Below are 57,671 nucleotides of genomic sequence, written 5' to 3'. Positions count from 1 at the left end.
ACGACAGCTCACGCAGGTTGACCCGTTCCACACGCATCGGCTCAGGTTCATCGCCTTCCAGGCGTTCTTCATAGAGATCGGTGGCGAGGACCACCTGGATTTTCTGACTCATGTAGCCAGGCGACAGCGACAGCTCGGTGAGGTGCTCCAGCTGACGTGCGCCATAGCCTGCCTCTTCCTTGAGCTCGCGATTGGCCGCTGCCAGCACGTCTTCACCCGGCTCGATCAACCCCTTGGGCAACGACAGTTCATATTCGTCGGTACCCCCGCAGTATTCTTCCACCAACAATGCATGGTCTGCATCGATCATTGCCACGATCATCACCGCGCCGTAACCGGCACCGCGGCCCACCAGGCGCTCGTAGGTGCGTTCAACGCCATTGGAAAAGCGCAATTGCACTTCCTCCACGCGGAACAAACGGCTACTGGCGACTATTTCGCGGGCGAGGACGGTGGGTTTCTGGCGCATAAGCGGCTCCTTGGCGTGATCGGGTTACTATACCGTGGCTTTTCCGATTGTCTGTGTCGGATATCTTTACTTACATGAGAACACCCCATGCCCTCTTTGCCCTGGCACGCCATCGACACTGTCCTGCTGGACATGGACGGCACCCTGCTCGACCTGCATTTCGACAACCACTTCTGGATGGAACACCTGCCTCAGCGTTACGCCGAGCTGCACGGGGTGAGCCGCGCCATGGCCGAGATGGAGCTGCAGCCGCTGTTCGAGCGTAACGCCGGACAGTTGCAATGGTATTGCCTGGATTTTTGGAGCACGGAGCTGAAGATCCCGGTGCGCGAACTCAAGCTGGAGACCGCCCACCTGATCGCGCTGCGTCCGGATGCGGACACGTTCCTGGCGGCGATCAAACAGGCCGGCAAGCGCGTGATCCTGATCACCAATGCTCATCGTGACTCGCTGTCATTGAAGTTGGAACGCATTGAACTGGCGCCGTATTTCGAGCGGTTGATCAGCTCCCATGACTATGGTTTCGCCAAGGAAAACCCTCAGTTTTGGGATGCCCTGCAAGCCGACATCAACTTCGACCCCGCCCGCAGCCTGTTTATCGACGACACACTGCCAATACTGCGCAGTGCTCGGGATTTTGGCGTGGGGCATCTGCTGGCGGTAAAGGAGCCGGACAGCAAGAAGGGGCCAAAGGACACGGCAGAGTTTGCAGCGGTAGATGACTATCGCGACCTCATTACCGGGCTCTAAACCAATGTGGGAGCGGGCTTGCTCGCGAATGCGGTGTATCAGCAACACATCCAGTGACTGACACTCCGCTTTCGCGGGCAAGCCCGCTCCCACATTTTGCTCTGCGTTTTACTCAGGAATACGCAGTGTCTGCCCTGGGTAGATTTTGTCCGGGTGTGACAACAGCGGCTTGTTAGCCTCGAAAATCTTGTTGTACTGGTTGGCGTTGCCATATACCGCCAGGGAAATCGCGCTCAGGGTGTCACCCTTCTTCACCACGACGAAACGGGCGGCGGCTACGGCCGGGCCGGATACGGTGATCTGGTCATCTACACTGGCTACACCGGCAATATTACCTGCCGCAAGCAGGACTTTTTCTTTCTCTTCCTGACTGGCAACTGTCCCCGTAAGCGTGACCTTGTCACCGTCGACGGTGGCGTGCACGTCTGGATTGCCCAGGCCGACTTTCTCGATATGTTTCTTCAGGTCCTCACTCGCGTTGGCGTTGCCCGGAGTCAACAGGTCAATCAACTTCTCGCCCGCTTCCTTAACAAAGCTAAAAATACTCATGGTGCGCTCTCCTTGGGATTTGATTTCCAGATGCCCAAGACTAGACCAGTCCTACAGACTTGGGTTCCAGCCCGACCAAAGACCCAAACGCGCTAGAATCCCCCCGCCATTGGAATAAGCCCCGGAGCGAAGATGGACATCAAACAGCTGAAATTCCTCATCGCCCTCGACGAGACCCGTCACTTCGGCCAAGCGGCGGCGCGTTGCCATATCACCCAACCGACCCTGTCGATGCGTCTGCGCAGCCTTGAAGAAGAGCTGGACCTGCCTCTGGTCAATCGTGGCCAGCGCTTCGAGGGCTTTACGGCACCCGGTGAACGGGTGCTGGCCTGGGCACGCACGGTGCTGGCGGCGTACGACGGATTACAGGCCGAAGCGGCAGCCTGTCGCGGCAACCTGGTCGGCACGTTGCGCCTGGGCGTGGTGCCGCTGTCGAGCTTTGATCCTTTGGCATTGATGCAGCAACTGCATAAAGAACACCCAAGCCTGCGTTTCGAGCTTTCGGCACTCAGTTCGGAGCAGATTCTGGAGCAACTGGCGAGCAATCGCCTGGACCTGGGCGTGTCCTACCTGGAGCGTTTGGACACTGAACGCTTCGACTCGCTGGCCCTGGGCGAAACCCGCATGGGCCTGCTCTACGACCAGCGCTTCTTCAGCTTTGGTGACACGCCCCTGAGCTGGGAAGCGCTGATCGAGTTGCCATTGGGCATGCTCACCAGCGGCATGCACTTTCGCCAGTCCATTGACCACAACTTCCACAGCCGTGGGCTCAACCCGCAACCGTTGTTGCAGACCGATGCCGTCCATCAGTTGTTGCAAGCCGTGCACGGAGGCCTGTGCTGCGCCGTCATGCCATTGGACGGCGGCCTGGACGCACTCACCGAGCATCTGCGCCTGCAGCCGATCGAAGACGCCCATACCCTCGCGCGCCTGGGGCTGATCATGCGTCGCAGCGCACCGCGATCGGCATTGGCCGAGGCGTGTTTTGCGCTGTATCAGAAATCGCAAAACGAACCTTGATCGACGTCATCTATCGGTAGATCAGTACTGGCAATTAGACGCGACGCTTTGTCGCGCCTAGTCTAAACACTGATCAATCCGTCGGTGGTACTGCCTCATGAACGCCAAGCGCCCAATCTGCGCGGCGCCCGCTCTCGAAACGCCTGCGCCCGCCGCCAGCCAGAGCTACCAGTATTGCAATCTTGAACACACAGAATCTGCCAGCACCGCGCTGGCGGAAGAAGTGGCGTTGGCGATTGCCTATAACGACATCAGCCAAGCCGTGATGTTGGTGACACCGACGGACCTGGAGGACTTTATTGTCGGCTTCAGCATTGGTAGCGGCATTATCGCCGACGTTAGCGATATTTATGACCTGAAACTCAGCGGTTCGGGCTCAGCCCAATTTGCTCAGGTGCAGATCTCCAGCCGCGCCTTCTGGAACCTCAAGCAGCAGCGCCGACAGTTGGCCGGCACCAGCGGCTGCGGTTTATGTGGCGTGGAAGCCGTTGAACAGGCCCTCCCAGACCTCCAGGTATTGCCCGGCGCGCCTTTGCCGCCCGCCGAATGGCTCGATGGCTTGCGTCAACGCATCAGCGCCTTTCAGCCCCTAGGTCAATACAGCGGCGCCGTACATGCGGCGGTGTTCATGAACGGCCAGGGCGAATTGCTGCTGGGCCGCGAAGACATCGGCCGGCACAACGCCCTGGATAAATTGATCGGCGCCTTGATCCGCCAAAAGATTCCGACCGAAGGCGGCCTGGCGATTGTCACCAGCCGTTGCAGCCTGGAGTTGATCCAGAAAGTCCTGCGAGCGGGCATCCAGACCCTGGTCAGCCTGTCGTCACCCACCGGCCTGGCCCTGCAATGGGCCCGCCGGCATAACCTCAATCTCATCCACCTGCCGCAGAAAAGTGCGCCGCGGGTCTACAGTCCTGCGATGGAGAATCAGCCATGAGCCAGCACCACCAAGCCGACCAAACCCCAACCCCGCGCTACAAGCCCTACAAGGGCCCGGCCGGCGGCTGGGGCGCACTGATCAGCGTGGCGCAGGCCTGGCTGACCAGCGACAACGCGCTGAAAAACCTGCGCATGATGCTCAAGACCAACCAGAACGGTGGCTTCGACTGCCCTGGCTGCGCCTGGGGTGATTCGCCGGAAAGCGGCATGGTCAAGTTCTGCGAAAACGGCGCCAAGGCGGTGAACTGGGAAGCCACCAAGCGTCGCGTCGACGCGGCATTCTTCGCCAAACACAGCGTCACCGCCTTGCTGGAGCAGAGCGACTATTGGCTGGAATACCAAGGCCGCCTGACCGAACCGATGCGCTATGACGCCGAGACCGACCGCTACAAACCGATCAGCTGGGAAGCGGCCTTCGACCTGGTCGGCAAGCACCTCAATGCCCTGCCCAGCCCGGACATGGCCGAGTTCTACACCTCGGGCCGCGCCAGCAACGAAGCGGCGTACCTGTATCAACTGTTCGTGCGCGCCTACGGCACCAACAACTTCCCGGATTGCTCGAACATGTGCCACGAAGCCAGCGGCGTCGCCCTGGCGCAAAGCGTGGGCGTCGGCAAAGGCACCGTGACCTTTGACGACTTCGAACACGCCGATGCGATTTTCGTCTGGGGCCAGAACCCCGGCACCAACCACCCGCGCATGCTCGAACCGCTGCGTGAAGCGGTTAAACGTGGCGCTCAGGTAGTGTGTATCAACCCGCTGAAAGAGCGCGGCCTGGAACGTTTCCAGCATCCGCAGCACCCGCTGGAAATGCTCACCAACGGCGACAAGCCGACCAACACCGCCTACTTCCGCCCGGCGCTGGGTGGCGACATGGCCATCCTGCGCGGCATGGCCAAGTTCCTGTTGCTGTGGGAGCGCCAGGCCGAGGCCGAAGGCAAAGAGGCCGTGTTCGACCACGACTTCCTCAACGAACACACCGCCAACGTGCTGGATTACCTGGGCAAGATCGACGACACCTCTTGGGATGAAATCGTCGAGCAGTCCGGCCTCACCCTGGTCGAGATCGAGCAAGCGGCGCGCATGTACGCCAAAGGCAAGAACGTGATCATGTGCTGGGCGATGGGCATCACCCAGCATCGCCACTCGGTGCCGACTATCCAGGAAATCGCCAACCTGATGCTGCTGCGCGGCAATATCGGCCGCCCTGGCGCCGGCCTGTGCCCGGTGCGTGGCCACAGCAACGTGCAAGGCGACCGCACCATGGGCATCAACGAGCGCCCACCGGTGGCCTTCCTCGACGCCCTGGAGCGTCGCTTCCAGTTCCAGGTGCCGCGCGACAATGGGCACAACGTGGTTGAAGCAATCCACGCCATGCTCGAAGGCCGCTCCAAGGTGTTTATCGGCCTGGGCGGCAACTTCGCCCAAGCCACGCCAGACAGCCCACGCACCTTCGAAGCGCTGCGCAGTTGTGACCTGACCGTGCAGATCAGCACCAAGCTCAACCGCAGTCACCTGATGCACGGTAAAGACGCGTTGATCCTGCCATGCCTGGGCCGTACCGACATCGACATCCAGGCCGAAGGCCCGCAAGCGGTGACGGTGGAAGACTCGTTCAGCATGGTCCACGGCTCCAATGGTCAGCTGCAGCCGCTGTCGAAACTGATGAAATCCGAGCCGGCGATCCTGGCCGGTATCGCCGCGGCGACCCTGGGCAGCAAACCGGTGGACTGGAATTGGCTGGTGGCCGACTACAGCCGCATCCGCGACCTGATCGCCGACACCATCCCGGGCTTCAAGGACTTCAATGAGAAGATCAAGAACCCGGGCGGCTTCTACCTGGGCAACTCCGCGGGCGCGCGCCGCTGGAACACCCCGTCGGGCCGCGCCAACTTCCGCCCGAACATCCTGCCCAAGGACCTGATCCACGAACGTACCCATGCCACCGGCCGCGTGCCGGACCTGATCATGCAGTCGATGCGCTCCCATGATCAGTACAACACCACCATCTATGGCCTGGACGACCGCTATCGTGGGGTCAAGGGCCAGCGGGATGTACTGTTCGTCAACGAAGCCGACATCATCCGCCTGGGCTTCAAGCCTGGGCAGAAAGCAGACATCGTGTCGTTGTGGGAAGACGGCCGTGAGCGTCGCGTGAAGGGCTTTACCCTGCTGGCGTTTGATATTCCGGCGGGGCAGGCTGCGGCCTACTACCCGGAAGTGAACCCATTGGTACCACTGGAAAGCACTGGGGATGGCAGCCACACGCCAACGTCGAAATTCGTTGCGATCCGCCTGGAAGCGGCGAGCGACAATGGCTTGATCATGGCGCGTTCAGCCTGATTACCCAGCCGGCTCCTGCAATCAGCGCTCCGCTGCAGACAGCCGGTCAGAATTCGGGCACAAAAAAGGCCGCTTTTGCATAAAAGCGGCCGTTCCGAAGTAGTTAAAGACTCACGAAAACGACTTAAGTTCCCCAGCCAAAACAGTAACTTAGCGAATTGTGTACAACTCGTGTTACTGGTCGGATTTCTATTGTCACAATCTCAACACAGCCTCAGGATCGCGCCGTCATCCTCTTGAGGTCTCTCTATGAAGTTCTCCTCGATTCTCTTGTTGTCCCTTGGCCTGGTCAGTGGCGCAGCCATGGCCGGTGGCACCACCGAAGCCGGTGTGGGCGGCGCATTGGGCGGGGTACTCGGTTCGGTTGTCGGCCAGCAGATCGGCGGCAATACCGGTTCGGCCATTGGCGCAGCCCTGGGCGGCGCAGGCGGCAGTGCGGTCGGTGCCGACAAGCGCAGCCGTGGCGAAGCGGCCATCGGTGGCGCCCTGGGCGCAGCAGGCGGTAACGTGGTCGGCCGCAGCATGGGCGGCAATACCGGCAGCCTGATCGGCGCAGCCGCCGGCGGTGGTGCAGGTGGCGCGCTGGGCAACTACATGGGCAACAAGAGCGATGACGACGACCGTCGTTCTCGCAGCCGTGACAACCGTCGGTATGACCGCGATGATCACCGTGGCCGCGGGCATGCCTATGGGCATCGCAAGAACAAGCACCACTACCGTCACCGGTAAGGTCTAAAGAACAACCACTAACAATGTGGGAGCCCGGCTCCCACATTGGTGTTCACCACCGCCTGCAAAAAATGCGTCAGGCCACCAATCGCTGCAACGCCTCGCGTAACCCGGCAGGAATCGTCACCGGCTGATTCGACCCGCGATCCACAAACACATGCACAAAGCGCCCCGCCGCACAGGCCTCTTCTTCGCCGGCCTTGAACACCGCCAACTCGTACTGCACTGAGCTATTGCCCAATTTGCCGACCCGCAGGCCGACGTCGATGCGCTCGGGAAAGGCAATCGATGCAAAGTAGTCACACGCCGAACTCACCACAAATCCCACCACGTCGCCGTCATGGATATCCAAACCGCCCTGTTCGATCAGGTAGGTGTTCACCGCCGTGTCGAAAAAGCTGTAGTAGGTCACGTTGTTCACATGCCCATACACATCGTTGTCGTGCCAGCGCGTGATGATCGGCTGGAAGTGTGGGTAGTCGGCACGTCGTGGCACTGAGTCAGGCATCGGGGTCATCTCATGAAAGTGAGTTACAGGTCGTCCAAATGGGCCTGGGCCCACTCGCGCACCTCGGCGTACGGGTAATCTTCCAGCGCAGCAAAACCCGGAATGCCCCGTGCCTTCAGCTTGGTAAACAACGGCACGCTGATCCCCCCGAGGAAACGCGTCAGGCGGTCCGCCCCAGGCAGTTGGCCGGTGTGTTCATGATGCCTGTGGATAAAATCACCGCACAGCCCCATAAAGTTTTTATCCACAAGCGGCGGCAAGCCAGGCGGTGGAGGCAGGTGCGCAACATGGCCATGGCACACCGAGCAATGCCCGCAACGCTGGGATGCATGCGCATCGCCAAAGTACTGCGCCAGACGCTGCCCCAGGCAATGTTCGGTAGCGAACAGATCGAGCATGGCGTGAATCCGCGCGACTTCCCCCACCTCGTGTTGCTTGAAGCCTGCGTACAACGTTTCGCTGAGCACCTGCGGATCAAAATCGGTATCCAGCAGGCTGTAGACCTCAGTCATCTGCTTGCTTTCCAGCTCGATCAGGCCTTGCTCCTGGAAGTAATCCAGCGCCTTCACCACCCGATTACGCTCGGCATTGTGCTGTTGATAAAGCGCGTCGAAATCCACCGTCGCCCAAGTCTTTGCCCGTTTGCACACTTGGATGATGGCCGCGACAAACTGCTGCCGCTCGCCGGAGAAACGCGCCAGCAGCGCCTCGGGTTCGATCAGGTATTTGAAGCGGTACTCGGCGTAAAACGCATAGCGCGGCGCAATCACGCCCCTGAGCTCCAACTGCACCAGCAGCGTCTTCAGGGGCAGCTCGCGGATATTGCTGTGGTCCGACAGCGACCTCAGCAGGAACTCCCACTGCCCCTCACTGCGCGCCGCCTGCAACTCATCCAGCACACGGTGGATACCCTCCTGCTCGGGCGTATCACCGTACACAAAGTTTTCCAGCACATTGAGGCTGTCGCGATTGGCCAATACCAGGCAGTCGGACGGCTGCCCATCACGCCCCGCACGGCCGATTTCCTGGCTGTAGTTCTCGATGGACTTGGGCAAGTCAAAGTGCACGACGTTGCGAATGTCACTTTTGTCGATCCCCATGCCAAACGCGATAGTCGCGACGATGCAATTGGAGCGCCCACCCATGAAGCGCTGCTGGATGCCCTCGCGTTTATCGTGGGGCGAACCGGCATGGTAGGCCTCGGCCTGGATGCCGTTGCGATTCAGGTGCTCGGCGATCTGCTCGGCGGTTTTTTGCAAGGTGACGTAGACAATGCTCGGCTGGTTGGCGCGCTCGCTCATCCACTGCACCAGGCGCCGACGCTTGTCGGCACCGCGCACCGGCTCGACCAACAGGTTGAGGTTGGGCCGATAGAAGCCTGTGGTGACCACATCGTCCGGCGCAATGGCGAACTTCGCCTGCATGTCGGCAATTACCTTGGGCGTGGCTGTAGCTGTCAGCAGCAGCGCTTGTGGGATATTGAACTGACGCTGGTAGTCTGGCAGCTTCAAATAGTCCGGACGGAAGTTGTGGCCCCACTCGGAAATACAGTGCGCCTCATCCACCACCAACAGCGAGAGCTGCACACTTTGCAGGAAGTTACGGAAACGCTCGTTCTTTAAACGCTCCACCGAAATCATCAGGATCTTCAACTCGCCCGAACGCGCACGGGCCATCACCTCGTTGGCCTCATCACGACTCTGGGCCGAATCGATACTGCCCGCCGAAATGCCATGGCGCTGCAAAAAGCCAAGCTGGTCCTGCATCAACGCCAGCAACGGTGATACCACCAGTGTCAGGTGCGGCAGTAATACCGCTGACAGTTGGTAGCACAGCGACTTGCCCGATCCAGTTGGAAAAATGGCGGCCGCCGAGCGGCCTGCCAATACGGCGCTGACGGCTTGCTCCTGGCCCAAACGAAACTGTGGATAACCGAAGACCTGTTGGAGGGTGTCGTGCATAGGCTGTCACTCCGTTGACCGCTGAAAGAATCAAAAACATAGATCAGCGATCGAGAATAGGTCAGGGATAAACGCTACAAACTGATACAGAGAAAACCAGCAAGCCCGCGCAAAAACGAAGACAGTAGCACGCTTGATCACCTACCCCGACAAGGAGTCGTGAATGCCACTATGTCCCCCGACCAAGCTGCTGTTTTCACTGCACCGTCTCATCCTGTGCACGCTGCCCTTGCTACTGCTGGGCTGTGTGTCCACCCCCGCCCCAATGCCTGCCGAACCGGACACCCGCCGCTTTGAAACCGCCGAATACCTTGCGCAAAAAGCCCTGCCTATCGTCAAGGCATCCTCCCTCTACGCACGGGGCGGCACCGGCCAAGGAGTGAGGGTTGCGCTGATCGACTCAGGCCTTAACCTTGAGTTGCCCGAGTTCAACGGGCGCGTGTACGACCCAGGCTATGACTTCGTGCGCCAGCAACCTGGCACCGTCGATGTCAAAGGCCACGGCACGCAGATGGCCGGTATTCTCGCCGCGAACAAGAATGACCAAGGCATGCATGGCATTGCCTTCAACGCCCAGCTGATTCCCATGCGCTTCGGTGATGACAAGGAGCCGTTCTACTTTGACAGCGAAATAGCCCAGGCCTGGGACCTCGCCTATTCCAAGGGCGCACGCATTTTCAGCAACTCATGGGCGAATCCCATTGAAGCCAACACCAACGAAGTGCCCATCTATGAACGCCTGATGGGTGACTCGTTGGCCGTGGCGAAAAAACGAGTGGCCGACGGCGCGGTGTTTGTTTTCTCAACGGGCAACGAGGTCAAGCGTGAGCCGCTGGCCGAGCCCGGCCTGCCTGCATTGGTGCCCGAACTCGAGAAGGGCTGGATAGCCGTCATGGCACTCAAGAACGACGGCACGGCCATCAATCTCAAGTCCAACTATTGCGGTCTGGCAGCGCGCTGGTGCATCGCGGTGCCCGGGGGGGACGGTGGCGCAGGGCTGTTGACCACCCAAAAGGACGGCAGCTACGGGCCCACCGCTGGCACCTCGCCGGCTGCCGCGTTGGTGAGTGGCGCGCTGGCGGCATTGCAAAGCCGTTTTCCGGACATGACGCCGCAACAAATTCGTGAGCGCCTGCTCAGTACCGCGAATCGAACAGGCATCTATGCCAACAGCGAAGCCTATGGCCGCGGCCTGATGGACCTGGACGCAGCCTCTCGCCTATAGCCGTGCTCCAAACAAACAACGCGCCATTGGGGCGCGTTGTTGGTGGAGGGCTTATCGCTGCTGATCAGCGATTCTGCACGCGCTCAATCGCTGTGTCATACACCGGATTGGCCTTCTGCTCCTTGGCCAACTGGTAGTGACGCAACGCATCGGCGAACTGCCCCGCCGCTTCGTAGATCCGCGCAATGTTGTAGTAGGCACCCGCACGCACCGTCGCAGCGTTTGCGCCGGTCGCCAGGGCGATGGCCTTGCGGTTGGCCCAGATAGACTCGGCAGTGTTGCCGGCCTTCTGATACGCCAGGCCCAGGTTGCCGTAGGCCTTGCCGAAACCATTGTCCAACTCGATCGCCTGGCGGAAGAGGTCGATGGCCTGGTCGAGGTTACCCGCCTGGTAGGCCGCTTCACCTTGGACGTTCAGACGTTTAGCGTCGGTTTGTGCGGAAGAACTGACTGCGACGGCGGTGACCGCCACGCTGTCGTCCAGCAACGGCTTGACTTCGTTCAGTACATTCGCGGCATTCACGGTCACACCGCTGAAGGTGTTGATGTCCTGGAAGTCGCCGCTGCCGGTCATGCGGAACACGGTCCACAGGTTGCCGCTACGGTTTTTCGGCACGTAATAGGTACGCACCAGCGATTGGCCCATGTAGACAAACACTTTGGCTTCGCTGCTGGACAATTGGCGTGAGCCTGGATTGCCGCCGTTGCTGAAGTCATGCACGGCATACACGTAGCTTTCGCCGTAGTGTTTTTTCTGCAGGGTGATGGTTTCCGGGCCGTAGCTGTCGGTGTCATCCACATCCAGCTCGGCGTCGGTGCCGTTCTTGTTCTCGAAGTAGATGTTATTGCCGGGGAAAATCATGTGGGAATCGAGGTCACGCGGCGTCTTGCCCCAGGTCAGCACCACGCGCAGGCCGTCGAGGTTTTCCATCACCGGGCTGATGGCGTACGTCATGCCTGCGCACGGGCATTTCACCACCAGGTTGGAGTAGCCGGGCTTCTTGATGATCAGCAGATTGGTGGCGTCGTCAGCCGCTTCGCTGGTCAGCGTGACCTGGCCTTGGGCGTTGGTGCGGCCCACCACGTTTTGTGCGCCGTTACGCTGCAGCAGCACTTCGGCGTCAGCGATTTTCTGGTCCTTGACCACGGCACTGAGTACTTCAATCGGCAATTGCTCGGCCTGGGCCGAAAAAGCCATCGCACACAAAGACATCGCCGAGGCGACACGCAGCAAACCCATGCTTAACTCCCTTTAAGTAGTGGGCGAAATCGCCCTACAAGATTTTGCGGTGAAACATACGCTGAAATCAGGCCGGTGGCGGTTTTTTTGCGCAAAATGTGACGTGGTTTTTATCCCGCCTGCACACTGAAGCATTGCGCTACAATCAAACCTTGCCACCCAGGAGTACGCTGCAATGAGCGAACTGACGTTTGAGCAAAAACAGGATCATTACCACAAGATCCGCCGTTCCAATTACCTGGCCAGCCTGCGCCTGGAAGGGTTCGACACCCAACCGGCCGACGTCGACAAACCCCTGCCGACCCGCGAAGCCGTCCTCGCCAAGTACCGCAACACCCCACGCTGATGCTCGACAAATATGGGGTGGGCCAGGACCCGTACTGCTACCCCGGTAGCAGCGTCCTGCGCAACCGCCTCGACCTGCTCGACGCTGCGCGCCTGCACCAGGCCGAGCGGGAGTTGTCCGAAATCGCCGTAGGCAGCCTCCCCCTGTTCCCACCGCCCTACGACCTAGACCGCCTGCAACATATCCACCGCACCCTGTTCGGCGATATTTACGACTGGGCCGGTGAGTTACGCAGCGTCAACATCCAGAAAGGCGACACCTTGTTCTGCACCCCGGAACGCATTCCACCGGAGGCGGCTAAAATCGTCCGGCACATGGAAGAGGCGAACTGGTATGTCGGCGCGAGTCAGGCCGAGTTGGTCAGGCAGATTGCCGAAGCCTACGGCGACCTCAACGTCATCCACCCTTTCCGCGAAGGCAATGGCCGGGCGCAGCGGATTCTGTTTGAACAGATCATCGTGAATGCGGGATTTTCGGTGAACTGGTGGTTGGTGAAACACGCGGCGTGGGTACCGGCGAATATTGACGCGGTGGCGTGTGACTACCGGGGGCTGGAGTCGATTTTTGAGCGGTGTGTGAGTCGGCCTGTCGGTGCTTGAGCGAATTACAAACGGTTAGATCGTACGACGATTCAACATGCCTGCGACTACGTCGCATCAGGCAACATTTCCATACCCGGCACACCGTCTCGCGGGCACGCCGACGCCCACAATTGCCCAGTTTTGCCTGCTGAGTCGCTGCCAAGCCACAAATGCCGGAAACCGTTGTAAGAAACCTCCACGCACTGCGACATCCTCTTCCCAAACTGCACAAAACAGCCGCTCACCCCCCTATAGAAATTACCCACAGCTGAATGAAAATAGCGCTCTCACCACTGTCTCGGCAAAAACACCGTGAACTTACAAAAGACTCAATACATCAGCCAATACGGGATCACCTTCATAGTGGGCCGCTTCACCGTGATGCCCCGCGATGCACGCGCTGCTCTTGGCTTGCTAGATGCAAAGACTTCAGCGTTCATGCCTCTCAATGCACGTGCATTTAAATGAACCATAGTGAATGGCTTTACCTACAAGCAGCGCTGTTCTTTGCCCTCCATCTACTCCTGTATTTCAAAATCACTGTCTGCACGCTCAGAAAGCGTTTCGCCGCTACCTTCATCGTAACGGGGTTAGTCCTGTTGTTGTGGCGACCCCACGTGGCCATCCTCAACATCCAGCTCCTACCTCTGGCCCTAATCTTGATAGGCTTGGCACTCTTCATCACTCGCAACAAATTCCGCCACAGGCGCATTAAGCCCCCTCAACTACTCCTGCGTGCCCCCACCATGAACCTCGCCCCCAACCTCCCCGAAGACCCCGTCATGCAGCAACTCCTGCAACTGCTGCATGAAGAAATCGGCCTGCCGAAACACAAGACGATCCGCCTGCAAACCTCACTCAACTTCGACCTCGGCTGTGACGGCAGCGACGCCAAGCAACTGATGGAAGCGCTGGAACAGGCATTTGCCCTCGACCTGGGCGACTACGACACTTATCGTTACTTCAACCCGCCGGTGTTCGATGTGTTCCTCAAACGCCGGTCCAAGGGGCGCGGCGAAAAAGTGCCGCTCACCATCGGCATGCTTTACCTGGCCATCAAGACCCACAGCTGGGACACGCAGACGCTGGAAAACCTGAGCTGACACGCCGCCCCTTGCAAGCCGGGTGCCTACAGGAAATCAAGCCTTCAAAGGACCTTACATGGACGTAACAATGGGCCTGCTGGCTGCCCTGCTCTGGGGCGGCACGGATTTTCTCGTGGGTCTCAACGCCCGCGCCGTAGGCGTTAAACGTGCGGTTTACTTCGGGCAAGCGTTGGGGCTCCTGATCATGACCCTGCTGCTGGTCATGCTTCCAAGCTTCCTGTTCAAGTCGCTCGAGGCCCCACTGAGCGCCTGGCTGTTGGGCATCGCTGCGGCCTTGCTCACCGTGTCCGGCGCCCTCGCCCTGTCCAAGGCCTTCGCATTGGGCAAGGCCGCCATCGTGGCGCCGCTGGTGACGTCCTACGGCGTCGTCACCACACTGCTGTCCTGGGCCAGTGGCGAACACATCAACCTGACGCAACTGGGCTGCATCGCCCTGTGCGTCATCGGCGTGACCCTTTCCAGCCTCCACAAGGACAACGGCGTCCCCCACAACAACCCACGCCTGTCCATCGCCTACGCCATGCTTGCCGCCTTGCTGTACGGCACCAGCTTCTGGCTGCAGGGCCGCTACACACTGCCGGCGCTGGGGCCGATCACCATGCTGTGGCTGGGTTACCTGGTGGGCCTGTGCGTACTGGTGGTGATGGTGCTTAAGATCAAGGACGGCCTGAAAATCCCACCGCTGAAAAACTGCGCGACGTTGACGGGGGCGAGCTTGATGAACCTGGGTGGGTTCTCGGCGTTCTCGTGGGGCGCTATGGCGGGGTCGGTTTCAGTGGTGACGGTGATCAGTACGTTGTCGGGCGGGATTGCGGCGATTCTGGGCTTTGTGTTTTTCAAGGAACGGTTGTCGGCGGTGCAAGCGCTGGGGGTTGTGCTGGTGCTGGTCGGCGCCGTGGTCTTGCATATCGCCGACTAATATTGCGCCCACAAAAAAGCCGCCCACTAGGGGCGGCTTTTTCACAACGCTCGAAGCTTACAACTTAGGACCCGCAGCCTTGATCGCATCGCTCACTTCAAACTTCTTGAAGTTTTCGATGAACAAGCCCGCCAGCGCCTTCGCTGCTTCGTCGTAGGCAGCCTTGTCGGCCCAGGTATTGCGTGGGTTCAACAGGCCAGTCTCGACGCCTGGTACAGCCAGCGGTACGTCGAGGTTGATGGTGTCGAGGTGTTCGGTTTCTGCACCGATCAACGCGCCGCTCTGGATCGCTGCGATCACGCCGCGAGTGGTCGGGATGTTGAAGCGCTTGCCGACGCCGTAGCCGCCGCCGGTCCAGCCGGTGTTGACCAGGTAGACTTTGGAGCCGAAGCCACGGATGCGCTTGATCAGCAGCTCAGCGTATTCGCCAGCCGGACGCGGGAAGAACGGTGCGCCGAAGCAGGTGGAGAAGGTCGACTTGATGCCGCCGCCGGAACCCATTTCTGTCGAACCCACCAGTGCGGTGTAGCCGGACAGGAAGTGGTAGGCCGCTTGTTCTTCGCTGAGGATCGACACGGGCGGCAGTACGCCGGTCAGGTCGCAGGTCAGGAAGATCACAGCGTTTGGCTCGCCGCCCAGGTTCTTCTCGGAACGCTTGGCAACGTGCTCAAGTGGGTAGGCCGCGCGGCTGTTCTGGGTCAGGCTGACGTTGGTGTAGTCGGCGTGCTTGGCGTCGTCGATCACGACGTTTTCCAGCACCGCGCCGTGCTTGATGGCTTTCCAGATGACCGGCTCGTTCTTCTCGGACAGGTCGATGCACTTGGCATAGCAACCGCCTTCGATGTTGAACACCACGCCTTCACCCCAGCCGTGTTCGTCGTCACCGATCAGGTAACGGCTCTCGTCGGCGGACAGGGTGGTCTTGCCAGTGCCCGACAGGCCGAAGAACAAGGTCACGTCGCCTGCTTCGCCAATGTTGGCGGCGCAGTGCATTGGCAGTACGTCGGAAGCCGGCAGCAGGAAGTTCTGCACCGAGAACATGGCTTTCTTCATCTCACCGGCGTAACGCATGCCGGCGATCAGGACTTTTTTCTGTGCGAAGTTGAGGATCACGCAACCGTCGGAGTTGGTACCGTCACGCTCTGGCACGCATTCGAAGTTGGCCACGTTGAGCACTTGCCACTCTTCACGACCGGCCGGGTTGTACTGGGCCGGGTTGATGAACAGGCAACGACCGAACAGGTTCTGCCACGCAGTCTGGGTGGTCATTTTCACGGCCAGGTAGTGGTCTTCGGCAGCCCCTACGTGAACATGGGAAACGAAATGCTCTTGCGCGTTGTTGAACGCCTCGACGCGCGCCCACAGGGCATCGAACTTGTCGGCCGGGAACTTGCGGTTGATCGGGCCCCAGGCAATGGAGTCCTGGGTGGAAGGCTCTTCAACGATGAAACGGTCGACTGGCGAACGGCCGGTACGATGACCGGTTTCGACAACCAGCGCGCCAGTATCGGCAAGCACGCCTTCACCGCGCTGCAGGGCTTCTTTGACCAGATCGTCAACACTCAGATCGGTGTATACGGCGTTATTGGCTTGCGTCATGAGGTTCCCCGTCGGCCTATGGCCGAGTGCTCCAAACGTTTTGTAGTAGAAAGTTGCGCACTACTACCGCGAAAAAAGTGGGCCGGATTATGCCAGAAAAGCCCAAAAAGAGTAGGGCCCTCCCGTCAGAACAGCGCTAATCCGGCATTTGTCAGGTGATTCACCTGTGCTTAAACGTTTTAGTGGCGGGTGTCGGAAGGGGTGTCGATGCCTGCACCGGCGAACAATTGGGCTACATCAGCCGCGTCGAACAGATAGCGCTGGTTGCAGAACTGGCAGTCGATCTCGATATGGCCACCATGCTCCACGACCAATTCCTGCGCATCTTCCAGGCCCAGGCTAGCCAACGCGTTCGCCGAGCGCTCGCGGGAGCAGCTGCAATGAAAGCGCAGGCTCTGTGCGTCGAACAGCCGCACGGCTTCTTCGTGGTACAGACGGTGCAGGATGGTTTCGTTGTCCAGGCCCAGCAGCTCTTCAGCCGTCAGGGTGCCGGCCAGGGCGGTCAGCTTGCGCCAGCTGTCGGTGCGTTCATCGTCATCCTTGATGCGGTCGGCCGGCAATTGCTGCAACAGCAGGCCACGGGCGCGCTTGCCGTCGGCGTTGAGCCAGAACTTGGTGCCCACCTGCTGGGACATCACGAAATAGTTGGTGAAGCAGTCAGACAGGGTTTCGCCGTCCAGATCGACGATACCCTGGTAGCGCTGGCCTTCAGTCGGATCGACGGTAATCGCCAGCACGCCGTTGGCCATCAGGTCGGACAAGGTCGCGTCCGGAGCAATCTGATCGGCGTCGTAACGGGCCAGCCCACGGATTTCACGCTCGCTGGAGCATTCGATCATCAGCATCGGCACTGGCCCTTCGGAGCGTGCCTGCAGGATCAGCAAACCGTCGAACTTCATGGTGCCTACCAGCAACGCTGCCGCCGCCATCAACTCGCCGAGCAGTTGTGCGACCGGCTCCGGATAGGGGTGCTTGGCGAGGACTTCGGCATAGCTGCGCTCCAGCGAGACCAGTTCGCCGCGGGCGTCGGTCTCGTCGAAGATGAAGCGTTGGGTGAAGTCGGTATCCGGTAGATCAGTCATAGGTCTGGGTATCTGAATTGATGACAAATTGATTACAAGGTTTATAGAATTAAACGCTTTAGCACCATATTGGTGCGGCTTTCTCCTGGAAACAGAGAGCTTCATAGAGCGAAGAGGGACAGTTTATGAACAATCCGGGTTTGTTCCAAGCCAAGTGGAACCTCCGGCGATGGGCTCTTTGCAATCTACTCGCTATCGGACTGCTGTGTTTTTGGCTGTGGCCCACGGGCCAGATGCTGTGTGTGATTTTCGACGAGTGGCTGTTTCACCTGCTCAATGATCCGCTGGCGACCAACTCGACATGGTTGCATGTGTGGGCTGTAGCCAGCTTGCGACCTTTTGATGCAGTGGTCGGGGTGATTCTGCTGGCGCTGCTGATTCGCGGTGACTGGGTGTTCAAGGCTGTGCAGGTGCGCCAGGCTTTGTTAGGTTTTGTCGGGGTTCTGCTGCTGTTGTTGTTTATCCGCATGTTGTTTTCCAAACTCGCGGCGCAGATGGGCTGGCAACACAGCAGCCCGTCGATGGTGATCAGCGGGGCGATCCAGATGAGCGACTACTTCCCGGGGCTGGAGAAGACGTGGGAGTTGAAGGACCGTTCGAGCCAGAGCTTCCCGGGGGATCATGCTTCGGTCTTGTTGATCTGGGGCATGTTCATGACAGTGTTCGCCCAACGGATTGGCCAGGTGCTGATGATCTGGGGTCTGGCGCTGCTGTTCATGATGCCGCGCCTGGTGGCCGGCGCCCATTGGGGGCAGGACGACTACATCGGCGGTGTGTTGTTGGCGCTATTGGCGCTGGGGTGGGGGTATTACACGCCGTTCGCGGCGAAGGTGTCGGCGGGGTTGCTGCGGCTCACGGCGCCGGTGTTCGGGCTGGCTGCACGCCTACCAATCGTCGGGCGACTGAGCGTCGTTAGAACTGCGCAATAATTTGCGGTGAGCGAGCTTGCTCGCGCTGGGCTGCGGAGCGGCCTCAAAAAGCGGGAGCGCTGCGCACTCCAGCGCGGGGCAAGTCCGCTCACCACAAAGGCTCATTCGACTCAGGCTAGTCGTCATTGCCGCTGCCGCGAAACTTGAACAGATCGCGGCGCTGTTTCTTGCTCGGTTTGCCATCGGTGGTCATACCGGTGGCGCCCGCTTTGCGCATGGCCGCCGCATTTTCGCGCTTGACGATACTGGCCTCGGTCTCTGTGTACAGCGCCTGGGCTTCAGGCGCTCCACGACGAACGATGGACAGCGCCTGAACCACGACAGTCTTTTCGTCAAAGCCGGTACGAATCTGTAACTCATCACCGACACGTGGCTCTTTGCCTGGCTTGCAGCGCTCGCCACGATGATGCACCTTGCCGCTCTCGATAGCGGCCTTCGCCAGGGCACGGGTTTTATAGAAACGCGCCGCCCATAGCCACTTGTCCAAACGGACCTTTTCTTCCTCTTCCTGCTTTTGAGCCACTTGAATTCCTCGCTCTGAAAAATGTCGCAACTTTACCGTTGAAACCCTTCGACGCATAAACCCCAAGGCTCACCTAAGATACGCCAGGTAGCACTCTGTTTTTGCGAGGATATGCTGTGACCGAATTCCCCCTTTCACTCACCTCGCCCAACCAGCGCTGCGTGGGTTGCCAGCAAAGCGAGCCCCTCGGGTTCGATTTTGCATTCGCTTACCAGCCTATCGTAGACCTGCGGGATCATTCGATCTTTGCCCACGAGGCCCTGGTGCGTGGCACCCACGGCGAAGGGGCACTGTCGGTGCTCGACCAGGTCAACGAAAGCAACCGCTACCGCTTCGACCAACGCTGTCGAACCCAGGCGATTGCCGGGGCAGCAGCCCTGGGCATGCAAACCCACCTTTCGATCAACTTCATGCCCAATGCCGTGTACCGTCCGGAATTGTGCATCCGTAGTACCCTGGAGGCGGCTCGCGCGCATAATTTTCCGTTGAACCAGCTGATTTTCGAGACCCTCGAAAGCGAGCACGTAGATAACTATCGCCATTTGACGAATATTCTGCGTGAATACCGCGAATTCGGCTTCAAGACCGCCATCGACGATTTCGGCGCGGGCTATTCGGGGCTGAACCTGCTGGCCGATTTCCAACCTGACTTGATCAAACTCGACATGGCGCTGATTCGCGATGTCGATCGGGATCGTGTTCGTCAGGTCATCGTCCAAGGGATTGTCACAATCTGTGAGCAGTTGGGGGTTACTGTCATCGCCGAAGGCATCGAAAGTGCCGGCGAGCGTGACTTCCTGTCCGACTGCGGAATTTTTCTGATGCAGGGCTATTGGTTCGCCAAGCCTGCATTCAAGGCCCTGGCCGAGGTTTCCCCTCAGGCCTGGGCGAATTGATCGGTTACCCATATTGAAGACATTTGACCATTTGACCGTTGTGGGTCTGCGTGAGTGGGTGGCACTCCCCGACCTGGGGGTGGCAGGCCTGCGCGCAAAGATCGACACCGGCGCCAGCACCTCAAGCCTGCACGCCACCGATATCGAGCCGTTTGAGCGCGAGGGTGAGCAGTGGGTGCGTTTTACTGCGCACCTGGGCAGCGTGGTGCAACTGCGTCACCGTCGCTGCGAAGCACCCCTGGTGACGATGAAAACCATCAAGAGCTCCAACGGCCATGCGCAGGTGCGCTACGTCATCAGCACCACGCTGGCGCTGGGGGATCGGGTATGGCGGGTGGAATTCACCCTGGCCTGCCGCAAAGCCATGCGTTACCGCTTGTTGCTGGGTTCCAAAGCCTTGATTGACGGCCAGTTGGTGGTCAATCCCGGCATCAAGTACGTTCAAGACAAGCCGGTGTTCCCGGTCTCTACTATTTCTGCCCCAGGTGCTGCATGAAGATTGCTGTGCTGTCGCGAAACCCGCGTCTGTATTCCACCCGCCGCCTGGTTGAGGCCGGCACCGAACGTGGCCACGAAATGGTGGTGATCGACACGTTGCGTGCCTATATGAACATTGCCAGCCACAAGCCGCAGATCCACTACCGGGGCAAGCCGCTGGAGGGGTTTGATGCGGTGATCCCCCGTATCGGTGCTTCGGTGACGTTCTACGGCTGCGCAGTGTTGCGCCAGTTTGAAATGATGGGGGTGTTTCCCCTTAACGAATCGGTCGCCATTGCTCGCTCGCGAGACAAGTTGCGCTCGTTGCAGCTGCTGTCGCGCCGCGGGATCGGCCTGCCCGTGACCGGCTTTGCCCACTCCCCCGACGATATCCCCGACCTGATCGACATGGTCAATGGCGCACCGCTGGTGATCAAGGTGCTGGAAGGCACCCAAGGTATCGGCGTGGTGCTGTGTGAAACCGCGACAGCGGCGGAGTCCGTGATCGAGGCATTCATGGGCCTCAAGCAGAACATCATGGTGCAGGAATACATCAAGGAAGCCGGCGGTGCGGATATCCGCTGCTTCGTGGTGGGCGACAAGGTGATTGCGGCGATGAAGCGCCAGGCCAAGCCGGGCGAGTTCCGCTCCAACCTGCACCGTGGCGGCAGCGCCAGCCTGATCAAGATCACCCCGGAAGAGCGCATGACCGCATTGCGAGCAGCCAAGGTGATGGGGTTGGCCGTGGCGGGCGTGGATATCCTGCGATCCAACCATGGGCCGCTGGTGATGGAGGTGAACTCATCGCCGGGCCTGGAAGGGATTGAGACCACCACCGGCAAGGATGTCGCGGGGATCATCATTCAGCACTTGGAGAAGAATGGTGGGCCGAATATGACCCGGACCAAGGGCAAGGGCTGATACAGCACGGCGTTTGAAACACCGAACAGCCAATGTGGGAGCGGGGTTGCTGTGGTGGGGGGGTGTCCCCGGCTGGGGCACCCCGGTCCAATGGGACTGCTACGCAGTCCGGCGCGGGGCAAGCCCGCTCACCACAGCAAGCCCGCTCCCAACTATGGCCTACGTTCTTGCTTAGACCGCGTCTCGGGGTAGCATCAGCCCAAGCGGCAAGCGTACCCGCGCTTCAAGGCCACCCTCTTCGCGATTACGCAGCTCAACATTGCCGCCATGCATCGAGGCAATCCGCCGCACAATCGCCAACCCCAGGCCGGTCCCCTTGCCACCCCGGGCACGGTCGCCACGGGTAAAGGGGTTGAAGATGCCTTCCAACTCATCCGGGTCGATGCCTGCGCCACGGTCCATCACGCTCAGCACCACATACGGCGCAGCGCTGTCGCCAGACACATACGCCGCCACTTCCACATCGGAACCGGCGTGGTGCAGGGCGTTGCCGATCAGGTTGTTCAACAGGCGCTTCATCGAAACCCGACGCAACGCAAACGGCTGGATCGGCTCCAGGCGCATGCGCACCTGTTCACCGTTCTGGTTGTAGGGCGCCACCACCTCTCGCACCAGGTCGGTCAGGTCGACTTCTTCCACCACTTCATCGCGGCCATCGCGGATGAACGCCAGGAACTGGTCGAGAATCGCGTCCATGTCCTCAATGTCGCGAACCATGTCATCGGTGAGGTCGGTATGGCTGCCCATCAACTCCAGCGACAAGCGCAGTCGCGTCAACGGGGTACGTAAGTCGTGGGACACCCCCGCCAGCATCAGCTCGCGCTCGCGGCCGGCCTGTTCGACGTCCTCCGCCATCTGGTTGAACGCGCCGTACACCTCGGTCATCTCACTGGGCGTATCGCTGACGGGCAGGCGCACGCTACGGCCCTGGCCCAGTTGGCGGGCGGCAAACACAAGGCGTTTGAGCGGCTGATTGAGCTGGCGCACGAAGATCCACGCCGATGCGGTTGAAAGCAGCCCAATCGCCAGGAACCAGCCCAACACGTTCCAGATTTTCTGCCCGCGCAGCGGGTGCGGGTAAAGCGGCACCTTGATCCAGGCATCTCCCAGGCTCGGCGCCCTCACCCACAGTGCAGGCGAAACATGCATGCGCAGGCGAACCTCGGTGTCCTCTCCAAGTTCATCGCGCATCTGGCGCTGGTAGATCTCACTGTAAGGCCAATGCTGCTCGCCTTCCGGCACGCCGGCCCCCTGGACGCGAATCAACGTCGACGCCTTCGCCACCTTTTCGCGGTTCTCAGGGTCTACGGCCCAGTAGGCGCGCAAGGTCAAGGCGACACCATGGGCATATTGTCGATCCACCAGTACGTCCTCGTTCATCAACAGATAAACCAGCGTGAGGGCCTTGGAAAACAGAACGACGATCAGCACCAGCCAAAGGGTGCGGGAGAAGAAACTTTGCGGGAACCACAGCGGGGTTTTCATAGAAGACAGCTAGACACCTTGCAGGAACGAGCGGCGCTCGCAGAATTGCAGACGCCGGGCATCCCGTCGACCCTCATGGAGTCAAACACCGGGAGTCCCGCCCCTGCAAATCATCGGTCAACTGGTTTTGTTGCCATCCGGCACAAACACATAACCCACGCCCCAGACCGTCTGGATGTACCGCGGCTTGGACGGATCCGGCTCGATCATCCGGCGCAGACGGGAAATCTGCACGTCGATGGAGCGCTCCAAGGCATCCCATTCCCGGCCACGGGCCAGGTTCATCAGCTTGTCGCGGGTCAGCGGTTGGCGAGCGTTCATCACCAGCGCCTTGAGCACGGCGAATTCGCCGGTGGTCAGCATGTGCACTTCATCGCCACGCTTGAGCTCGCGGGTCGCCAGCGACAGTTCGTAGTCGCCAAAGGTGACGCTTTCGTCTTCGCTGCCCGGCGCGCCCGGAACCGGCGGTGCCTGGCGACGCAGTACGGCTTTGACCCGTGCCATCAACTCGTCAGGGTTGAACGGCTTGGCCAGGTAGTCATCGGCGCCCAGCTCGAGGCCCTTGATGCGGCTCAGCTCGTCGCCCTTGGCGGTGAGCATGATGATTGGAATCTGGTTATTCGCGCCGCGCAGGCGTTTGCAGGCGGTCAGGCCGTCTTCGCCGGGCAGCATCAGGTCGAGTACGACCAGGTTGAATACTTCACGCCCCAGCAGGCGGTCCATCTGCTCGGTGTTCGGCACCGCGCGGGCACGGTAGCCCTTGGAGTTGAAGAAACGCTCCAGCAGGCTGCTCAGCCCCGGATCGTCATCAACGATGAGAATTTTTTCGCCTTCAGCAGTTTGTGCAGTGCTGCTCATTGGATGCTCCTCTTATCTCGGCGCGCATTATGGCCTAGCTGCCGTTATACGCACCGTGTGCATTGTTAGCAGATTTTTCCTCTACCGCCAGCGAACCCGCGCCCTACAACCGTTGGCGCAATCCCCCTCAAGGACAGAACGCTGGTTATAATGCGCCGCCGCCGTGCAGGGCAACGTCAGATCGTTACTGCTTGCTGCCGGGGCTTTTTTTACCCGCGTGTCGTGATTTTTTAGATTTCGAGGGTCAATAGGCTGCCTCTTGACCCAGGCAGCGGCGCCAGTCGGGCCGCTCAACCAGCCTCCCAAGGCCTTGTTTTCCGGGCCTGCGAGCTGCTTTTCAGAATTTCAGGTGGTTTTATGGACAGCATCAACAGCCGCATCGCCGAGGAACTCGGTGTACGCCCACAACAGGTCGAAGCGGCCGTCGCTCTACTGGATGAAGGCTCCACGGTGCCCTTCATCGCCCGTTACCGTAAAGAAGTGACCGGCAGCCTCGACGACACCCAACTGCGTCACCTGGAAGAGCGCCTGCGCTACCTGCGAGAACTCGACGAACGGCGCATCAGCATCCTCGCCAGCATCGAGGAACAAGGCAAGTTGACCCCGCAACTCGAGCGCGACATCAAGCTCGCCGACACCAAGACCCGCCTCGAAGACCTTTACCTGCCGTACAAACAGAAGCGCCGCACCAAGGGCCAGATCGCCCTGGAAGCCGGCCTGGGCGAGCTGGCGGACGGCCTGTTCAACGACCCTTCGCTGACCCCGGAAGCCGAAGCCGCACGCTTCATCGACGCCGAAAAAGGCGTCGCCGACGTCAAGGCGGCCCTCGAAGGCGCCAAGTACATCCTCATGGAGCGCTTCGCCGAAGACGCCAGCCTGTTGGAAAAACTGCGCAACTACTTGAAGCAGGAAGCCATTCTCAGTGCCCGCGTCATCGCCGGCAAAGAGGAAGAAGGCGCCAAGTTCCGCGATTACTTCGAACATGACGAGCCGCTCAAGAGCATGCCGTCCCACCGCGCGCTGGCCATTTTCCGTGGCCGCAATGAGGGCATTCTCAGCTCTGCACTCAAGGTCGGTGACGAATTGCCGGGCACCATGCACCCGTGCGAAGGCATGATCGGGCAACAATTCGGCATCCAGAACCAGAACCGTCCTGCGGACAAGTGGCTGGGTGAAGTGGTGCGCTGGACCTGGAAGGTCAAGCTCTACACCCACCTGGAAACCGACCTGCTGGGTGAGTTGCGCGACGGCGCCGAAACCGAGGCGATCAACGTGTTCGCCCACAACCTGCACGACCTGCTGCTGGCCGCCCCGGCCGGCCCGCGCGCGACCCTGGGCCTCGACCCCGGCCTGCGCACTGGCTGCAAGGTTGCCGTGGTCGACTCCACCGGCAAGCTGCTGGACCACGCCACTGTGTATCCGCATGTGCCGCACAACAAATGGGACCAGACCCTGGCGATTCTCGCCGCCCTGTGCGCCAAGCACGCGGTGGACCTGATCGCCATCGGCAACGGCACCGCCAGCCGCGAGACCGACAAGCTGGCCGCCGAGCTGATCAAAAAGTACCCAGCCATGAAGATGACCAAGGTCATGGTCTCCGAGGCTGGTGCTTCGGTGTATTCGGCATCGGAGCTGGCGTCCAAGGAATTCCCGGACCTCGACGTGTCGATTCGTGGCGCGGTGTCCATCGCCCGCCGCCTGCAGGACCCGCTGGCCGAACTGGTGAAGATCGACCCTAAATCCATCGGCGTCGGCCAGTACCAGCACGACGTGTCGCAGCTGAAACTGGCGCGTGGCCTGGATGCGGTCGTGGAAGACTGCGTAAACGCCGTCGGCGTCGACGTGAACACCGCCTCCGTGGCGCTGCTGGCGCGTATTTCCGGCCTCAACGCCACCCTGGCGCAGAACATTGTCAGCCACCGCGACGAAAACGGCGCGTTCAAGACCCGTGCAGCGCTGAAAAAAGTCGCACGCCTGGGTGAAAAAACCTTCGAACAAGCCGCCGGCTTCCTACGAGTGATGAACGGCGATAACCCGCTGGACGCCTCGGCGGTTCACCCGGAAGCCTATCCGCTGGTGCAACGCATCGCCGCCGAGACTGACCGCGACATCCGCTCGCTGATCGGCGACGCCGCGTTCCTCAAGCGCCTGGATCCCAAGAAGTACACCGACGAAACCTTCGGTGTGCCGACCATCACCGACATCCTGCAAGAGCTGGAAAAACCTGGCCGCGACCCACGCCCCGAGTTCAAGACCGCCGAGTTCCAGGACGGTGTCGAAGACCTCAAGGACCTGCAACTGGGCATGATCCTGGAAGGTGTGGTCACCAACGTGACCAACTTCGGCGCGTTTGTGGACATCGGCGTGCATCAGGACGGTTTGGTGCATATCTCTGCGCTTTCGGAGAAATTCATCAAGGACCCACGGGAAGCGGTTAAAGCCGGTGACGTGGTCAAGGTCAAGGTCATGGAAGTCGACATCCCACGCAAACGCGTCGGTCTGTCGATGCGCATGAGCGACACCCCTGGCGAGAAAATCGACGGTGCCCGTGGCGCACGCCCAGGCTCGGCGCCGCGCCAGTCGCAAAACCATGCACCGCGCAAGGAAACCGCCACGGCAGCCCCAAGCAACAACGCCATGGCCTCGCTGTTCGCCAACGCCAAACAGTTGAAGAAACGTTGATGGAAATCCCGGCCGGCTTGACCCATAGCGCGTTCAGCGAACTGATCGGCTGCCGCCTGCAACGCCTTGAGGAAGGCGTCGCCGAGGTGGCCCTGACCCTGGAGCCGCAACTGCGCAACCGCGCGGGCAAGCTCCATGGTGGGGCGATTTTCAGCCTGGTGGACATTACGATGGGGCTGGCCTGTTCCAGCTCCCATGGTTTCGACCAGCAGAGCGCGACCATCGAGTGCAAGATCAACTACATCCGTGCCGTGTCTGACGGAGACGTGCTGTGCACCAGCCGGGTGATTCATGCGGGCCGCCGCACCCTGGTGGTCGAGGCAGACGTGTACCAGGAAGAAAGACTTGTCGCAAAAGCACAGGGCACCTTCGCTGTCCTATAGCTCCCCACCCTCGATTTGAGTTAATTTCGGCGCTGCGACAACAGCGTCGGAATTTTCTTGCCACGCTATAGCCCAATTCATGGAGTGAAGTAGGCTTTTTAAAGGCGGGTCAAATCGACTCAAAACCAGGCGATAACGCCAGTTTCAACTTCACCCTTGTAGACCGTCCTGCCCACCCCCATATTGGGGCGACTGACGCGTGAAGGAATCCAACTTGAGCGAACTTCTCAACCGCCGCCTGGCCCTGCTCGGCAAGCGCGAACACCTCTCCCTGCTAGAGCAGTGCTTGCACGGCATCGAGCGCGAATGCCTGCGTGTCACCAGTGAGGGTCGACTGGCGCAAACGCCGCACCCGGAAGCCCTGGGCGCCGCGTTGACCCATGAACAGATCACCACCGACTACTCGGAATCGCTGCTGGAGTTCATCACTCCCGCCCTGCCCAACCCGGCCGATACCCTGAGCAGCCTGGACAAGATCCACCGCTTTGCCTACACCAAGCTCGGCAGCGAATACCTGTGGAGCCCCTCGATGCCGTGCCCGTTGCCGGCCGAGGAAGATATTCCGATTGCCTACTACGGCACCTCCAATATCGGCCAGCTCAAGTACGTGTACCGCAAGGGCCTGGCCCTGCGTTACGGCAAGACCATGCAATGCATCGCCGGCATCCACTACAACTTTTCCCTGCCGGAAGCGTTGTGGCCGTTGCTCAAGGAGACTGAAGGTTTCGTCGGCACCGACCGCGACTACCAGTCCACCGCGTATATCGCGTTGATCCGTAATTTCCGTCGCTACAGCTGGCTGCTGATGTACCTGTTCGGTGCCTCCCCAGCGCTGGACGCCGGCTTCCTGCGCGGTCGTTCGCACCAGTTGGAAGTCTTGGACGCCGACACCCTGTACCTGCCGTACGCCACCAGCCTGCGCATGAGCGACCTGGGTTACCAGAGCAACGCCCAGGCCGGCCTCACGCCGTGCTACAACGACTTGAGCAGCTACACCGACAGCCTGCGCGAAGCGGTGGCAACGCCCTACGCGCCGTACGTCGAAGTAGGCACCCACAAGGATGGTGAGTGGGTGCAGCTCAACACCAACATCCTGCAGATCGAAAACGAGTACTACTCCAACATCCGCCCCAAGCGTGTGACCTACACCGGCGAGCGGCCGATCCAGGCGCTGATGGCCCGTGGTATCCAGTACATCGAAGTGCGCTGCCTGGACATCAACCCGTTCCTGTCGATGGGCATCGACCTGCCAGAATCGCGTTTCCTCGACGCCTTCCTGCTGTACTGCGCGCTGAACGACAGTCCGCTGTTCGCCGACAATGAGTGCGGCAACGCCACGTCCAACTTCCTCAGCGTGGTCAAGGAAGGCCGCCGTCCAGGCCTGCAATTGCAGCGCCAAGGCCAGGCGGTGGACATGAAGGAATGGGCTGCCGAGCTGCTGGAACAGATTGCACCGCTGGCTGCCTTGCTGGATGAGAGCCAGGGCATTACCGAGCACAGCCAGGCGCTGGACGCTCAGATGGCCAAGGTCAAGGACCCGTCCCTGACACCCTCGGCACAAGTGCTGGCGGCGATGGCCGAGCGCAAAGAAAGTTTTGCGCAGTTCTCCCTGCACCAGAGCCAGTTGCACGCCGAGCATTTCCGTAAGGAGCCGTTGCCGGCTGAAGAGCAGGCGCGCTTTGAGGAGCTGGCACGGACCTCGCTGGCGCAGCAAGCTGAGTTGGAGCAGAACGAAGTGGGCGATTTCGATGTGTTTGTCGGGTCGTACCAGGCCAGCATCCTCGCCATCAGCAACTAAAGCCTTACGCGGTCCCCTGTGGAAGCTGGCTTGCCTGCGATAGCATCAACTCGGTCTATCTGGAATACCGAGTTGTGTGCATCGCAGGCAAGCCAGCTCCCACAGTTGCTCCCCTCAGCCTGAGGACCGAATTCCACTTTTCTTCTCATAAGCTAATTCGAAAATGTTATTTATTTTCGGATTCTTAGATCATTTAGTCTCCTCACACGCCGACCCTCGGCCGCCTGATTGAGGAGCTTCCCCTTGAAACTGCTAACCCCTCTGCGCCTCTTGGCCGCATTGTCCTTGGCCGGTGCCAGCCTGTTTGCCCAGGCGGCGGATGTGACCATCGCTTACCAGACCACCGTGGACCCGGCCAAAGTCGCCCAGGCCGATGGCGCCTATGAAAAAGCCACCAACGCCAAGATTGACTGGCGCAAATTCGACAATGGCGCCGACATCATCGCCGCCATCGCTTCCGGCGACGTACAGATCGGCTACCTCGGTTCCAGCCCGCTGACCGCTGCCATCACCCGCAAAGTGCCGGTGGAAACCTTCCTCGTCGCCACCCAGATCGGCGGCGCCGAAGCCCTGGTGGCGCGCAACGGTTCGGGGATCAACAGCCCGCAGGACCTGATCGGCAAGAAAATCGCCGTGCCGTTCGTGTCCACCGGGCACTACAGCCTGCTGGCCGCGCTGAAGCACTGGAACATCGACCCGGCCAAAGTGACCATCCTCAACCTCGCGCCACCGGCCATCATCGCCGCCTGGAAGCGTGGCGATATCGACGCGACTTACGTGTGGGACCCCGCCCTGGGCGTCGCCAAGGAGAACGGCAAGGTGCTGATTACCTCCGGCGAACTGGCCAAGTTCGGCGCGCCGACCTTCGATGCCTGGATCGTGCGCAAGGACTTCGCCGAGAAGCACCCGGAAATCGTCACCGCGTTCGCCAAAGTCACCCTGGACGCCTACGCCGCTTACCGCAAAGACCCACAAGCCTGGCTCGCCGACAAAGGCAACGTCGACAAACTGGTCAAGCTCTCCGGCGCCAAGGCCAGTGACATCCCCTTGCTGCTGCAAGGCAACGTCTACCCGCTGGCCGCTGACCAGGTGACCCTGCTGGGCGCACCGACTACCAAGGCCGTGACCGATACCGCAGCGTTCCTGAAGGAACAAGGCAAGGTCGAAGCCGTGCTGCCGGATTACGCCCCTTACGTCAGCGCCAAGTTCATTACTAACTGATCAGGAGTTCATTGCGATGGCCTTGCTACAGCTGGAGCGCATCAGCGCACAGTACCCAGGCGCCACAGAACCGGTACTGTCCGACATCTCACTCGACCTGGGGCCCCAGCAATTGCTGGTGGCCCTCGGCCCGTCCGGCAGTGGCAAGACTTCGCTGTTGAACCTGATTGCCGGCTTTGTCGAACCGTCTGCCGGGCGCATCACCCTCGATGGCGTGCCGGTCAAAGGCCCCAGCGCCGAGCGCGGCGTGGTGTTCCAGGACGACGCCCTGCTGCCCTGGCAGGACGTGCTGGCCAATGTCGGCTTCGGCCTGGAGCTGGCCGGCGTGCCCAAGGCACAACGCGAAGTGCGCGCCCGGGAAATGCTCGCGCTGGTCGACCTGGCCGATTTCGACAGCCGCCGCATCTGGCAGCTTTCCGGCGGCCAGAAGCAGCGTGTCGGCCTGGCCCGCGCCCTGGCAGCCGACCCTCGCGTGTTGCTGATGGACGAACCCTTCGGCGCCCTCGATGCCTTCACCCGCGAACAGATGCAGGAGCTGTTGCTGCAAGTCTGGCGGCGCACGGCCAAGCCGGTGTTTTTGATCACCCACGACATCGAAGAGGCGGTATTTCTCGCCACCGACCTGATCCTGTTGGCGCCCAACCCCGGCCAGATCGTCGAACGCCTGAGCCTGGACTTCGGCCAACGCTACGCCGCCGGTGAGTCGGCGCGGGCGATCAAGTCCGACCCGCGTTTTATCGAAACCCGCGAACACGTGCTGGGCAAAGTGTTCTCCCAACGGCAGGTGTCCGCATGAGCAGTTACGAACTCCCCGCCACCGTCACTAAACCGGTCGCGCACACGGTCATCCCGGTACGTCGCAGCCTGAGCACGCGCTGGATCAGCCTGCTGACCCTGGTCGCCTTGCTGGTGATCTGGTGGGCCGTGACCGCCACCGGTTTGATCGAACCGCTGTTCCTGCCGCCGCCGTCCGCCGTGCTGCAAAAAGGCTGGCTGCTGGCGACCACGGGCTACATGGATTCCACCCTCTGGCAGCACCTGGGCGCGAGCCTCAGCCGTATCGGCCTGGGCCTGGGCTTTGCGGTGCTGACCGCCGTGCCGGTGGGGATTGCCATCGGTTCCAATCGTATTGCCCGGGGTGTACTCGACCCGCTGATCGAGTTCTACCGGCCGATCCCGCCGCTCGCCTACCTGCCGCTGATCGTAATCTGGTGCGGCATTGGCGAGCTGTCCAAGGTGCTGCTGATTTACCTGGCGATCTTTGCGCCGATAGCCATCGCCACCGCCACGGGCGTGCGCACGGTCGACCCGGCCAAGCTGCGCGCCGCGCAGTCGCTGGGCGCCACCCGCGCGCAGCTGATTCGCCATGTGATCCTGCCGAGCGCCCTGCCCGACATCCTCACCGGCGTGCGCATCGGGCTGGGTGTGGGCTGGTCGACGTTGGTCGCCGCCGAGCTGATCGCCGCCACCAGCGGCTTGGGCTTCATGGTGCAATCGGCGGCGCAGTTTCTGGTCACCGACGTGGTGGTGCTGGGGATCCTGGTCATCGCCCTGATCGCCTTCGCCATGGAAATGGGCTTGCGGGCCCTGCAGCGTAAATGGGTGCCGTGGCATGGCCAGGCACATTGAGTGAGAACAGCATGAGCAGCCTGACCGTTACCCCATTAAGCACCGCCCTGGGCGCCCAGATCAGTGGTGTCGATATCACCCAGCCGCTGAACCTCGAACAACGCGACGCCATCGAACAGGCGTTGCTCACCCATTCGGTGCTGTTCTTCCGCGGCCAAGACATCAACCCGCAACAACAGGCGCGGTTCGCGGCGAATTTCGGTGACCTGCACATTCACCCGATCTACCCCAACGTGCCGGAACAGCCTGAAGTGTTGATCCTCGACACCGCCGTCACCGACGTGCGTGACAACGCCGTGTGGCACACCGACGTGACCTTCCTGCCCACCCCGGCGCTCGGCGCGGTGCTCAGCGCCAAGCTGCTGCCGGCGTTTGGCGGCGATACCCTGTGGGCCAGTGGCATTGCGGCGTATGAGGCGTTGTCCGAGCCGTTAAAACGCTTGCTCGATGGGCTTACCGCCACCCACGACTTCACCAAATCCTTCCCGCTGGAGCGTTTTGGCAACACCGCCGAAGACCTGGCGCGATGGGAAGAAACCCGCAAGAAGAACCCACCGCTGTCGCACCCGGTGGTGCGTACGCATCCGGTGAGTGGGCGCAAGTCGCTGTTTGTGAGTGATGGGTTTACCACCAAGATCAATGAGCTCGAGCCGGCGGAGAGTGAAGCGATCCTGAAGCTCTTGTTCGCCCACGCGACACGTCCGGAGTTCACCATCCGCTGGCGCTGGCAGGAAAACGATGTAGCGTTCTGGGATAACCGCGTGACGCAGCATTACGCCGTGGACGACTACCGGCCGCAGCGGCGGGTGATGCATCGCGCGACGATCCTGGGGGATGTGCCGTTCTAGCTCTCAAACACACTGAAAATCACTGTGGGAGCTGGCTTGCCTGCGATAGCGGTGAGTCAGCAACAGATTCATTAGCTGACACACCGCTATCGCGGGCAAGCCCGGCTCCCACATTGACCGGGCTACGCCAGGTTACTCAGCAGTAGACGGCTTTTCCCACAGGTTGATCCCGCCTTCCTGGGCAAACCGATCGATCTCCGCCAGTTCTTCCACGCTAAAGCTCAAGTTCTTCAACGCACCGACGTTTTCGATGATCTGCTCCGGCCGGCTCGCACCGATCAGTGCACTGGTCACTCGTGGGTCACGCAGGGTCCAGGCCAATGCCAGTTGCGCCAGGCTCTGGCCCCGGCGCTGGGCGATTTCATTCAGTGCACGCACGTGGGCAATGTTGGCTTCGGACAGGTGCTTGGCCTGCAACGAACCACCCCCCGGACGATTCACCCGCGCATCCGCCGGCACGCCGTTGAGGTACTTGTCGGTCAGCAGCCCTTGAGCCAGCGGTGTGAACGCAATCACCCCGGCACCGAGTTCTTCGGTGGTGTCCAGCAGGTCTTTTTCCACCCAGCGGTTGAGCAGGTTGTAGGCCGGCTGGTGAATCAGCAGCGGCACTTTCCACTCTTTAAGCAGGGCGGCGATTTCGCGGGTTTTTACCCCTGAGTAGGACGAGATGCCAATGTACAACGCCTTGCCTTGTTGTACGGCAGTGGCGAGGGCGCTGGCGGTTTCTTCCAGGGGGGTATCGGCGTCAAAACGGTGGGAATAGAAGATATCCACATAGTCGACACCCAGGCGTTGCAGGCTCTGGTCGAGGCTGGCCAGCACGTATTTGCGCGAGCCACCGCCCTGGCCGTAGGGACCAGGCCACATGTCCCAGCCCGCCTTGCTGGAGATGATCAGTTCATCGCGGTAGTGCTTGAAGTCTTCGCGCAGCAAACGGCCAAAGTTGATCTCGGCGCTGCCGTACGGTGGGCCGTAGTTGTTGGCCAGGTCGAAGTGGTTGATGCCCAGGTCGAACGCGGTGCGCAGCAAGGCGCGCTGGGTGTCGATCGGGGTGCTGTCGCCAAAGTTGTGCCACAGGCCCAGGGACAGTGCAGGCAGCACCAACCCACTGCGGCCTACGCGGCGATACGGGATAGATTCATAGCGGTTTTCGGCAGCAATGTAAGTCATCGAATCCTCTCTTGGACGTAGGCAAATAAGGCCTGGGAATAACGATATTCCCAGGCCTTTTAACCAGCTGAATCGCTTAAGTCTGCCTTTCCGTTTTACAGCAATTGCCTACCAGAGTGGAACGACATAGCTGACATAAAAGCGGTTTTCATCTTGCACGGTGGCGCCGGTAATGTCCGGGCTGGCGTGGGCATTTTTCCAGGTTACGCCCAGGCCTTTGAGGGTGCCGGTGGGCACTTGATAGGCCACGGCGACATTACGCTCCCATTCGCTGGTGGTGCCCTGCGCCGTGCGGATGTCATCGCCATGGGCGTAGGCAGCGGAGAACGTCAGGCCGGTGAGGCCGAGTTTGCCGAAGTCATATTTGTATTGCGCCAGCCAGGTGCGCTCACCGGCGTGCTGGAATTTGTTCAACTGCATGTTGGTCAGTGCCGGGGTGTCGGCGCCTGAACCGGGGCCCTGGCGGTTGTCGCCGCTGTTCAGGCCGGAATCCAGGTACGGGAAGTCGCTGTCGCCACTGTTCTTCTGGATCCCCAGGCCGACGGTATGGCCGTCCAGGCTGTAGCTCTCAAGCAAGCTCGCGGTGGTCTGGTTGATGCGACCCTTGCCCGTGCCGTCACCGTAGAGGCCAGCCGCTGCGAAGTCTTTGTCACCGTCGGCGTTGCCGCCCACCCCGAGGCTGCGGAACACGCGCACGTCGGTGTCGATGGCGCCGACGGACAAGGCGCCATGGCGCTTGGCGCCAAGGAAAAACTGCTGGTAGTAATCCTCAAGGTTGGAATACCACAGGCTGACTGTGGTGTTCTGGATGCCGGTGTAGTCCGCACCGCCGAACAGGAAGCGATCGCTCTCTTTGGTGCCGCCGGCGGTGATCATGCCCTGGTCGCCGGTTTCGTTGCGGATCTTGGTCTTGAAGATGTCGCCGCCGGTGAAGGTGAAATCACTGAGGTCCTTGGACACCAGTTGCACACCGGTATTGGTCTGCTGGTACAGGCGCCCGTCGGTGTTGGCGAGTATCGGGTTGTTGCCGTAGAGCGTGCCGACACGCAGCTCATCCTTGGCAAAACGCATCTTGAACGTCGGGCTCAACACGCCGAACTGGTCGGCGGATTTGCCGTTGTCCAGCGGGAACATGCTGCCGGGGTAGCGGCCCTGGTGATCCTTGTCGTTGAGGTCGCCGCCGGAGTCCAGTTTCAACCCGTAGAACGCCTGCAGGTCCAGGCCAAAACCCACTGGGCCTTCGGTGTAGCCGGACTTGAAGTTGAACTCGAAACCCTGGCCCCAATCGCGAATGCTGTGGGCCTTGGCATTGCTGTTCACCACGTCACGCCCCTGCTGGTTGAGATAGCGATTGAGCAGGGTCACATCGGCGTGGCTGTCATCGATAAAATCGGCATGGGCGGACAGCATAAAGCTCGCCATGGCGGCACCCACCATGGGGCTTAATAACGTCTTCATTGGTACCGGTCTCCGTCACTGTTCTGAAATGAAAGCGTCAAACGCTTCACACAATTACGCAGTGGCCAGATGACAGTTCCGCGTCAAACAGCGGCGTGGACGGATGAAATTAAATTTAAGAAACCCTTCTACTACGCGGCTTAGCGGGCATTTTCGAAGATTTCGGCGAGCCCGTCGACGAACACTCGCACCCTCGGCGACAGGTGACGGTTGTGTGGGTAAAGCACCGACACCAGCCCCTGATGTCGGAGCTGGTGATCAGGGCCTGAACCTCAGCGCACCAAATGCAGGAACTGCAGGTGCCGCTCGTACTGGTCGAGGATGTCGTTGATGATCTGTTCCTTGGTGTAGCCGACCAGATCGTAGTCCTGGCTGCCCTCGCTCAAATGCACTTCCGCCCGGTAGTAGCGACGGTTGTTGAGCTGCTTGGAACCCATGCCACCGCGTGCAAATGACGGCGTGAAATAGCCGCGCATCTGCACTTGGTAAACGAATGGATGCTCTTCGCCGTGGCCGATTTCCAGGCTGACGCTGTCGTTGGACGGGTCGGGCTGGGTGACGACGCTAAGGCCTTTTTCGACAAACACCGCCGTCACTTCTTCGATCGCCGGGCGCACCGTGGTCTCAAGGAAACGGTACACCTCGTCGCGTGACGGGAAATGCACCGCCTGGCTCAAGCGCTGACGCCAACCGCCAGTGCCCTTGCGGGAGCCCGACACCGGCGCCAGCGAGTGCAGCTGGGCGATCTGCTTCTGCGATTCGAGGTAGAAAGCCTTGTGCAGCCCCCACATCATCAGCAGCAAGATCATCGAAAACGGCAACGAGGTCAGCACCACCGCTGACTTGAGCGAGTCGATACTGCCGGCAAACAACAAGGCACTGGTGACCAGCGCGGTCATCGCGCCCCAGAACACCCGCAGCCATTTCGGCCCGTCTTCGTCGGCGTTGCCGCCCTTGGACGACAGCGTCGACAGCACCACGGTGCCGGAGTCGGCGGAGGTGACGAAGAACACAAAGCTGATAAACACCGTGACCGCGATGACTGTCTTGCTCCACGGGTAGGTTTCCAACAGCAGGTAGAGGCTCATCGACGGGTCATCGATGGCCGACTGACCGAGCGCGGTCAGCCCGTGGTTGAGCACCTGGTCGATGGCGCTGTTGCCGAAGATCGACATCCACGCCAGGGTGAAGCCCAACGGGATCAGCAGCACGCCGAACACGAACTCACGGATGGTGCGGCCACGGGAAATCCGTGCGATGAACAGGCCCACGAACGGCGACCATGCGATCCACCAGGCCCAGTAGAACACCGTCCAACCACCCAACCAGTCGCTCGGTTTGTCGTAGGCGTACACATCGAAACTCTTGGTCGGCAAGGCGCCCAGGTAGTCACCGATGTTCTGGATCAAGGTGTTGAGCAAATGCTGGGTGGGACCTGCGAACAGCACGAACAGCAACAGCGCACAGGCCAGCAGCATGTTGATGTCGGACATAACCCGCACGCCCTTGTCGACGCCGGAGACGGCGACCAGGATCGCGGCGCCCATCATCAGGGTAATCAGGCCGACCTGGATCCACTGGGTGTGGGCGATGCCAAACAGGTAATCGAGCCCGGAGTTGAGGTGCAAAACGCCAAAGCCCATGTCCGCGCCGAGGCCGAACACCGTAGCGATGATGCCGAAGCCATCCACCGCATAACCGATGGGACCGTTGATGCGCTTGCCGATCAGCGGGTACAGCGCCGAACGCAGCGCCAGCGGCAGGTTATGCCGATAGGCGAAGTACGCCAGGGCCATGCCCACAAAAGCGAACACGCCCCAGCCGTGCAGGCCCCAGTGCAGAAACAGGATCTGCATGGCCTGGCGCGCAGCATCGGCGTTCATTGGCGCGCCCTGGGGCGGTTGCACCAGGTGTGTCAGCGGCTCGGACACACAGAAGAAGAACAGCGTGATGCTGATCCCAGCGGCGAACAGCATGCCGGCCCAGGAGAGGTAACTGAATTCGGGCTCGTCGTGGTCGGCACCGAGTTTTATCTTGCCGTAGCCCGATAGCGCGGTGACCACCACGAAGACCAGATACAGGGTCATCGCCAGCATGTAGTACCAGCCGACCGTATTGGCCGCCCAGTTTTGCGCCGCCAGCAGCCAGGCGCCAGCCTGTTGCGGAATAGCGATGACAGTGATGCCGAACAGCAGGATGAAGCTCGCGGCAAAGTAGAAGACGGGCGCATTCATGCGCACCAGGCTGCTGGATGGGGTGGACGATGCACTCATGAACGATGCACCCCGAGGGAAGGGAATGTGGCTGTCAATAACGGACTCAGCAAAGGTAAGCCTCCTGTTGTGAGCGGGCAGCGGACCACCGGGTTTAACTTGAACGAACATTCAAGTTAAACATAGGAAGGCGGTCTGGGACTAATCGCATGGCTGAGTGGTAGATAATTCCTACACTAGCTCAAGGATTGGTATGACGGGCGCGAGAGGCAAATCGTTCAGCGATTACTGGCACAAATCCGCGTGAAATCTGGAATGCATTCCAAATGTGGGAGCGGGCTTGCTCGCGAATACGGTGTGTCAGCCGATAAATCCATTGACTGATACTCCGCATTCGCGAGCAAGTCCGCTCCCACAGGGGATTCGCGAGGGTTCGTTACTTCTGCGTCCCATCATCATGCTGCAAATTCGCCTGGGTGATGTTCGCCCCCGCCGGCACGCTGCGCGTCAGCCACACGTTGCCGCCGATGGTCGAGCCCTTGCCGATGGTGATGCGCCCCAGGATGGTCGCGCCGGCGTAGATCACCACATCGTCCTCGACAATCGGGTGACGCGGGTGGCCCTTCTGCAACTGCCCGTCCTCATCCGCCGGGAAGCGTTTGGCACCCAGGGTCACGGCCTGGTAGATGCGCACCCGCTCGCCGATGATCGCGGTTTCACCGATCACCACCCCAGTCCCGTGGTCGATAAAGAAGCTCGGGCCGATTTGCGCACCAGGGTGGATATCGATCCCCGTGGCCGAGTGGGCGATCTCGGCACTGATGCGCGCCAACAACGGCAAACCGGCGCGGTACAGGTGGTGCGCCAGGCGGTGGTGAATCACCGCCAGGATCCCGGGGTAGCACAGCAGTACTTCATCCACGCTGCGAGCGGCGGGGTCGCCGTGGTAGGCGGCCAGCACGTCGGTGTCCAACAGACTGCGCAGGGACGGCAGGGCCAGGGCAAAATCCTGGATCAGGCGGATAGCGTGGGCGTCGACAGCACTGTCATCCTGGCCGCCTTGGCGCGCGGCATAACGCAACTCCAGGCGGGCCTGGGCGAGCAACGCATTGAGCGCCACATCCAGGGTGTGGCCGACGTAGAAATCTTCGCTTTCTTCTCGCAGGTCCACCGGCCCCAGGCGCATGGGGAACAGCGCGCCGCACAGCGACTCCAGGATCTGCGCCACGGCTTCGCGCGAGGGCAACTCGCGGCCGCCATGCTCGCCACTCAAGCGACCATTGCGCGTCCGCCACTGGTCCCGGGCGCCGCGCAACTGGCTGACGATGGTCTGTAATTGCCAATGACTGGAACGCTCACTCACGGTATTCACTCCTGACGTAATGGCGCTCACTTTACGGTATGCACCCTGGCCGCCCTTAAGAACCAATGGTGTGATACCAAGAACCATCCGGAATAAGCGATTGGCGGTTGCCCGATGAAAAGTGCCTGCCTATAGTCGCCCCATCACTTAGCAACCGTGCGTAGCCATGATCAAACAACAGCTCGACCGTTTTAACCGCCTGGAACTGCTGGGCGGCGCCACTGCCCTGGAAAAACTCGAGCGGCTGTCGGCCTGGTCGGGCAGGGACATCTACGTAAAACGTGACGACACCACGCCGCTGGCCATGGGCGGCAACAAGCTGCGCAAGCTCGAATACCTCGCCGCCGACGCGATCGCCCAGGGCGCCGATACCCTGGTGACCGCCGGCGCGATTCAATCCAACCACGTGCGCCAGACCGCTGCGCTGGCCGCCAAACTCGGCCTGGGCTGCGTCGCGCTGCTCGAAAACCCCACCGGCACCGAGGACCCGAACTACCTGGGCAACGGCAACCGCCTGCTGCTGGAGCTGTTCGACGCCAAGGTGGAATTGGTGGAAAACCTCGACAACGTCGACGACCAGCTCAACGCTCTCGCCGACCGCCTGCGCAGCAACGGCAAGAAACCGTACCTGGTGCCTATCGGCGGCTCCAATGCCCTGGGCGCCCTGGGATACGTGCGCGCCGGGCTAGAGCTGGCGGCGCAGATCGAAGCCAGCGGCATCGCGTTTTCCGCCGTGGTGCTGGCGTCCGGCAGCGCGGGTACCCACAGTGGCCTGGCCCTGGCCTTGAGCGAAGTGTTGCCGAACCTGCCGGTGATTGGCGTCACCGTGTCCCGCACCGACGAAGCCCAACGCCCGAAAGTGCAGGGCCTGGCCGAACGCACCGCCGAGTTGCTGGGTGTAAAGGTGCCCGAGGCGTTCAAGGTGAATCTCTGGGATGAATACTTCGGCCCCCGTTATGGCGAGCCGAACGCCGGTACGCTGGCAGCCATCAAGCTGCTCGCCAGCCAGGAAGGCCTGCTGCTGGACCCTGTCTACACTGGCAAGGCCATGGCCGGCTTGTTGGATGGGATCGGGTGTCAGCGTTTTGAAGAGGGTCCGATCATTTTCCTGCATACCGGCGGGGCGCCGGCGTTATTTGCCTACAACTCGGTATTCAATTGAATAAACGCGGACTAAAAAATGGGCGAGCTGGCTTGCCTGCGATGGCGGTCTGTCAGCTACCGATGTGCTGACCTTTGCACCGCTATCGCAGGCAAGCCAGCTCCCACATTAAATAGGTCGTATATTCAATAATCGAATAACAATTTATATTTATATTATTTTCAAGTCTTAAAAACCCGCTTTATAGTCGCGCCGTAGGCGAAGACGCGCTACGCGCTTTAAGGCAGGATACGACTACTGCGTCACCTGCTTCGCTCACCATAAAAACACAGGGGCTCTTCATGACTATTTCTGTATTGCGTCGCACATTGTTGGTTGGCACTTTGGGCCTGGCACTCGGGGCTGGCCTGCTCGGCCAGGCAGTGGCTGGCGAGCAGCTGGATAACATCAAGAAAGCAGGCGAGATCAAGATCGGCCTGGAAGGCACCTACCCACCGTTCAGCTTTGTCGATGAAAGCGGCAAACTCACCGGTTTCGAGGTGGAGCTGTCCGAAGCACTGGCCAAAGAGCTGGGCGTGAAGGTCAAGCTGCAAGCGACGCCATGGGACGGCATCCTCGCGGCCCTGGAATCCAAGCGCCTGGACGCGGTGGTCAACCAAGTGACCATCTCCGATGCACGCAAGCAAAAATACGACTTCTCCACGCCTTACACCGTCTCTGGTATCCAGGCGCTGACCCTGGCGAAAAACGTCGACACCATCAAGACCGCCGACGACCTGGCTGGCAAGAAAATCGGTGTGGGCCTGGGCACCAACTACGAACAATGGCTCAAGGAAAACCAACCGAAGGCCATCGTCAAAACCTATAACGATGACCCAACCAAGTTCCAAGACCTGCGCATCGGCCGTGTCGACGCCATTCTGATTGACCGCCTGGCTGCACTGGAATATGCCAAGAAAGCCAAGGACACCGCTGCTGCAGGTGCTGCCTTCTCCCGCCAGGAAGCCGGTATTGCCCTGCGCAAAGGCGAGCCTGAACTGCTGGCTGCTGTGAACAAGGCCCTCGACAAACTGCGCGCCGACGGCACTTTGAAGAAGCTGTCCGAGAAGTACTTCAACGCTGACGTCACTCAATAATGGAAGCAGGTTTCCAACTCGCGCTGGACTCCGCGCCCTTTCTGCTCAAGGGCGCGTATTACACGGTGATCCTCAGCCTCGGCGGGATGTTTTTCGGCTTGCTGCTGGGCTTCGGCCTGGCCTTGATGCGCCTGTCGCGCTTCAAGTTGGTGAGCTGGCTCGCCCGAGTCTATGTGTCGTTCTTTCGCGGCACGCCCTTGCTGGTACAGCTGTTCCTGATCTACTACGGCTTGCCGCAAGTGGGCATCGAGCTGGATCCGATCCCGGCGGCCATGATCGGCTTTTCGCTGAACATGGCCGCCTACGCCTGTGAAATCCTGCGCGCCGCCATCGGCTCCATCGAGCGTGGCCAGTGGGAAGCCGCCGCCAGTATCGGCATGACCCGTGCGCAGACCCTGCGCCGGGCCATCCTGCCGCAGGCGATGCGCACAGCCCTGCCGCCGCTGGGCAACAGCTTTATTTCGCTGGTCAAGGACACGGCGCTGGCCGCCACCATCCAGGTGCCCGAGCTGTTCCGCCAGGCCCAACTGGTGTCTGCGCGGACCTTCGAAATCTTCACCATGTACCTGTCCGCAGCCCTGATCTACTGGATCCTGGCGAGCATCCTGGCGCATTTGCAGAATCGTCTGGAAGACCGGGTCAACCGGCATGACCTGGAGTCCTGAAGCATGATCGTGGTTGAAAAACTGACCAAACAATTCAAGGGTCAGGTGGTGCTCAACGGCATCGACCTTGAGGTCAAGGAGGGCGAAGTCATCGCCATCATCGGCCCCAGCGGTTCCGGCAAGACCACCTTCCTGCGCTGCCTGAATTTCCTCGAACAACCCACCAGCGGTCGCATCAAGGTGGGCGACATCGAGATTGACACCAGCAAGCCGATCAACCAGCAACAGAGCCAGGTACGGCGCCTGCGCCAGCACGTGGGTTTTGTGTTTCAGAGCTTCAACCTGTTCCCCCATCGCACCGCGCTGGAAAACGTCATCGAAGGCCCCACCGTGGTCAAGAAGATGCCCCGCGAGGCCGCTGTCGCGCTGGGGCGCAAGCTGCTGGCCAGGGTCGGCCTGGCGGGCAAGGAAGACGCCTACCCACGGCGCCTGTCCGGTGGCCAACAGCAGCGCGTCGCCATTGCACGGGCGCTGGCCATGGAGCCGGAGGTGATTCTATTCGACGAACCCACCTCGGCCCTCGACCCGGAGTTGGTGGGCGAAGTGCTGGCAACCATTCGCAGCCTCGCCGAGGAAAACCGCACCATGGTCATCGTCACCCACGAGATGAGCTTCGCCCGCGATGTGGCCAATCGGGTGATCTTTTTCGACAAGGGCGTGATCGTGGAGCAAGGCGAAGCCAAGGCACTGTTCGCCAACCCCAAGGAAGAGCGTACCAAACAGTTCCTGAGTAAATTCCTCGCCCACTGAGGCTTTGTGTGGGAGCTGGCTTGCCTGCGACGCAGCCACCTCGGTGAACCTGTCTCACCGTGGCGACGCCTTCGCAGGCAAGCCAGCTCCCACACAAGCCTGTTCCTACACGAAGTCCTCATTCCAACCTGAAAAACACCCCACCGCACCCGCCTGAATATCCTCGCCTCAGTCAGACCCTTCTGAATCACGCCAACACCGCCGTTTAGCCCTTTGCCGCCATTGACGCCCCTCGGCCAACCCTCTTATCTAGCGCCCAGAGGATTGGATCCTATCCCGGCTATTCACTGAATCGTTTCGTTCGGCCCACCGCGCACACCTGCGCCAAAGGTCCGGAGCGATTGCTGCTGGCTGCATCAAGGAGATTACTTATGACGCACCCCCTGCTCACCGCCCCGACACTGCCCCAGGCCGTCGGCAATGGCATCAATGCCCTGGCCGCCGCGCACTTGCAGGTCGACATCCCGCCGTATCCCGGCATGGATGAAGGCGACCTGATTGAGCTGTTCTGGAACAACTGTTTCGCCGCTTCACGTCGGATCACCACCGGCAAGATCGGCGAGTTCACTCACCTGCGGGTACCAGAGAGTTTTGTGCTGGAGGGGCCGACGCAGGTGCATTACCAGGTCATGCAAGTCGGCCATACCCCTGCTCGCTCAGCCGTGACGCGAGTGCGTGTAAAGACCCGTTGCCCAGGCGGCCAGCCCTCGCCCCTTTGCTGTGACGAAAACCAGAACCTCGCCCCCGTGGGCCTGCCCGACACCATCCGCCGCTACGGCGTCAACGCCAGCCAGGTACGGCGCGGTATTCCCCTGACCATCGAGCCCTACCTGCACATGACCACCGGCGATGCCATCACCTTGCGCTGGGGCGATGCGCGCCTGGATCTGCCGAAAATCCGGGCCAGGGAAGTCGGCATGGCGGTACAGGTATGGGTGCCCTCGACGCTGATTATCGAAGCGGGAGACGACTGTCGGCTGGAAGTGACGTACTGCATTCTTGACCGCGTCGGCAACAATTCACGCTGGGCGCCCTCCCGCACGCTGCGCATCGCCAGCGAGGCAGAGTCCCGGCCCGCCGGGACGGCGCTGATCTATCAGCCACGCCCTATCGGTTCACCTTGCGAACCGGGGTGACAGACCTTCTATGCATATTCCCAAAAGTTAGTTTATTTAAATATTTAACACGCTTAGGGTATATGCACCGGACCACCGGACATTCCTGATTTTTCTGTTTTTATTTCATTGAATGCGAGGTCGGTATGGTCAGAATTACCCCGGTGCGTAACGCCAGGGCATTACGTGCAGCCAAGGAGCGGCGCTGATGTCTAACTTGGCTCTAACACCCCCCCAGAGTGATCTGGATGTCGCTCCCCTGCTGTTGCCGGCCGCCGTGCTGCGCAACGATGCAGAGGCGCTGAAGGCTGCCAATGAGTTGGCCCAGGCTGCACGCCTGCAAGCCGCCAAACGCGACCAGCAACGCAAGCTGCCGTGGGCACAGATCGAGCAGTTCACCCGCAGTGGGCTGGGCAGTATTTCCATTCCCCGTGAGTACGGCGGGCCGCAGGTGTCGTTCGTGACCCTGGCCGACGTGTTCGCGATCATCAGTGCGGCAGACCCGGCCCTCGGGCAGATCCCGCAGAACCATTTCGGCATCCTGCACCTGTTGCAGGGCGCCGCCACCGAACGCCAGAAAAAGCAGCTGTTCCAGAGCGTCCTCGACGGCTGGCGCATCGGCAATGGCGGCCCGGAACGCGGCACCAAGAACACCCTGGAACTCAAGGCGCGCATCACCGCCGAGGGTGATGGTTATGTGATCAGCGGCCAGAAGTTTTATTCCACCGGCGCATTGTTTGCCCATTGGGTGGCCGTGAAGGCCCTGAACGATGACGGCAAGCAAGTCATGGCGTTCGTGCGTCGTGGCACCGAAGGCCTGCGCATCGTTGACGATTGGTCCGGCTTCGGCCAGCGCACCACCGCCAGCGGCACCGTGCTGCTGGACAAGGTGCCGGTGGACGCGGAGCTGGTAGTTGAGAACTGGCGCATCGGCGAAACCCCGACTATCCAGGGCGCCGTCTCGCAGCTGATCCAGGCGGCCATCGACGCCGGCATCGCCCGTGGCGCGCTGGATGACACCATCGCCTTCGTGCGTGAGCGCTCGCGCCCATGGATCGACGCCAAGGTCGAACGCGCCAGCGATGACCTGTATGTAATCGCCGACATCGGCAAGCTGAAGATCGAACTGCACGCCGCCGAAGCCCTGCTGCGCAAGGCCGGCCAGGTGCTGGACCAGGTCAGCGCCGCGCCGATCACCGCGCAGTCCGCTGCGCGCGCATCCATTGCGGTGGCCGAGGCCAAGGTACTGACCACCGAAGTGGCGCTGCTGGTCAGCGAAAAGCTCTTCGAACTGGCCGGCAGCCGCGCCACCCTTGCCGAATTCAACCTCGACCGTCATTGGCGCAACGCCCGCGTGCACACCCTGCACGACCCGGTGCGCTGGAAGTATCACGCCATCGGCGCCTATCGATTGAACGGTACCTTGCCGGCTCGCCATTCCTGGATCTGACCGACCAGACCTCTGGAGAACATCATGACTTTCTCTCACCCCGTCGCGGTCATTACCAGCGACGAACAAGCCCTTATTGTCGCCAGCGACCTGGCCGAAGACTTCCGCCGCGACAGCGCCCAGCGTGACCGCGAGCGCCGCCTGCCCTTGCCCGAACTGGACGTATTCTCGCGCTCCGGCCTGTGGGGCATCAGCGTACCCAAGGAATTCGGCGGCGCGGGCGTTTCCAACGTCACCCTGGCCAAGGTCATCGCCCTGATCGCCCAGGCGGACGCGTCCCTGGGCCAGATCCCGCAAAACCATTTCTATGCCCTGGAAGTGCTGCGTGTGAACGGCAGCCCGGCGCAACAACAGCGCCTGTACGCCGAAGTATTGGCCGGCCAGCGTTTCGGCAACGCCCTGGCGGAACTGGGCACCAAGACCGCCCATGACCGCGTCACCAAAATCACCCGCGACGGTGACGGTTTCCGTATCAGCGGCCGCAAGTTCTATTCCACCGGTGCGATCTACGCTCAACGCATTCCCACCTCGGTGGTGGATGAACATGGCGTGCAGCACCTCGCCTTTGTCGCGCGCGACAGCGAAGGCCTGAGCGTGATCGATGACTGGAGCGGCTTCGGCCAGCGCACCACCGGCAGCGGTTCGGTGGTGTTCGACAACGTGTGGGTCGCGGCGCAAGACGTGATCCCGTTCCAGAGCGCTTTCGAGCGCCCGACCACGGTCGGCCCCCTGGCGCAGATTCTTCACGCCGCCATCGACACCGGTATCGCCCGCGCGGCCTTCGAAGATGCGCTGCACTTCGTGCGCACCAAGACCCGCCCGTGGATCGACGCCGGCAACGACAAGGCCACCGAAGACCCGCTGACCCTGAAAAGCTTCGGCCACCTGAGCATCCGCCTGCACGCCGCCGAAGCGCTGCTGGAACGCTCCGGCGAATTCCTCGACCGCGCCCAGGCCGACAGCAATGCCGAGACGGTGGCGGCGGCCTCGATTGCCGTCGCCGAAGTGCGCGCCTTGAGCACCGAAATATCCCTGGCCGCCGGCAGCACCTTGTTCGAACTCGCCGGCAGCCAGGCGACCTTGGCCGAGCACGGCCTCGACCGTCACTGGCGCAACGCCCGCGTCCACACCCTGCACGACCCGGTGCGCTGGAAGTACCACGCGGTGGGCAATTACTACCTCAACGATGAAAACCCGCCACTGCGGGGGACCCTCTGATGGCGAAGAAGAAAATCCTGCTCAATGCCTTCAACATGAACTGCATCGGGCATATCAACCACGGCCTGTGGACCCACCCACGGGACACCTCCACCCAGTACAAGACGATCGAGTACTGGACCGACCTGGCGCAAACCCTGGAGCGCGGGCTGTTCGATGGCCTGTTCATCGCCGATATCGTCGGCGTCTACGACGTGTACCAGAACTCGGTCGATGTGCCGCTCAAGGAGTCGATCCAACTGCCGGTGAACGACCCGCTGCTGCTGGTCTCGGCGATGGCGGCGGTCACCCGGAATCTCGGTTTCGGCCTCACTGCCAACCTCACCTACGAGCCGCCGTATCTGTTCGCCCGGCGCATGTCCACGCTGGACCACCTCAGCCGTGGCCGCGTGGGCTGGAACATCGTCACCGGCTACCTCGACAGCGCAGCCAAGGCCATGGGCCTTACCGAGCAGGTCGAACATGACCGCCGTTACGACTAGGCCGATGAATACCTGGAGGTGCTCTACAAACTCTGGGAAGGCAGCTGGGAGGACGGCGCGGTGCTCAACGACCCGCAGGCGCGGGTGTATGCGCAGCCGGGCAAGGTGCACAAGGTCGAGCACCACGGCGAGTTCTACCAGGTGGAGGGTTATCACCTGTGCGAACCCTCGCCGCAACGCACGCCGGTGCTGTTCCAGGCTGGCAGCTCGGATCGCGGCCTGCTGTTCGCCGGGCGCCATGCCGAGTGCGTCTTCATCAGCGGGCAGAACAAGGCCGCGACCAAGGTCCAGGTGGACAAGGTGCGTGCCAGTGCGGTCGAGGCCGGACGCAATCCGGATGACATCAAGGTGTTCATGGGCCTCAACGTGATCGTGGGCGCCACCGAGGAGCTTGCCTGGGCCAAGCACGCCGAATACCTGAGCTATGCCAGCCCGGAAGCCGGCGTGGCGCATTTCTCGGCGTCCACCGCCATCGATTTTGCCCAGTACGAACTGGACGAACCGATCCAGTACGTGAAGAGCAACGCGATCCAGTCTGCCACCAAGAACCTGCAGAACAACGACTGGACCCGGCGCAAGTTGCTGGAGCAACACGCCCTGGGCGGCCGCTACATCACCCTGGTCGGCTCGCCCGAACAGGTCGCCGACGAGCTGGAATCCTGGATCAGCGAAACCGACCTGGATGGCTTCAACCTCACGCGCATCGTCACGCCGGAAAGCTACGTGGACTTTATCGACCTGGTGGTGCCGGAGTTGCAAAAGCGCGGGTCGTACAAGACTGCATATGAACAGGGAACGCTGCGGGAAAAAGTCTTTCAAGGCAGCGCCCGCCTTCCCGAACAACACACCGGATCCCACTACAGACACTAATCAAAAATGTGGGAGCTGGCTTGCCTGCGATGGCGGAGGATCAGCGAAAAAGAGTTGCCTGACAGACCGCCATCGCAGGCAAGCCGGCTCCCACCATTGACCGCATTGTTCTTACCAACACCTTATGACTGGAAATCGATCATGAAAAAAACACTGCTCTCCCACCCAGTCAAAGCACTGGCCCTGGCATTCGGACTGTTCAGCTCGGCGGTGTTCGCCGCTGATGCACCGTTGAAAATCGGCACCACTGCCGCCTTCGCTATTCCCCTGGAAGCCGCGGTGGCCGAAGCGGGCAAGCAAGGCCTGAAGGTCGAGTTGGTGGAGTTCACCGACTGGATCGCGCCCAACGTCAGCCTGGCTGCTGGCGATATCGACGTGAACTACTTCCAGCACATCCCGTTCCTGGAAAACGCCAAGGCCGCCGCCGGTTTTGACCTGGTGCCATACGCGCCGGGCATCATCAACAACGTCGGCCTGTATTCGAAAAAGTACAAGAGCATCAACGACCTGCCCGAAGGCGCCAGCGTGGCGATTGCCAACGACCCGATCAACAGCGGTCGCGGCCTGCAATTGCTGGCCAAGGCGGGCTTGATCACCCTCAAGCCGGGGGTGGGCTACAAGGCCACCGAAGAAGACATCGTCAGTAACCCGAAGAAGATCAAGATCCTGCAAGTCGAGGCCGTGCAACTGGTACGCGCCTATGACGACGCCGATCTGGTGCAGGGCTACCCGGCGTATATCCGCCTGTCCAAGACCTTCGATGCCGAGTCGGCACTGCTGTTCGACGGCCTCGACCACCCGGAGTACGTGATCCAGTTCGTGATCCAGCCCAAGAGCAAGACCGACCCGCGCGTAATCAAGTTCGTCGACATCTACCAGCATTCGCCTGTAGTCCGCGCTGCGTTGGATAAATCCCTGGGCAAGCTCTATCAGGTCGGCTGGGAAGATAAAAAATGACCGCCGCCCACTCTCAACTGCGCGACCTGGGCTTGCCGCCCAGGGACGCCGAGCAGACAGAACTGCACCCTGACCTGAACCGTGCCCACGTGCGCTTTATCAACCTGGGCAAGACCTACGACGGCACTGTGCACGCCTTGCAGGGCATCGACCTGGCGATCCAGCGCGGTGAAGTGTTCGGCATCATTGGTCGCAGCGGCGCCGGCAAGTCGTCGCTGATCCGCACCATCAACCGCCTGGAACAACCCAGCAGCGGGCGGGTGTTGATCGATCAGGTCGACATCGGTGACTTCGACGAAGACCACCTGGTGGCGCTACGTCGGCGCATCGGCATGATCTTCCAGCACTTCAACCTGATGTCAGCCAAGACGGTGTGGCAGAACGTCGAGTTGCCGCTGAAAGTGGCGGGCGTTCCCAAGGCCCAGCGCGAGCAGAAGGTGCGCGAGCTGCTGGAGCTGGTGGGGCTGCAAGACAAGCACACGTCCTACCCGGCGCAACTGTCCGGCGGGCAGAAACAGCGCGTGGGCATCGCTCGTTCGCTGGTACACGACCCACAGATTTTGCTGTGCGACGAGGCCACGTCGGCCCTCGACCCGGAGACCACCCAATCGATCCTCGGCCTGCTGCGCGAGATCAACCAGCGCCTGGGCCTGACCATCGTATTGATCACCCATGAAATGGCGGTGATCCGCGAAATCTGCGACCGCGTGGTGGTGCTGGAGCATGGGCGTGTCGTCGAGCAAGGCCCGGTGTGGCAAGTGTTCGGCAACCCGCAGCATGAGGTCAGCAAGACCCTGCTGGCACCGCTGCAACATGGGCTGCCGGACGAGTTGCAAAGCCGTTTGCAGGCCAAGCCGGCGACCGGCGACGCGGCGATAGTGCTGCGGCTGCAATTCACCGGCAGTGATTCCGACGAGCCGGACCTGGCCGCGCTGTTCAGCGCCCTCGGCGGTCGCGTGCGCTTGCTGCAAGGCGGCGTGGAACGCATCCAGGGGCATGCCCTCGGTCAACTGCTGCTGGCGGTGAATGGCTCGCCTCACACCGCAGAAGAACTGCGCAACCGCGCCGGCAATTGGGCACAACAGGTGGAGGTGCTGGGCTATGTGGTTTGATCGTTTAGTGCAGGGCGCCATCGACACCTTGTTGATGGTCGGCGTGTCATCGTTGATTGCGTTGCTGGTAGGCATCCCGCTGGCGGTGTTTTTGGTCACCAGCGACAAAGGCGGCATCTACCAGGCACCGGCGTTAAACCGCGTGCTGGGGGCGTTCGTCAATCTGTTCCGCTCGATTCCGTTCCTGATCCTGATGGTGGCGTTGATCCCGTTCACGCGGCTGATCGTTGGCACCACCTACGGCGTATGGGCCGCCGTGGTGCCGCTGACCATCGCCGCCACACCGTTTTTTGCGCGCATTGCCGAGGTGAGCCTGCGCGAGGTCGACCACGGCCTGATCGAAGCGGCACAAGCCATGGGCTGCCGCCGGTGGCACATCATCTGGCACGTGCTGTTGCCGGAAGCGCTGCCGGGGATTGTCGGCGGGTTCACCATCACCCTGGTGACCATGATCAACTCGTCGGCCATGGCCGGCGCGATTGGCGCGGGCGGCCTGGGCGACATTGCCTACCGCTACGGCTACCAGCGTTTTGATACGCAGATCATGCTCACCGTGATTGTGCTGCTGGTGATCCTCGTGGCGGTGATTCAGTTGGGCGGTGATCGCCTGGCTCGGGTGTTGAACAAACGCTGAAATCAGGGGCATTCATCCAGCTGGGCAACGCTGGAGTGGGGGACGAAGGTGATGGTTTTTTCCTTGGCCTGCCATGGGCGAACACTGTAGCTCCCGTCCGAATCCGCCAGCACGCGCAGCTTGATGCTGCCCTCAGGTTTCTTGGCGTCGACCAGCATGCCGGGAACCTTGGCCCCCTCTGACCAGGTCATGACGGTACACATACGCCCTCCCGACGCGGAGGCTTGCAGCGGCAGGCCTCCCAACTTTGCGCCCGTCACAGGGATAAGCCCCAGCACGACCAAAAGCCCAAGGGCGGCCAAGGATGCCAGCGCCACCGGGTTTTTATGATCGTTCATGCACGCCACAAGGCACGCCCCAAGCCCCTGAATCAGAAATAGCACCACTATTTCAGCCAACATGACAGGCGCAAACAGCACGACACTGTCGGAGTATTCGCCGAACGCGCGCGAGACAGGCACGGTGACCATCAGAACAATCAGCATCTGAATGACGCCGGCACTGGCACTCGCGATCCAGAACTCCACGGAAAGCTCGCGCCGCGCGATATTGGCCGGCCGGGCACGAATGATGATGCAGGTATAGGCCAGTACCGTCACAGCGATCGCCACTACCCAGCAAACAGTCTGAAGCGGTCCGCTTTCTGCGTTCGCGGACAGGTACACCGCCGATAACCAGAACACCGCCAGCACCACGAGACTGGCAGCCCAATGCATCAACAATCGACGATGTTGAGCCGTCGTCTCAGGCGATTGCCGACTGAGATTGAGTTGATCACTGAGCCGCGCGCCCGTGGCATTCATGCGCAGGAACAAGATGAATGTAGGCATCAGGATCGACGCCCCCATCATGCCGATGACAAATACCAACATGGCGAACATCGCCGGCAACGCCGTGAACGCAGCTGCCGACAAAATACTCAGCGGCACCTTTTCCACTTGGATGTATTGGTACAGATAAAGCCCGGCCACAGACAAAATGCCCACGGTCAAAGGCCATGCGCGCTCGTTGAGCCATAACAGTCCATTACTCAAGACATTGGATTATCGATCCATTTTCTTTTGCTGAATGACGTTATCAGTCGGGGGTGGAGATGCCTGATCCATGGGTATACAACGCCTCTTCAAGTAAGACGCGAATGGTACCTAGAATCCTGCGGTCAGTAAGTCGGATGCTTACGCTGAATAGGCACTGAATTGCCCTACACAGGGCATACGTCTTTCAACTGAATCAGACGATGGCCTGAGGTATAGTCCAATGACCTCAGCCCAAGTGCGCCCTGCCATGAAACTTGCACCCCACGACCTCGACCAGATCACGTCCATCACCCTCGGCCACTACAACAAGGTGGCCGAGGACTTCCGTGAGGGCACCCGCGACCACGACGTGAGCCAGAACATCGCCGCGCTGCTGCGGCATATCCAGGGTACGGCGCCGTTCACAGTGCTGGATTTCGGCTGCGGCCCGGGGCGCGACTTGCAGACCTTTACCCGCATGGGCCATATCGCCGTGGGGCTGGACGGCTCGGAGCGGTTCGCGCAGATGGCGCGGGAAGACAGTGGCTGTGAAGTGATGCAGCAGGACTTCCTGAAGCTGGACCTGCCTGCCGAACGCTTCGACGGCATTTTTGCCAATGCGGTGCTGTTTCATATTCCCAAACAGGAACTTCCCCGTGTGCTCAAGCAGATGCAAGGCGCATTGAAGCCGGGCGGCGTCCTATTCAGCTCCAACCCCCGGGGTGAAAACCAGGAAGGCTGGAATGGACCTCGGTATGGGTCGTATCACGACCTGGAGGCCTGGCAGGCGCTGCTGACGCAGGCAGGATTTGTAGAGCTGGAGCATTACTATCGCCCCGCAGGCTTGCCTCGAGAGCAGCAACCTTGGTTGGCCAGTGTGTGGCGCAAGCTTTAGCCGCCGTTACCTGAATAACGGATATGTACACCGCACCGCCGCCTTCGCAGGCAAGCCAGCGCCCACAGTTTTGGATCGCGGGGTTACAGTTGGAGAGCAGTCGTCTGCCAGGCCGCTGGCGGGAGTACGCTCCCTGGCCACAGGTCGAGCGCCGTACCCGACGATTGCTATTTCACTTGATACACCAAAGCGCGCCCCCCCACATCAAGCACCGTCAGGCTATACCCCGCATACCCTTGTTTCTCCGCTGAAGAAAAATTCGCCACCAACCGCGTCCCATCGGCAAAGGTGGTTTCCTGCACCTGCCTATCCGCCGTCAACCAACGAAACCCCGTCATCGCCTGGGTGGCCAACCGTTGATGCAATGGCCGAAAAACCCGGTCCTGACGCTGTATCAACGGCAGCCGCTGCTTGAGCGTCGATGCACTCAAGTGATACAGCGGCGGCACGTTGTAGAGCAACTGCGTCAACTCGTTCTCAGCCTGCACATTGCTCAGCTTCAAGCTGTCGAACAGCCAGTGATGCGTGGTGATCACCGAGCCGTGGAACACCGCCTGGTACAGCGGCAGGCGCAGGGTCGGATCGAAATACACCGTACGATACGGCTCCTTCAACGGCACCGACTTGAAGAACAGGGCGGGTTGCTCCGGCGGATACCAATTACCTACGTAATAAGGCGATTGCTTGTCTTGGGCCATCGCGTGATCCCCCCAGCCAATCACGGGCGTCTGCATGCCATGGGCGAACAGAATGCCTTCGGCGGTGATCGCGTTGCCGTCTTCGGAACCGGCGGGCAACTTGAGCGCGGTATTGAGCCAGCGCGAAGCGTCGATGTTGCCTTCGGCGTTCTGTGCCTGGGTCATCCGGGCGTCGTCACGGTAGCTGTCGAACACCATGCTGGTGGCGTAGGCATCGAGGAACCAGGCGTTGAAGCCCGCCTTGGCCTGGATAGCCTTTACACGAGCCTCCAGCAGAGGCCGCACACAACGTGGGTCGGTGTAGTGGCCGGACTGCTGGAAACCGGTTTTCAGCTTGCCGTCCTTCAGCACAATCGCGCACTCGCGGTACGCCCTGCCGCCCAGGTGAGCGGTGGTCCAATCCGGGTTTTCCGTAGCGGACAACGCGGTTTCATAGGAGTCGTAAGGGGCTATCAAGAAGCCCGCGTCGACCCCGGCCCGGATCGCCTCGGGGTGCCAGAGGCCGCCTTCCCAGCCTTCGCCCAGGGTCAGCAGCAAGCGCGGCAGGCCTGAGCTGCGCAGTGACTGGATCACCTGGCTGCCCCAATGCGCAGGGGTATCGCTGAGGGCCCCGGCAAAGTCCACGGCCAGTTCGCTACGCAGCTCTCCATAGCGCGCGGCGAGCCGGGTCATGTCGGGTTCTTCTACCTGCCAGCTCTGCCGAGCCTTTTTGTTGATCGCGGCGTTCAGGCCCCGGAGCACGACCGTCTGCTCATAGCGATTCAAGGCGGCACCCTGCGCCAGGAGCTTGGCGGACTCCTTGTCCAACAAGCCCTGGAGTGCATGACCGCGCAAGCGTTTGAGCAACAGCGGCCAATCGCGCACATCCTCGGGGGCCAGCAAGTCATTGCCCCACAAGTAGACATGACTGGCGCCCAGCAGCTTCTCGGCCTCGGGCGTCTTTCGCAGTTTGTCAGCCAACGTTTCATAACGGCCCTGCGCCACCAACCATTGGCGGTAGCGCTTGGCGCCGGCCAACGGATCGGCATCCCCCAGGTGCAACAGCAGGGTCATGGGTGTGGCCGGGTCGAGGGCCGTGAATTCATGGGCCACTGACAGTGCCATACCTGCCTGCCAGTGCAGGCGATTGTTGTACGGGTTGGTCAGCAACCAGTTCAAGGTGAAGCGCCCGTGGTCCAGCCCCCACAGGGGCAAGCTGAGGTCCTGGGTCGTGTTTAAATCACCTTGTTCCAGCAGGAAACCCTTCCACTCTGCATTGCCGGTGGGCACGTAATGCCCCTCGGCCAACGGCCACATCAGCCCCTGGCCCAGGGCACTCGCCGGTTGCATGAGGATCGGCAGCTCACCCGCTTCCCGCGCCGTGATAGAGAGCAGCAGGTCGCGTTGGTCAAGGCTGGCGCTCACCCGAAAGGCGCCGTCATCCCATTGCCAGCTCGCTTGCTGATGGTGGTGTTCAAGTTGGCTGACGGTACGGGCCACGACGCCGCTGGACGCTTGCACCGTCGGTTGGCCGTTGGGCGTAACGCGGAGGGCCAGGGTTGCCGGGTCGAGTTCGACCCGCCACAGGGCGTTTTCCAGAACGGTGGCGAACGTCAGCGGCGAGAGGAACAGACCGCAGAGCAACAAAACAGAACGCAGGTAGCGCATAGGACTGGACCCGAACGAAGTGAAGTCGGGAGGGTAGACCACTCTATGACTGGCGGGGGCAACGCGTATCACCTCCGGACGTTTCCCACGGTACAAAAGGTCAATGAGCATCAAGCTGTGGGAGCGAGCTTGCTGTGGCGAGAGCACCTGAACACCACAGCAAGCCTCCACATTTCTAACTGCGTTTTTCCTGCTGCTCCTGCTTGGGCTCGCGGATTTTGTACCAGGCCACGTAGAGCGCCGGCAGGAACAACAGCGTTAACAAGGTGGCGATGATGATCCCGCCGATCATCGCGTACGCCATCGGCCCCCAGAACACTTCGCGGGCGATGGGAATCATGCCAAGGCTCGCAGCAGCGGCCGTCAGCAGGATCGGCCGGCGCCGATGCTCGGTGGCTTCCACCACCGCATCCCACGGCGAATAGCCGGCCACTTCATATTCATGAATCTGCGTCACCAGGATCACCGAGTTACGGATGATGATGCCGATCAACGCCAGAATACCCAGGATCGCCACAAAGCCCATGGGCGTGCCCGTGGGGATCAGCGCCAGCACCACGCCAATCAAGCCGAGCGGCGCCACACTGGCCACCAGGAACATCTTCTGCACGCTGTGCAGCTGAATCATCAGGAAGGTCGCCATCAGGAACAGCATCAGTGGCACCACGCTGGCAATCGGGCCCTGGGCCTTGCCGCTTTCCTCCACGGTGCCGCCAGTGGCGACCTTGTAGCCCACCGGCAGGCCGGCGCTGAACTTGTCGATCTCAGGCTTGAGTTGCTTGACCAGGTCGGTGGGTTGCATCTCGTCGCGCACCGACGCCTTGATGGTGATGGTCGGCTTGCGGTCGCGACGCCACACCAGCGGCTGTTCCAATTCATAGCGCACGGTGGCGAAGGCCAGCAGCGGGATGGAAGTACCGTTGGGCGTGACAATCTGCAGGTTCTGCAAGGTTTCCGGCGTACCCCGCTCGGCGTCTTCGGCGCGGCCGACCACGTTGATCAGGTAGATATCGTCGTGTACCTGCGTGACCGAGGCACCGCTGACTACGCTGTTCATCAACTGCGCGACGTCTTCCGACGACAGCCCCAGTTGCCGCGCCTTGTCCTGCGCAATGTCGATGCGCAGCACTTTGCCCGGCTCGTTCCAGTCGTAGATGATCTCGCCCAAGTGGGTGTTCTTATCCAGCAGGGTCGCCAGTTCGATGGCGTGTTTGCGCACCTGGTCGGTGTCTTTGCCCGACACGCGATACTGAATCGGCCTACCCACCGGCGGGCCCATCTCCAGCGGCTGCACGTAGCTGCCGATACCCACGAAGTCATCGCGCAGGCGCTTTTGCAAACGCGCGATCAACTCGCCACGTTCTTCCAGGCCCTTGCTCACGATCACCAACTGCGCGTAGTAGGGGTTTTCCAGTTGCTGGTCGAGCGGCAGGTAGAACCGGATCGCGCCCTGGCCGATGTAGGTGCTCCAGCGCGCGATGTCCGGGTCGTCCTTGATGATCGCTTCCAGGCGGTCGACGGCTTTGCGGGTCTCGTTGATCGAGGCGTTTTGCGGCAGGTTCAGGTCGACGAGAATTTCCGGGCGGTCCGACGACGGAAAGAACTGGTTCTGCACGAACTGCATGGAAAACACCGACGCCACAAACAGTGCCACGGTGATGCCGATTGCCCACCAGCGGTTGCGCATGGCCCACAGCATGCCGCCATTGAAGGCGCGGCCGACCCGCCCTGGCTCAGCGCTGTGGGGTTTGACGTTGGCGCTGAGGATATGCACGCCGATCACCGGCGCAAACAGCACCGCCACCACCCAAGACACCAGCATCGCTACGGCAATCACCGCAAACAGGGTGAAGGTGTATTCGCCCGCCGAACTGGCGTTGAGGCCGATCGGCACAAAACCCGCCACGGTCACCAGCGTACCGGTGAGCATCGGGAAGGCCGTGGAGGTATAGGCGTAGGTCGCTGCCTGTTCCTTGGTTTCGCCTTTTTCCAGGCGCGTGATCATCATCTCGACGGTGATCATCGCGTCGTCCACCAACAGGCCGAGCGCAATGATCAGCGCGCCCAGCGACACCCGTTGCATGGTGATGCCGCTGTATTCCATGAACACGAACACCAGCGCCAGCACCAACGGAATCGAGCATGCCACCACCAGCCCGGCGCGCATGCCGAGGCTGATAAAGCTCACCACCAGCACGATGATCACCGCTTCAAACAGCGCACTGGTAAAGCCGCCGACGGCCTCCTCCACCACCTCCGCCTGGTCGGACACCTTATGCACACCGACGCCCACCGGCAGGTCGGCGGTCAGCTCGTCCATGCGCGTGTGCAAGGCCTTGCCGAACGACTGGATATTGCCGCCCTTCTGCATGGCAATCGCCAAGCCGATCGCCGGCTTGCCGTTGAACCGGAACATCGGGCGCGCCGGGTCCACGTAGCCACGGCTGATCTCGGCAATGTCCGCCAGCCGATAGAACCGGTCGTTGAGCCGCAGATTGACGTTGGCCAAGTCCTTCTCCGAGGCGAACTGCCCCGACGTGCGCACCGAAATGCGCTCCGGCCCGGCCTCGATCACACCGGCCGGAGTCACCGCGTTCTGCGATTGCAGGCTTTGCACGACCTGGCGTTGATCAATGCCCAGGGCGGCCAGTTTGCGCGTGGAGAAATTCAGGTAAATCACTTCGTCCTGTTGGCCGATCATCTCGACCTTGCCCAACCCCGGCACCGAACGGATCTCGGCGCGCACCTGCTCCACGTAGTCGCGCAACTGGCGCATCGACAGGCCGTCGCCGGTAAAGGCGTACACCGAGCCGAACACATCACCGAACTCGTCGTTGAACGACGGACCCTGGAGGCCCTGGGGGAAAGTGCCACGAATATCGTCGATCTTCTTGCGTACCTGGTACCAGATCTCCGGGATGGCCTTGGCGCTGGTGGTGTCCTTGAGGAACACGAACACCGTGGATTCACCCGGCCGCGTGTAGCTTTTCACGTAGTCGAGGGAGTCCAGCTCTTCGAGTTTTTTCTCGATGCGGTCGGTGACCTGCTTGAGCGTTTCTTCCTGGGTCGCACCCGGCCAGCGGGTCTGGATCACCATGGTCTTGATGGTGAACGAAGGGTCTTCCTCGCGGCCCAGGTTCATGTAGGAGAACACGCCCATCAGCAGCGCGACGAACATCAGGTACCAGACGAAGGACTGATGCTTGAGGGCCCAGTCGGATAAGTTGAAGCTCCCTTTCATCGCGGGCTGTCCTCGTCGATTTTGACTTTTTGCCCGGGTTTCAGGCTGTTCACGCCGGCGGTGACGATGCGTTCGCCGGGTTTGACGCCACCACTGAGCACGGCGCTGCGGGCGTCACGGCTGATCACGCTGACGTCGCGCGGTTGCACGGTCTGGTTCTGGGTATCGAGCAGCCAGATCCGGGTCTTGCCGTCGACCTCCTGCAAGGCGCTCAGGGGCAGTTCGATGCGAGGCGCGATGGCGGTGCTCAAGGTCACGCTGATCGCCGTGCCCAGGCGGAACGCGGGCGGCGTTTCGGCCAGGGTCAGGCGTGCTCGGCGAGTGCGCGTGGCGCTTTGGGCCTGGGGTTCGATCTCGCGCACGATGGCGGTGGTGTGCACGCTGGGGTCGAGCTGCCCGGCGACCAGGAACACCACGTCTGGCGGCAGGCGCTCGGCAAGGCCGGCCGGCAGATCGATCACCG

The 57,671-nt window shown here is 61.0% G+C and carries 50 protein-coding genes and 2 pseudogenes (2 of these 52 running past the window's edge); 33 read left to right on the top strand and 19 right to left on the bottom strand.

All coding sequences use genetic code 11. The features are described 5' to 3' along the window. Window positions 1-469 carry the 5' portion of an ADP compounds hydrolase NudE gene (gene nudE / locus KHP07_RS26410; protein ID WP_078046403.1) on the bottom strand. It extends 98 nt beyond the left edge of the window, so 469 of the gene's 567 nt are visible here — the first part of the coding sequence; the start codon lies at window positions 467-469; its stop codon lies off the left edge, out of view. A gap of 87 nt (window positions 470-556) precedes the next feature. On the opposite strand from nudE, the gene yrfG reads away from it, so the two are divergent. Further along, window positions 557-1,219 (top strand): GMP/IMP nucleotidase, encoded by a 663-nt coding sequence (gene yrfG, locus KHP07_RS26405; RefSeq protein ID WP_214498314.1) that lies wholly within the window; start codon window positions 557-559, stop codon window positions 1,217-1,219. A gap of 108 nt (window positions 1,220-1,327) precedes the next feature. On the opposite strand, the gene lysM is transcribed toward yrfG, so the two are convergent. Next, window positions 1,328-1,768, bottom strand: coding sequence for a peptidoglycan-binding protein LysM (lysM, locus tag KHP07_RS26400; protein WP_100491732.1), 441 nt, complete (start codon window positions 1,766-1,768; stop codon window positions 1,328-1,330). Window positions 1,769-1,900: 132 nt separating this feature from the next. On the opposite strand from lysM, the gene KHP07_RS26395 reads away from it, so the two are divergent. The 4 genes from KHP07_RS26395 (at window position 1,901) to KHP07_RS26380 (ending at window position 6,799) form a co-directional block, all read left to right on the top strand. Next, window positions 1,901-2,788: a LysR family transcriptional regulator gene (locus KHP07_RS26395; protein ID WP_100491733.1), complete on the top strand. Its 888-nt coding sequence runs from the start codon at window positions 1,901-1,903 to the stop codon at window positions 2,786-2,788. A gap of 97 nt (window positions 2,789-2,885) precedes the next feature. Beyond that, window positions 2,886-3,725: a formate dehydrogenase accessory sulfurtransferase FdhD gene (gene fdhD / locus KHP07_RS26390; RefSeq protein WP_078046399.1), complete on the top strand. Its 840-nt coding sequence runs from the start codon at window positions 2,886-2,888 to the stop codon at window positions 3,723-3,725. Next, complete coding sequence (locus KHP07_RS26385) at window positions 3,722-6,070, top strand: FdhF/YdeP family oxidoreductase (RefSeq protein WP_214498313.1); 2,349 nt, start codon at window positions 3,722-3,724, stop codon at window positions 6,068-6,070. Before fdhD ends, KHP07_RS26385 begins: the two co-directional genes overlap by 4 nt. A gap of 249 nt (window positions 6,071-6,319) precedes the next feature. Beyond that, entirely contained in the window at window positions 6,320-6,799 is a 480-nt protein-coding gene (locus KHP07_RS26380) for a glycine zipper domain-containing protein (RefSeq protein ID WP_078046397.1), read from the top strand. A 76-nt stretch (window positions 6,800-6,875) separates the two neighbouring features. On the opposite strand, the gene KHP07_RS26375 is transcribed toward KHP07_RS26380, so the two are convergent. Both KHP07_RS26375 and KHP07_RS26370 read right to left on the bottom strand, forming a co-directional pair. Continuing rightward, entirely contained in the window at window positions 6,876-7,307 is a 432-nt protein-coding gene (locus tag KHP07_RS26375; protein WP_214498312.1) for an acyl-CoA thioesterase, read from the bottom strand. Between the two features lie 23 nt (window positions 7,308-7,330). After that, complete coding sequence (locus KHP07_RS26370; protein WP_214498311.1) at window positions 7,331-9,268, bottom strand: RecQ family ATP-dependent DNA helicase; 1,938 nt, start codon at window positions 9,266-9,268, stop codon at window positions 7,331-7,333. A gap of 163 nt (window positions 9,269-9,431) precedes the next feature. Here KHP07_RS26370 and KHP07_RS26365 point away from each other — a divergent pair, with 163 nt between their 5' ends. Next, the gene (locus tag KHP07_RS26365) at window positions 9,432-10,493 is read left to right on the top strand and encodes a S8 family peptidase (protein ID WP_214498310.1); all 1,062 of its coding nucleotides are present in this window, start codon (window positions 9,432-9,434) and stop codon (window positions 10,491-10,493) included. A gap of 64 nt (window positions 10,494-10,557) precedes the next feature. On the opposite strand, the gene KHP07_RS26360 is transcribed toward KHP07_RS26365, so the two are convergent. Then, on the bottom strand, window positions 10,558-11,733 hold the full coding sequence (locus KHP07_RS26360) for a tetratricopeptide repeat protein (RefSeq protein ID WP_078046393.1): 1,176 nt from the start codon (window positions 11,731-11,733) through the stop codon (window positions 10,558-10,560). 175 nt (window positions 11,734-11,908) lie between these two features. Here KHP07_RS26360 and KHP07_RS26355 point away from each other — a divergent pair, with 175 nt between their 5' ends. The 4 genes from KHP07_RS26355 (at window position 11,909) to KHP07_RS26340 (ending at window position 14,685) form a co-directional block, all read left to right on the top strand. Continuing rightward, entirely contained in the window at window positions 11,909-12,079 is a 171-nt protein-coding gene (locus KHP07_RS26355) for a YhfG family protein (RefSeq protein WP_003236014.1), read from the top strand. Beyond that, window positions 12,079-12,678: a putative adenosine monophosphate-protein transferase Fic gene (locus KHP07_RS26350; protein WP_214498309.1), complete on the top strand. Its 600-nt coding sequence runs from the start codon at window positions 12,079-12,081 to the stop codon at window positions 12,676-12,678. Before KHP07_RS26355 ends, KHP07_RS26350 begins: the two co-directional genes overlap by 1 nt. A 728-nt stretch (window positions 12,679-13,406) precedes the next feature. Next, a complete protein-coding gene (locus tag KHP07_RS26345; protein WP_078046390.1) occupies window positions 13,407-13,763 on the top strand; it encodes a DUF1493 family protein in 357 nt (118 codons plus the stop codon). Window positions 13,764-13,821: 58 nt separating this feature from the next. Continuing rightward, on the top strand, window positions 13,822-14,685 hold the full coding sequence (locus tag KHP07_RS26340) for an EamA family transporter (protein WP_223204486.1): 864 nt from the start codon (window positions 13,822-13,824) through the stop codon (window positions 14,683-14,685). A gap of 57 nt (window positions 14,686-14,742) precedes the next feature. Here KHP07_RS26340 and KHP07_RS26335 read toward each other — a convergent pair whose 3' ends face one another. Further along, the gene (locus KHP07_RS26335; protein WP_078046388.1) at window positions 14,743-16,284 is read right to left on the bottom strand and encodes a phosphoenolpyruvate carboxykinase; all 1,542 of its coding nucleotides are present in this window, start codon (window positions 16,282-16,284) and stop codon (window positions 14,743-14,745) included. Between the two features lie 179 nt (window positions 16,285-16,463). Beyond that, window positions 16,464-17,366, bottom strand: a complete 903-nt coding sequence (gene hslO / locus KHP07_RS26330) for an Hsp33 family molecular chaperone HslO (RefSeq protein ID WP_214498308.1) — start codon at window positions 17,364-17,366, stop codon at window positions 16,464-16,466. 125 nt (window positions 17,367-17,491) lie between these two features. Between hslO and KHP07_RS26325 the strand changes: the two genes are divergently transcribed. Then, a complete protein-coding gene (locus KHP07_RS26325; RefSeq protein WP_214498307.1) occupies window positions 17,492-18,295 on the top strand; it encodes a phosphatase PAP2 family protein in 804 nt (267 codons plus the stop codon). 115 nt (window positions 18,296-18,410) lie between these two features. On the opposite strand, the gene KHP07_RS26320 is transcribed toward KHP07_RS26325, so the two are convergent. Continuing rightward, window positions 18,411-18,818 (bottom strand): RNA-binding S4 domain-containing protein, encoded by a 408-nt coding sequence (locus tag KHP07_RS26320; protein ID WP_214498306.1) that lies wholly within the window; start codon window positions 18,816-18,818, stop codon window positions 18,411-18,413. A 116-nt stretch (window positions 18,819-18,934) separates the two neighbouring features. On the opposite strand from KHP07_RS26320, the gene rimA reads away from it, so the two are divergent. The 3 genes from rimA to rimK are packed head-to-tail and all read left to right on the top strand — an operon-like array spanning window position 18,935 to window position 21,112. Beyond that, window positions 18,935-19,714 carry a S6 modification regulatory phosphodiesterase RimA gene (gene rimA / locus KHP07_RS26315; protein WP_214498305.1) on the top strand — a complete coding sequence of 260 codons (780 nt, stop codon included), beginning with the start codon at window positions 18,935-18,937 and terminating at the stop codon, window positions 19,712-19,714. A gap of 13 nt (window positions 19,715-19,727) precedes the next feature. Beyond that, window positions 19,728-20,210, top strand: a complete 483-nt coding sequence (gene rimB, locus KHP07_RS26310) for a retropepsin-like aspartic endopeptidase RimB (protein ID WP_214498304.1) — start codon at window positions 19,728-19,730, stop codon at window positions 20,208-20,210. Continuing rightward, complete coding sequence (gene rimK, locus KHP07_RS26305) at window positions 20,207-21,112, top strand: 30S ribosomal protein S6--L-glutamate ligase (RefSeq protein WP_025855543.1); 906 nt, start codon at window positions 20,207-20,209, stop codon at window positions 21,110-21,112. Before rimB ends, rimK begins: the two co-directional genes overlap by 4 nt. 171 nt (window positions 21,113-21,283) lie before the next feature. Here rimK and KHP07_RS26300 read toward each other — a convergent pair whose 3' ends face one another. Then, window positions 21,284-22,597, bottom strand: a complete 1,314-nt coding sequence (locus KHP07_RS26300) for an ATP-binding protein (protein ID WP_078046382.1) — start codon at window positions 22,595-22,597, stop codon at window positions 21,284-21,286. Window positions 22,598-22,714: 117 nt separating this feature from the next. Further along, entirely contained in the window at window positions 22,715-23,455 is a 741-nt protein-coding gene (gene ompR, locus KHP07_RS26295) for an osmolarity response regulator transcription factor OmpR (RefSeq protein ID WP_016979041.1), read from the bottom strand. Between the two features lie 357 nt (window positions 23,456-23,812). On the opposite strand from ompR, the gene KHP07_RS26290 reads away from it, so the two are divergent. From KHP07_RS26290 to tauD, 7 genes are all read left to right on the top strand, one after another. Then, entirely contained in the window at window positions 23,813-26,137 is a 2,325-nt protein-coding gene (locus KHP07_RS26290) for a Tex family protein (protein ID WP_099491421.1), read from the top strand. After that, the gene (locus KHP07_RS26285) at window positions 26,137-26,520 is read left to right on the top strand and encodes a PaaI family thioesterase (protein ID WP_078046380.1); all 384 of its coding nucleotides are present in this window, start codon (window positions 26,137-26,139) and stop codon (window positions 26,518-26,520) included. The genes KHP07_RS26290 and KHP07_RS26285 overlap by 1 nt, the downstream gene beginning before the upstream one ends. 214 nt (window positions 26,521-26,734) lie before the next feature. Continuing rightward, complete coding sequence (gshA, locus tag KHP07_RS26280) at window positions 26,735-28,318, top strand: glutamate--cysteine ligase (RefSeq protein WP_214498303.1); 1,584 nt, start codon at window positions 26,735-26,737, stop codon at window positions 28,316-28,318. A 243-nt stretch (window positions 28,319-28,561) separates the two neighbouring features. Continuing rightward, on the top strand, window positions 28,562-29,539 hold the full coding sequence (gene tauA, locus KHP07_RS26275; protein WP_078046378.1) for a taurine ABC transporter substrate-binding protein: 978 nt from the start codon (window positions 28,562-28,564) through the stop codon (window positions 29,537-29,539). A gap of 16 nt (window positions 29,540-29,555) precedes the next feature. Then, the gene (gene tauB, locus KHP07_RS26270) at window positions 29,556-30,335 is read left to right on the top strand and encodes a taurine ABC transporter ATP-binding subunit (protein WP_214498302.1); all 780 of its coding nucleotides are present in this window, start codon (window positions 29,556-29,558) and stop codon (window positions 30,333-30,335) included. Then, window positions 30,332-31,168, top strand: a complete 837-nt coding sequence (tauC, locus tag KHP07_RS26265) for a taurine ABC transporter permease TauC (RefSeq protein ID WP_078046376.1) — start codon at window positions 30,332-30,334, stop codon at window positions 31,166-31,168. The genes tauB and tauC overlap by 4 nt, the downstream gene beginning before the upstream one ends. Window positions 31,169-31,179: 11 nt before the next feature. Beyond that, a complete protein-coding gene (tauD, locus tag KHP07_RS26260) occupies window positions 31,180-32,016 on the top strand; it encodes a taurine dioxygenase (RefSeq protein WP_099491426.1) in 837 nt (278 codons plus the stop codon). Window positions 32,017-32,148: 132 nt separating this feature from the next. On the opposite strand, the gene mgrA is transcribed toward tauD, so the two are convergent. The 5 genes and pseudogenes from mgrA to epsC form a co-directional block, all read right to left on the bottom strand. Further along, entirely contained in the window at window positions 32,149-33,186 is a 1,038-nt protein-coding gene (mgrA, locus tag KHP07_RS26255; protein WP_078046374.1) for an L-glyceraldehyde 3-phosphate reductase, read from the bottom strand. A 108-nt stretch (window positions 33,187-33,294) separates the two neighbouring features. Beyond that, window positions 33,295-34,623 (bottom strand): OprD family outer membrane porin, encoded by a 1,329-nt coding sequence (locus KHP07_RS26250; RefSeq protein ID WP_214498318.1) that lies wholly within the window; start codon window positions 34,621-34,623, stop codon window positions 33,295-33,297. A gap of 161 nt (window positions 34,624-34,784) precedes the next feature. Further along, a pseudogene (locus KHP07_RS29630) lies at window positions 34,785-34,877 on the bottom strand (LysR family transcriptional regulator); the annotation flags it as partial. A 39-nt stretch (window positions 34,878-34,916) separates the two neighbouring features. Further along, entirely contained in the window at window positions 34,917-36,878 is a 1,962-nt protein-coding gene (gene betT / locus KHP07_RS26245) for a choline transporter BetT (RefSeq protein WP_174555869.1), read from the bottom strand. A 415-nt stretch (window positions 36,879-37,293) separates the two neighbouring features. Continuing rightward, complete coding sequence (epsC, locus tag KHP07_RS26240) at window positions 37,294-38,220, bottom strand: serine O-acetyltransferase EpsC (RefSeq protein WP_078046371.1); 927 nt, start codon at window positions 38,218-38,220, stop codon at window positions 37,294-37,296. 166 nt (window positions 38,221-38,386) lie between these two features. Between epsC and KHP07_RS26235 the strand changes: the two genes are divergently transcribed. The 11 genes and pseudogenes from KHP07_RS26235 (at window position 38,387) to KHP07_RS26185 (ending at window position 49,711) form a co-directional block, all read left to right on the top strand. After that, window positions 38,387-39,382, top strand: a complete 996-nt coding sequence (locus KHP07_RS26235) for a D-cysteine desulfhydrase (protein WP_078046370.1) — start codon at window positions 38,387-38,389, stop codon at window positions 39,380-39,382. Between the two features lie 281 nt (window positions 39,383-39,663). Next, complete coding sequence (tcyJ, locus tag KHP07_RS26230) at window positions 39,664-40,458, top strand: cystine ABC transporter substrate-binding protein (RefSeq protein WP_078046369.1); 795 nt, start codon at window positions 39,664-39,666, stop codon at window positions 40,456-40,458. Next, the gene (gene tcyL, locus KHP07_RS26225) at window positions 40,458-41,123 is read left to right on the top strand and encodes a cystine ABC transporter permease (protein ID WP_010214112.1); all 666 of its coding nucleotides are present in this window, start codon (window positions 40,458-40,460) and stop codon (window positions 41,121-41,123) included. The genes tcyJ and tcyL overlap by 1 nt, the downstream gene beginning before the upstream one ends. Before the next feature lie 3 nt (window positions 41,124-41,126). Further along, the gene (gene tcyN / locus KHP07_RS26220; RefSeq protein WP_078046368.1) at window positions 41,127-41,873 is read left to right on the top strand and encodes an L-cystine ABC transporter ATP-binding protein TcyN; all 747 of its coding nucleotides are present in this window, start codon (window positions 41,127-41,129) and stop codon (window positions 41,871-41,873) included. A gap of 371 nt (window positions 41,874-42,244) precedes the next feature. Continuing rightward, window positions 42,245-43,009, top strand: coding sequence for a hypothetical protein (locus tag KHP07_RS26215; RefSeq protein ID WP_214498301.1), 765 nt, complete (start codon window positions 42,245-42,247; stop codon window positions 43,007-43,009). Window positions 43,010-43,196: 187 nt separating this feature from the next. Next, window positions 43,197-44,438, top strand: a complete 1,242-nt coding sequence (locus KHP07_RS26210; protein ID WP_214498300.1) for an SfnB family sulfur acquisition oxidoreductase — start codon at window positions 43,197-43,199, stop codon at window positions 44,436-44,438. A gap of 24 nt (window positions 44,439-44,462) precedes the next feature. Continuing rightward, the gene (locus tag KHP07_RS26205; protein WP_214498299.1) at window positions 44,463-45,656 is read left to right on the top strand and encodes an SfnB family sulfur acquisition oxidoreductase; all 1,194 of its coding nucleotides are present in this window, start codon (window positions 44,463-44,465) and stop codon (window positions 45,654-45,656) included. Next, window positions 45,656-47,008 (top strand): annotated as a pseudogene (locus KHP07_RS26200) (LLM class flavin-dependent oxidoreductase). The gene KHP07_RS26205 and the pseudogene KHP07_RS26200 overlap by 1 nt, the downstream one beginning before the upstream one ends. Window positions 47,009-47,149: 141 nt before the next feature. Further along, window positions 47,150-47,965 (top strand): MetQ/NlpA family ABC transporter substrate-binding protein, encoded by an 816-nt coding sequence (locus tag KHP07_RS26195; RefSeq protein ID WP_078046363.1) that lies wholly within the window; start codon window positions 47,150-47,152, stop codon window positions 47,963-47,965. After that, window positions 47,962-49,077: a methionine ABC transporter ATP-binding protein gene (locus KHP07_RS26190; RefSeq protein WP_214498298.1), complete on the top strand. Its 1,116-nt coding sequence runs from the start codon at window positions 47,962-47,964 to the stop codon at window positions 49,075-49,077. Before KHP07_RS26195 ends, KHP07_RS26190 begins: the two co-directional genes overlap by 4 nt. Beyond that, the gene (locus tag KHP07_RS26185; RefSeq protein ID WP_016974994.1) at window positions 49,067-49,711 is read left to right on the top strand and encodes a methionine ABC transporter permease; all 645 of its coding nucleotides are present in this window, start codon (window positions 49,067-49,069) and stop codon (window positions 49,709-49,711) included. The genes KHP07_RS26190 and KHP07_RS26185 overlap by 11 nt, the downstream gene beginning before the upstream one ends. Window positions 49,712-49,713: 2 nt before the next feature. Here the strand turns inward: KHP07_RS26185 and KHP07_RS26180 are convergent, their stop codons facing one another. Then, the gene (locus KHP07_RS26180; RefSeq protein ID WP_250883887.1) at window positions 49,714-50,697 is read right to left on the bottom strand and encodes a hypothetical protein; all 984 of its coding nucleotides are present in this window, start codon (window positions 50,695-50,697) and stop codon (window positions 49,714-49,716) included. A gap of 298 nt (window positions 50,698-50,995) precedes the next feature. Here KHP07_RS26180 and KHP07_RS26175 point away from each other — a divergent pair, with 298 nt between their 5' ends. Further along, window positions 50,996-51,622, top strand: coding sequence for a class I SAM-dependent methyltransferase (locus KHP07_RS26175; protein ID WP_214498297.1), 627 nt, complete (start codon window positions 50,996-50,998; stop codon window positions 51,620-51,622). Window positions 51,623-51,789: 167 nt separating this feature from the next. On the opposite strand, the gene KHP07_RS26170 is transcribed toward KHP07_RS26175, so the two are convergent. The 3 genes from KHP07_RS26170 to KHP07_RS26160 all read right to left on the bottom strand — a co-directional run. Beyond that, window positions 51,790-53,967 (bottom strand): glycoside hydrolase, encoded by a 2,178-nt coding sequence (locus KHP07_RS26170; RefSeq protein WP_214498296.1) that lies wholly within the window; start codon window positions 53,965-53,967, stop codon window positions 51,790-51,792. Between the two features lie 175 nt (window positions 53,968-54,142). Next, window positions 54,143-57,208, bottom strand: coding sequence for an efflux RND transporter permease subunit (locus KHP07_RS26165; protein ID WP_099491443.1), 3,066 nt, complete (start codon window positions 57,206-57,208; stop codon window positions 54,143-54,145). Beyond that, on the bottom strand, window positions 57,205-57,671 hold the final stretch of the coding sequence (locus KHP07_RS26160; protein WP_214498295.1) for an efflux RND transporter periplasmic adaptor subunit. The gene runs 604 nt beyond the window's last position; the window shows 467 of its 1,071 coding nt (coding positions 605-1,071); its start codon lies beyond the right edge, outside the window; it ends in the stop codon at window positions 57,205-57,207. The genes KHP07_RS26165 and KHP07_RS26160 overlap by 4 nt, the downstream gene beginning before the upstream one ends.

Origin of the sequence: Pseudomonas sp. VS40, from assembly GCF_018587885.1 — a bacterium.
GTDB lineage: Bacteria > Pseudomonadota > Gammaproteobacteria > Pseudomonadales > Pseudomonadaceae > Aquipseudomonas > Aquipseudomonas pergaminensis.
Note: the sequence above shows the minus strand (reverse complement) of the source record. Positions and strands in the feature narration are given on the sequence as shown.

Coding starts and splice junctions, on each gene's coding strand:
- yrfG (WP_214498314.1), top strand. CDS start 557: ATGCCCTCTTTGCCCTGGCACGCCATCGACACTGTCCTGCTGGACATG.
- lysM (WP_100491732.1), bottom strand. CDS start 1,768: ATGAGTATTTTTAGCTTTGTTAAGGAAGCGGGCGAGAAGTTGATTGAC.
- KHP07_RS26395 (WP_100491733.1), top strand. CDS start 1,901: ATGGACATCAAACAGCTGAAATTCCTCATCGCCCTCGACGAGACCCGT.
- fdhD (WP_078046399.1), top strand. CDS start 2,886: ATGAACGCCAAGCGCCCAATCTGCGCGGCGCCCGCTCTCGAAACGCCT.
- KHP07_RS26385 (WP_214498313.1), top strand. CDS start 3,722: ATGAGCCAGCACCACCAAGCCGACCAAACCCCAACCCCGCGCTACAAG.
- KHP07_RS26380 (WP_078046397.1), top strand. CDS start 6,320: ATGAAGTTCTCCTCGATTCTCTTGTTGTCCCTTGGCCTGGTCAGTGGC.
- KHP07_RS26375 (WP_214498312.1), bottom strand. CDS start 7,307: ATGCCTGACTCAGTGCCACGACGTGCCGACTACCCACACTTCCAGCCG.
- KHP07_RS26370 (WP_214498311.1), bottom strand. CDS start 9,268: ATGCACGACACCCTCCAACAGGTCTTCGGTTATCCACAGTTTCGTTTG.
- KHP07_RS26365 (WP_214498310.1), top strand. CDS start 9,432: ATGCCACTATGTCCCCCGACCAAGCTGCTGTTTTCACTGCACCGTCTC.
- KHP07_RS26360 (WP_078046393.1), bottom strand. CDS start 11,733: ATGGGTTTGCTGCGTGTCGCCTCGGCGATGTCTTTGTGTGCGATGGCT.
- KHP07_RS26355 (WP_003236014.1), top strand. CDS start 11,909: ATGAGCGAACTGACGTTTGAGCAAAAACAGGATCATTACCACAAGATC.
- KHP07_RS26350 (WP_214498309.1), top strand. CDS start 12,079: ATGCTCGACAAATATGGGGTGGGCCAGGACCCGTACTGCTACCCCGGT.
- KHP07_RS26345 (WP_078046390.1), top strand. CDS start 13,407: ATGAACCTCGCCCCCAACCTCCCCGAAGACCCCGTCATGCAGCAACTC.
- KHP07_RS26340 (WP_223204486.1), top strand. CDS start 13,822: ATGGACGTAACAATGGGCCTGCTGGCTGCCCTGCTCTGGGGCGGCACG.
- KHP07_RS26335 (WP_078046388.1), bottom strand. CDS start 16,284: ATGACGCAAGCCAATAACGCCGTATACACCGATCTGAGTGTTGACGAT.
- hslO (WP_214498308.1), bottom strand. CDS start 17,366: ATGACTGATCTACCGGATACCGACTTCACCCAACGCTTCATCTTCGAC.
- KHP07_RS26325 (WP_214498307.1), top strand. CDS start 17,492: ATGAACAATCCGGGTTTGTTCCAAGCCAAGTGGAACCTCCGGCGATGG.
- rimK (WP_025855543.1), top strand. CDS start 20,207: ATGAAGATTGCTGTGCTGTCGCGAAACCCGCGTCTGTATTCCACCCGC.
- KHP07_RS26300 (WP_078046382.1), bottom strand. CDS start 22,597: ATGAAAACCCCGCTGTGGTTCCCGCAAAGTTTCTTCTCCCGCACCCTT.
- ompR (WP_016979041.1), bottom strand. CDS start 23,455: ATGAGCAGCACTGCACAAACTGCTGAAGGCGAAAAAATTCTCATCGTT.
- KHP07_RS26290 (WP_099491421.1), top strand. CDS start 23,813: ATGGACAGCATCAACAGCCGCATCGCCGAGGAACTCGGTGTACGCCCA.
- KHP07_RS26285 (WP_078046380.1), top strand. CDS start 26,137: ATGGAAATCCCGGCCGGCTTGACCCATAGCGCGTTCAGCGAACTGATC.
- tauB (WP_214498302.1), top strand. CDS start 29,556: ATGGCCTTGCTACAGCTGGAGCGCATCAGCGCACAGTACCCAGGCGCC.
- tauC (WP_078046376.1), top strand. CDS start 30,332: ATGAGCAGTTACGAACTCCCCGCCACCGTCACTAAACCGGTCGCGCAC.
- tauD (WP_099491426.1), top strand. CDS start 31,180: ATGAGCAGCCTGACCGTTACCCCATTAAGCACCGCCCTGGGCGCCCAG.
- mgrA (WP_078046374.1), bottom strand. CDS start 33,186: ATGACTTACATTGCTGCCGAAAACCGCTATGAATCTATCCCGTATCGC.
- KHP07_RS26250 (WP_214498318.1), bottom strand. CDS start 34,623: ATGGTGGGTGCCGCCATGGCGAGCTTTATGCTGTCCGCCCATGCCGAT.
- betT (WP_174555869.1), bottom strand. CDS start 36,878: ATGAATGCGCCCGTCTTCTACTTTGCCGCGAGCTTCATCCTGCTGTTC.
- KHP07_RS26235 (WP_078046370.1), top strand. CDS start 38,387: ATGATCAAACAACAGCTCGACCGTTTTAACCGCCTGGAACTGCTGGGC.
- tcyJ (WP_078046369.1), top strand. CDS start 39,664: ATGACTATTTCTGTATTGCGTCGCACATTGTTGGTTGGCACTTTGGGC.
- tcyL (WP_010214112.1), top strand. CDS start 40,458: ATGGAAGCAGGTTTCCAACTCGCGCTGGACTCCGCGCCCTTTCTGCTC.
- tcyN (WP_078046368.1), top strand. CDS start 41,127: ATGATCGTGGTTGAAAAACTGACCAAACAATTCAAGGGTCAGGTGGTG.
- KHP07_RS26215 (WP_214498301.1), top strand. CDS start 42,245: ATGACGCACCCCCTGCTCACCGCCCCGACACTGCCCCAGGCCGTCGGC.
- KHP07_RS26210 (WP_214498300.1), top strand. CDS start 43,197: ATGTCTAACTTGGCTCTAACACCCCCCCAGAGTGATCTGGATGTCGCT.
- KHP07_RS26205 (WP_214498299.1), top strand. CDS start 44,463: ATGACTTTCTCTCACCCCGTCGCGGTCATTACCAGCGACGAACAAGCC.
- KHP07_RS26195 (WP_078046363.1), top strand. CDS start 47,150: ATGAAAAAAACACTGCTCTCCCACCCAGTCAAAGCACTGGCCCTGGCA.
- KHP07_RS26190 (WP_214498298.1), top strand. CDS start 47,962: ATGACCGCCGCCCACTCTCAACTGCGCGACCTGGGCTTGCCGCCCAGG.
- KHP07_RS26185 (WP_016974994.1), top strand. CDS start 49,067: ATGTGGTTTGATCGTTTAGTGCAGGGCGCCATCGACACCTTGTTGATG.
- KHP07_RS26175 (WP_214498297.1), top strand. CDS start 50,996: ATGAAACTTGCACCCCACGACCTCGACCAGATCACGTCCATCACCCTC.
- KHP07_RS26170 (WP_214498296.1), bottom strand. CDS start 53,967: ATGCGCTACCTGCGTTCTGTTTTGTTGCTCTGCGGTCTGTTCCTCTCG.
- KHP07_RS26165 (WP_099491443.1), bottom strand. CDS start 57,208: ATGAAAGGGAGCTTCAACTTATCCGACTGGGCCCTCAAGCATCAGTCC.